The sequence below is a fragment of the Pseudomonas sp. JL2 genome (assembly GCF_031570495.1).
In the GTDB taxonomy this organism is placed as follows: domain Bacteria; phylum Pseudomonadota; class Gammaproteobacteria; order Pseudomonadales; family Pseudomonadaceae; genus Aquipseudomonas; species Aquipseudomonas rhizophila.
Genome location: NZ_JAKUDH010000036.1, coordinates 1 through 40,591, shown reverse-complemented (window position 1 = coordinate 40,591; position 40,591 = coordinate 1). Strand labels below are relative to the sequence as shown.

At 61.1% G+C, this 40,591-nt stretch carries 33 protein-coding genes; 9 read left to right on the top strand and 24 right to left on the bottom strand.

Features of this window, described 5'->3' with window-relative positions; all coding sequences use genetic code 11:
* Positions 1 to 262: 262 nt before the first annotated feature.
* The 12 genes from MKS85_RS27555 to MKS85_RS27500 all read right to left on the bottom strand — a co-directional run bounded on the left by MKS85_RS27555 (position 263) and on the right by MKS85_RS27500 (position 15,257).
* Positions 263 to 2,197, bottom strand: a complete 1,935-nt coding sequence (locus tag MKS85_RS27555) for a methyl-accepting chemotaxis protein (protein ID WP_139048558.1) — start codon at positions 2,195 to 2,197, stop codon at positions 263 to 265.
* Between the two features lie 150 nt (positions 2,198 to 2,347).
* The gene (locus tag MKS85_RS27550) at positions 2,348 to 3,640 is read right to left on the bottom strand and encodes an adenylosuccinate synthase (protein WP_003186407.1); all 1,293 of its coding nucleotides are present in this window, start codon (positions 3,638 to 3,640) and stop codon (positions 2,348 to 2,350) included.
* Positions 3,641 to 3,694: 54 nt separating this feature from the next.
* Positions 3,695 to 4,882, bottom strand: a complete 1,188-nt coding sequence (locus tag MKS85_RS27545) for an ATP phosphoribosyltransferase regulatory subunit (RefSeq protein ID WP_188252153.1) — start codon at positions 4,880 to 4,882, stop codon at positions 3,695 to 3,697.
* A 313-nt stretch (positions 4,883 to 5,195) separates the two neighbouring features.
* Entirely contained in the window at positions 5,196 to 6,065 is an 870-nt protein-coding gene (gene hflC, locus MKS85_RS27540) for a protease modulator HflC (RefSeq protein ID WP_047227313.1), read from the bottom strand.
* Positions 6,065 to 7,237 carry an FtsH protease activity modulator HflK gene (hflK, locus tag MKS85_RS27535; protein WP_139048559.1) on the bottom strand — a complete coding sequence of 391 codons (1,173 nt, stop codon included), beginning with the start codon at positions 7,235 to 7,237 and terminating at the stop codon, positions 6,065 to 6,067. Before hflK ends, hflC begins: the two co-directional genes overlap by 1 nt.
* A gap of 85 nt (positions 7,238 to 7,322) precedes the next feature.
* Positions 7,323 to 8,624: a ribosome rescue GTPase HflX gene (hflX, locus tag MKS85_RS27530; RefSeq protein WP_160893732.1), complete on the bottom strand. Its 1,302-nt coding sequence runs from the start codon at positions 8,622 to 8,624 to the stop codon at positions 7,323 to 7,325.
* A 12-nt stretch (positions 8,625 to 8,636) separates the two neighbouring features.
* Entirely contained in the window at positions 8,637 to 8,897 is a 261-nt protein-coding gene (gene hfq, locus MKS85_RS27525) for an RNA chaperone Hfq (protein ID WP_047227310.1), read from the bottom strand.
* 91 nt (positions 8,898 to 8,988) lie between these two features.
* Positions 8,989 to 9,960 carry a tRNA (adenosine(37)-N6)-dimethylallyltransferase MiaA gene (gene miaA / locus MKS85_RS27520; RefSeq protein WP_160893734.1) on the bottom strand — a complete coding sequence of 324 codons (972 nt, stop codon included), beginning with the start codon at positions 9,958 to 9,960 and terminating at the stop codon, positions 8,989 to 8,991.
* On the bottom strand, positions 9,960 to 11,873 hold the full coding sequence (mutL, locus tag MKS85_RS27515) for a DNA mismatch repair endonuclease MutL (protein ID WP_076382898.1): 1,914 nt from the start codon (positions 11,871 to 11,873) through the stop codon (positions 9,960 to 9,962). The genes miaA and mutL overlap by 1 nt, the downstream gene beginning before the upstream one ends.
* Positions 11,870 to 13,300: an N-acetylmuramoyl-L-alanine amidase gene (locus tag MKS85_RS27510; RefSeq protein WP_047227307.1), complete on the bottom strand. Its 1,431-nt coding sequence runs from the start codon at positions 13,298 to 13,300 to the stop codon at positions 11,870 to 11,872. Before MKS85_RS27510 ends, mutL begins: the two co-directional genes overlap by 4 nt.
* Entirely contained in the window at positions 13,300 to 13,770 is a 471-nt protein-coding gene (gene tsaE / locus MKS85_RS27505) for a tRNA (adenosine(37)-N6)-threonylcarbamoyltransferase complex ATPase subunit type 1 TsaE (RefSeq protein WP_047227306.1), read from the bottom strand. Before tsaE ends, MKS85_RS27510 begins: the two co-directional genes overlap by 1 nt.
* A complete protein-coding gene (locus tag MKS85_RS27500; RefSeq protein WP_188252154.1) occupies positions 13,758 to 15,257 on the bottom strand; it encodes an NAD(P)H-hydrate dehydratase in 1,500 nt (499 codons plus the stop codon). The genes tsaE and MKS85_RS27500 overlap by 13 nt, the downstream gene beginning before the upstream one ends.
* 63 nt (positions 15,258 to 15,320) lie before the next feature.
* Between MKS85_RS27500 and queG the strand changes: the two genes are divergently transcribed.
* Positions 15,321 to 16,400, top strand: coding sequence for a tRNA epoxyqueuosine(34) reductase QueG (gene queG / locus MKS85_RS27495; RefSeq protein WP_188252155.1), 1,080 nt, complete (start codon positions 15,321 to 15,323; stop codon positions 16,398 to 16,400).
* Here queG and MKS85_RS27490 read toward each other — a convergent pair.
* Both MKS85_RS27490 and orn read right to left on the bottom strand, forming a co-directional pair.
* A complete protein-coding gene (locus MKS85_RS27490; protein WP_171061284.1) occupies positions 16,382 to 16,996 on the bottom strand; it encodes a trimeric intracellular cation channel family protein in 615 nt (204 codons plus the stop codon). The two genes, queG and MKS85_RS27490, sit on opposite strands and share 19 nt — an antisense overlap.
* A 370-nt stretch (positions 16,997 to 17,366) precedes the next feature.
* Positions 17,367 to 17,909 (bottom strand): oligoribonuclease, encoded by a 543-nt coding sequence (gene orn, locus MKS85_RS27485; RefSeq protein WP_047227302.1) that lies wholly within the window; start codon positions 17,907 to 17,909, stop codon positions 17,367 to 17,369.
* Positions 17,910 to 18,161: 252 nt separating this feature from the next.
* Between orn and rsgA the strand changes: the two genes are divergently transcribed.
* Complete coding sequence (gene rsgA / locus MKS85_RS27480; protein ID WP_188252156.1) at positions 18,162 to 19,193, top strand: small ribosomal subunit biogenesis GTPase RsgA; 1,032 nt, start codon at positions 18,162 to 18,164, stop codon at positions 19,191 to 19,193.
* Between the two features lie 173 nt (positions 19,194 to 19,366).
* On the opposite strand, the gene motB is transcribed toward rsgA, so the two are convergent.
* Both motB and motA read right to left on the bottom strand, forming a co-directional pair.
* Entirely contained in the window at positions 19,367 to 20,404 is a 1,038-nt protein-coding gene (motB, locus tag MKS85_RS27475; protein WP_188252157.1) for a flagellar motor protein MotB, read from the bottom strand.
* Position 20,405: 1 nt separating this feature from the next.
* Complete coding sequence (motA, locus tag MKS85_RS27470; protein ID WP_139048564.1) at positions 20,406 to 21,257, bottom strand: flagellar motor stator protein MotA; 852 nt, start codon at positions 21,255 to 21,257, stop codon at positions 20,406 to 20,408.
* Positions 21,258 to 21,423: 166 nt separating this feature from the next.
* Here motA and MKS85_RS27465 point away from each other — a divergent pair, with 166 nt between their 5' ends.
* The 6 genes from MKS85_RS27465 to MKS85_RS27440 all read left to right on the top strand — a co-directional run bounded on the left by MKS85_RS27465 (position 21,424) and on the right by MKS85_RS27440 (position 28,505).
* On the top strand, positions 21,424 to 22,962 hold the full coding sequence (locus MKS85_RS27465) for an HDOD domain-containing protein (RefSeq protein ID WP_188252158.1): 1,539 nt from the start codon (positions 21,424 to 21,426) through the stop codon (positions 22,960 to 22,962).
* A gap of 42 nt (positions 22,963 to 23,004) precedes the next feature.
* Entirely contained in the window at positions 23,005 to 23,820 is an 816-nt protein-coding gene (locus MKS85_RS27460) for a rhodanese-like domain-containing protein (protein ID WP_139048566.1), read from the top strand.
* Positions 23,821 to 23,839: 19 nt separating this feature from the next.
* The gene (gene asd / locus MKS85_RS27455) at positions 23,840 to 24,703 is read left to right on the top strand and encodes an archaetidylserine decarboxylase (RefSeq protein WP_139048567.1); all 864 of its coding nucleotides are present in this window, start codon (positions 23,840 to 23,842) and stop codon (positions 24,701 to 24,703) included.
* Positions 24,704 to 24,807: 104 nt separating this feature from the next.
* On the top strand, positions 24,808 to 26,025 hold the full coding sequence (locus MKS85_RS27450; protein ID WP_139048568.1) for an O-antigen ligase: 1,218 nt from the start codon (positions 24,808 to 24,810) through the stop codon (positions 26,023 to 26,025).
* Positions 26,015 to 26,611 (top strand): serine acetyltransferase, encoded by a 597-nt coding sequence (locus MKS85_RS27445; protein ID WP_139048569.1) that lies wholly within the window; start codon positions 26,015 to 26,017, stop codon positions 26,609 to 26,611. The genes MKS85_RS27450 and MKS85_RS27445 overlap by 11 nt, the downstream gene beginning before the upstream one ends.
* A 133-nt stretch (positions 26,612 to 26,744) precedes the next feature.
* On the top strand, positions 26,745 to 28,505 hold the full coding sequence (locus MKS85_RS27440; RefSeq protein ID WP_139048570.1) for a molecular chaperone: 1,761 nt from the start codon (positions 26,745 to 26,747) through the stop codon (positions 28,503 to 28,505).
* 92 nt (positions 28,506 to 28,597) lie between these two features.
* On the opposite strand, the gene serB is transcribed toward MKS85_RS27440, so the two are convergent.
* The gene (serB, locus tag MKS85_RS27435) at positions 28,598 to 29,812 is read right to left on the bottom strand and encodes a phosphoserine phosphatase SerB (protein ID WP_188252160.1); all 1,215 of its coding nucleotides are present in this window, start codon (positions 29,810 to 29,812) and stop codon (positions 28,598 to 28,600) included.
* Positions 29,813 to 29,945: 133 nt separating this feature from the next.
* Here serB and MKS85_RS27430 point away from each other — a divergent pair, with 133 nt between their 5' ends.
* The gene (locus tag MKS85_RS27430; RefSeq protein ID WP_047227293.1) at positions 29,946 to 31,463 is read left to right on the top strand and encodes an AhpA/YtjB family protein; all 1,518 of its coding nucleotides are present in this window, start codon (positions 29,946 to 29,948) and stop codon (positions 31,461 to 31,463) included.
* A 237-nt stretch (positions 31,464 to 31,700) separates the two neighbouring features.
* On the opposite strand, the gene MKS85_RS27425 is transcribed toward MKS85_RS27430, so the two are convergent.
* From MKS85_RS27425 to MKS85_RS27395, 7 genes are all read right to left on the bottom strand, one after another.
* A complete protein-coding gene (locus tag MKS85_RS27425) occupies positions 31,701 to 32,405 on the bottom strand; it encodes a membrane integrity-associated transporter subunit PqiC (protein ID WP_188252161.1) in 705 nt (234 codons plus the stop codon).
* A 179-nt stretch (positions 32,406 to 32,584) separates the two neighbouring features.
* The gene (gene parC, locus MKS85_RS27420) at positions 32,585 to 34,849 is read right to left on the bottom strand and encodes a DNA topoisomerase IV subunit A (protein ID WP_047227291.1); all 2,265 of its coding nucleotides are present in this window, start codon (positions 34,847 to 34,849) and stop codon (positions 32,585 to 32,587) included.
* Between the two features lie 10 nt (positions 34,850 to 34,859).
* Positions 34,860 to 35,381 (bottom strand): TIGR02281 family clan AA aspartic protease, encoded by a 522-nt coding sequence (locus MKS85_RS27415; RefSeq protein WP_076382906.1) that lies wholly within the window; start codon positions 35,379 to 35,381, stop codon positions 34,860 to 34,862.
* Positions 35,378 to 36,364 carry an esterase-like activity of phytase family protein gene (locus MKS85_RS27410; protein WP_188252162.1) on the bottom strand — a complete coding sequence of 329 codons (987 nt, stop codon included), beginning with the start codon at positions 36,362 to 36,364 and terminating at the stop codon, positions 35,378 to 35,380. The genes MKS85_RS27415 and MKS85_RS27410 overlap by 4 nt, the downstream gene beginning before the upstream one ends.
* Positions 36,364 to 38,268 (bottom strand): DNA topoisomerase IV subunit B, encoded by a 1,905-nt coding sequence (parE, locus tag MKS85_RS27405; RefSeq protein ID WP_047227288.1) that lies wholly within the window; start codon positions 38,266 to 38,268, stop codon positions 36,364 to 36,366. Before parE ends, MKS85_RS27410 begins: the two co-directional genes overlap by 1 nt.
* 41 nt (positions 38,269 to 38,309) lie before the next feature.
* Entirely contained in the window at positions 38,310 to 38,918 is a 609-nt protein-coding gene (locus MKS85_RS27400) for a YqiA/YcfP family alpha/beta fold hydrolase (protein ID WP_047227287.1), read from the bottom strand.
* A 767-nt stretch (positions 38,919 to 39,685) separates the two neighbouring features.
* On the bottom strand, positions 39,686 to 40,042 hold the full coding sequence (locus MKS85_RS27395; RefSeq protein ID WP_188252163.1) for a DUF6124 family protein: 357 nt from the start codon (positions 40,040 to 40,042) through the stop codon (positions 39,686 to 39,688).
* Positions 40,043 to 40,591: the final 549 nt, after the last annotated feature.

Here is a 40,591-nt window from a genome sequence, read left to right as displayed (position 1 = left end):
GCAAGGTCGTGGAAGTTCGAGTCTTCTTCTGGGCACCAATTCAAGCTTCAAGGTTACGGCCTTGAACTCACAAAAACCCGCGAAAGCGGGTTTTTGCGTTTCTGGGGTTGGCGATTTATTCGCTCACGACAAGATGCCTCTGAGCCACTGAAACCGCTATCGCGAGCAGGCTCGCTCCCACACGGGATCTCCAGCGCTCACAGATACTCTGTTCACAGTGGATCAATGTGGGAGCGAGCCTGCTCGCGATGAGGCCAGCCCATCAAGCCCGGAACTGCCCCAGGCTCGCCTTCAACTGCGCCGCCAGACTATCCAATACCTTGCCACTGGCCGTGGTCTCGACCACAGCCTGAGCCGCTTTCTCGGCCTGGGCGTGAATGGTTTCCACCCGCCCACGCACCGCTTGCGCACCTTGCGCCTGGTGAGCCGCCGCTTGCGTGGCCAGACCGATGGCCGCATGCACCTGCTCTACAGAGGTCTGTACCGACTGCTGCAAGCGCGCGCTGTCACGCAACACCAACAACCCCTCACTGGCCTGACGCCCGGCCTGGCCGATGGCAGCCACCGCCTCGCGAGCGCCCTGCTGCAGCGCGACGATATGCGCCTGGATGTCGCCGGTCGAACTCTGGGTCTTGCTTGCCAGCGCCCGCACCTCGTCGGCAACCACTGCGAACCCACGCCCGGTTTCCCCGGCCCGCGCCGCTTCGATGGCCGCGTTCAAAGCCAGCAGGTTGGTTTGCTCGGCAATGCCGTGAATGACCGTGAGCACCACTTCGATCTGCTCGCTCTGTTGCGCCAGCCGCTCGATGACTTTTGCCCCCGTATCGACCTGCCCTGCCAGCGCTTCGATCAAACCACCGACCTTGGCCGAGGTTCGGGTGTTTTCGTCGGTAGCCTTGCGAATCTCCACCACCTGCTGCAAGGCAGCCTGCATCGCCTGGCTTTCCGATTGCGCTTCATCGGCCATCTGCGACAGCGCCCGCAAGCTCTCGGCCACTTCATCACGTTGCATTCCGGCCGCCGCATCGGCACCGGAGTTACGCAAGGTCATTGCACCGATTTCCACACCGGTGCGCTGGGCCACATCCCCCGCCTCTCGCACGATGGGCTGCAACTTATCCACAAAACGATTGACCGCCGAGGCCATCTCGCCGATTTCGTCCTTGCTGCTGATTTGCACGCGCTTGGTCAGGTCGCCCTCACCCGCCGCCAGATCGTTCATCGCGGCAATCAACAGTTTCAAACGATTGACCACTCGCCGCCCCAACACCACAGCCAGCAGCACCAGCACGCCAAACCCCACCAGCGCCAGACCCAGGCCGATGCGCCAGCGCAAAGTGCCCGCAGCGTCCTGCACGGTGGTGGCGGTGTTGGCCTGCATTTGCGTCGCGGTGGACTGAGCCGACTCCAGGCGCCCGCGCATTGCCGTGGCGCTGTCGGCTGCCGCACCCTTGAGGCTATCGCCCACCAACTGGTCGCCACTGGCGATCAAGGCCGAGAAGCGCTGGTCCAACGCTTTCAAGTCAGCTTCAACGGAGGCCGTGGAAACACCCATCAACACCTTGCCGATCTCTACGCCGTTGGGGTTGATCGAGGCCTCAAGGTAATACACCGAAGGGTCGTTCTTCGCCGCGTCCAACACCTTGTCCAGCGCCCGGTCGCCCTGGCCTTTCTCCAACAAAGCCTTGTTGATCGGGTTCTCCCGATTCAGGTAGCGAGTCAGGTGCTGGCCGGTGGCGTCGTCATAAATGACGAAGAGTACGTTGGGATTGCGCTGGGCCCGACGGGCAAACTCGGAGAGCGCAGGCACGTCGCTGTCCCACATGGCGCGGGGCGCAACCGAAGCCAGGAGTTGCGCCATATCATTGGCAGAGTCCTTGAGCGATTTTTCCAGCGTCGCCCGCAACTGTGCCTGCTCATCCTTCAGCCGCGTAGATAAACCGGCGGTGAGGCGCTGACGAGTGCTGGCAGACAAGCTGTCCAGGCTCGACGTCACTTCACGCCCGGCCTGCTCCAGTTCGCCAGACAACTTCTGGCTGTCGCCGCCGAGCCGCGCCTCCAGATCTGCCTCCAGCGCAGTGACCGTGCTTCGCGTCAGCGCGACAGCGACCAGCACCTGCACCAAAAGGGCGACACCAAGAGTAACGAACACAGGCCGCAACAGGCGGCTTTGTAACAATGAGAGAACGGCCGACACAGGGAATCCCTCTACTAACGCCATTAATTTGATGGCACTTCACAAGAAGCACTTATTATTCATGGTGTATAGCAAGTGTCGTGCCGTCTGGCAGGCAGAAACGACAAAGGACCCAAACGAGGGTCCTTTGTGTTTTACATCAACGACTTATCAGGCAAACGGGTGACGCAGAACGATGGTTTCGTTGCGGTCCGGCCCCGTCGAAATAATGTCGATCGGTGCACCGACCAACTCTTCGACGCGCTTGATGTAATTGCGAGCCGCCACTGGCAGCTCTTCCAGGGTCTTGGCACCCACGGTCGACTCAGTCCAGCCTGGCATCTGCTCGTATACCGGCTCCAGACCGATGTAGCTGTCAGCGTCAGTCGGTGCGTCGATGACCGCGCCGTCCTGATTCTTGTAGCCCACGCAGATGTTGATGGTTTCCAGGCCGTCCAGTACGTCCAGCTTGGTCAGGCACAGGCCCGAGATACTGTTGACGTCGATGGCGCGACGCAGGATGACGGCATCGAACCAGCCGCAACGACGTGCACGGCCGGTGGTGGCGCCGAACTCATGACCACGCTTGGCCAGGAACGCACCAACATCATCGAACAGCTCGGTCGGGAACGGACCCGAACCGACGCGAGTGGTGTACGCCTTGGTGATACCGAGGATGTAGTCCAGGTACATCGGCCCAAAACCCGAGCCGGTGGCGATGCCGCCGGCAGTGGTGTTGGAACTGGTGACGTACGGATAGGTACCGTGGTCGATGTCCAGCAGCGACCCTTGGGCACCTTCGAACATGATGTCCTTGCCCGCGCGACGCAGCTCGTGCAGCTCGGCAGTGACGTCGAGCATCATCGGCTTGAGCAGCTCAGCGTACTCCATGCACTCATCCAGGGTTTTCTGGAAGTCGATGGCCGGCTCTTTGTAGTAATTGACCAGAACGAAGTTGTGGTAGTCCAGCAACTCGCCCAGCTTGGCGGCGAAGCGCTCACGGTGAAACAGGTCACCGATGCGCAGGCCACGACGGGCCACCTTGTCTTCGTAGGCCGGGCCGATGCCGCGACCGGTGGTGCCGATCTTCAGCTCGCCACGGGCCTTTTCGCGGGCCTGGTCCAGCGCAACGTGATAGGACAGGATCAGCGGGCAGGACGGGCTGATACGCAGGCGCTCGCGCACCGGTACGCCTTTCTCTTCCAGCTTGATGATTTCCCGCAACAAGGCGTCAGGGGCAACCACCACCCCGTTGCCGATCAGGCACTGCACGCCTTCGCGCAACACGCCCGACGGAATCAGGTGCAGTACGGTTTTCTCACCGTCGATCACCAAGGTGTGACCTGCGTTGTGGCCACCCTGGTAGCGCACTACGGCGGCAGCATGTTCGGTCAGCAGATCAACGATCTTGCCTTTGCCCTCATCACCCCACTGGGTGCCCAGGACTACGACATTCTTACCCATAACACTTGTCCTCATTCGCGCAAACTTGGTGCCGGCCGCAGCCGGCAGGAAAACTCAAGAAGCCAGCGGCAATACTTGCCAAAGCCCGTTCTGCTGAATCAATTGCCGGTCGCAGTCCGCTTCACGGGCGGCGGCCAAAGGCTGCCCAGGCAAGGCCTGGACGACACGCTGACCCTCACTGCGCAACTGGCAGACCGTCTGCCAGAGTGCTGCATCCGTACTGTCAGGCATCCAGATACCGCCAGACGGTAGCTCGACTTCAGCACGCCCCAGGGTCACCAGGGTTTTCAAATCGGTAGAGAAGCCGGTCGCCGGACGGGCACGACCGAAGTCGGCGCCAATATCATCGTATCGACCGCCCTGAGCGATGGACTGGCCAACCCCCGGCACGAACACCGCGAACACCACACCGGTGTGGTAGTGATAACCGCGTAGTTCACCCAGGTCGAAATACAGCGGCAGCTCGGGGAAACGCACCGACAGCCGCCCGGCAATCGCCAGCAAATCGTCCAGTGCCGCGAGCACCGGTGCCGGCGCATGGGCCAGCCGCTCGCGGGCAGCGGCCAGCACTTCGCGACCGCCGCACAGATCCACCAGCGCCCGCAACATGCCGGACAGATCGGCCGGCAGGCCTTCGGTCAGACTGATCACTTCATCGATGGCCTTGCGCTGCAAGGCATCGAACAACTGCTGCTCCACTTCGCCGGACAAACCGGCCGCACGCGCCAGGCCACGATAGATGCCGACGTGGCCCAGGTCCATGTGGACATCTGGTACGTCGGCCAGTTGCAGCATGGCAAGCATCAGGCTGATGACTTCCACGTCGCTGCTCGGGCTGGCGTCGCCATACAACTCGGCACCCAGCTGGATCGGACTGCGCGAAGACGACAGGGCGCGCGGCTGGGCGTGCAGCACACTGCCGGCATAGCACAGACGGCTCGGACCTTCACGACGCAGGGTGTGGGCGTCGATACGCGCCACTTGCGGCGTGATGTCGGCACGAAAGCCCATCTGCCGGCCCGACTGCGGGTCGATAACCTTGAAGGTGCGCAGATCCAGGTCCTGGCCCGCGCCGGTCAGCAGGGATTCCAGGTACTCGATATGCGGGGTAACGACGAATTCGTAACCCCAGCTCTGGAACAGATCCAACACCTGCCGACGCGCTACTTCAATACGCGCAGCTTCCGGTGGCAGTACTTCTTCGATGCCATCTGGCAGCAGCCAGCGGTCTACCGTTGCCATTACGCCATTCCCCTATGGTCCGGGCGGCCAGCCCTCGGGCAAGCCTTGAGTGAAGCAGAAAATGCCCGCCCCATGCGCAAACCCCGCGCATGAGCAACGTGACGAATGGCCTGTAGTCGGCCTCGCCAAGCACTTTCCTCGAAAAACCTGTCGAGCCGTTCAACCCGACGCCTGCAACAAAAACCGCAATCGAACGTGCAGACGCAAAAAAGCCGGGAATTTCCCGGCTGCCGCATCATACACACGTTTTCCCAAAGGATCACCCCGCCCGACGCTTTAGCCGCCGGGCGGAGTGCTTCAGGTCAACGTCGCATCAAGGCTTGGACTTTTCCAGGTACTGGAAGAAGTCGCTGCTTGGGTCAAGGACCAGGACGTCGGATTTGTCCGCAAAGCTTTCACGGTAGGCACGCAGGCTACGGTAGAACGCGTAGAACTCCTGATCCTGACCATAGGCCTTGGCGTAGATCGCAGCGGCCTGGGCATCACCGTCACCGCGCAGCTCTTCCGATTCACGGTAGGCTTCGGCCAGCAATACGCGGCGCTGACGATCGGCGTCGGCACGGATGCCTTCAGCCAGCTCGTTACCCTTGGCGCGGTGCTCGCGAGCTTCACGCTCACGCTCGGTGCTCATCCGCTCGAACACACTGCGGTTCACTTCCTTGGGCAGGTCGATGGCCTTGACCCGGACATCGACAACTTCGATACCCAGCTCTTTTTCCGCCATCGCGTTCAGCGAACGAGTGATGTCGGCCATGAGCGCATCACGCTCACCAGACACGACTTCATGCAGCGTACGCTTACCGAACTGGTCACGCAGGCCCGACTCAAGACGACGGGACAGACGCTCGTCGGCAATCTGCTTGAGACCGGAAGTCGCGGTGTAGAAGCGCTCGGCATCTTTCACGCGCCACTTGGCGTAGGCGTCCACCATCACGGCTTTCTTTTCCAGCGTCAGGAAGCGTTGTGTCGGTGCATCCAGTGTCATCAGGCGGGCATCGAACTTACGCACCTTGTTGACGTACGGCACTTTCACATGCAGGCCCGGCTGGACATCCGCCTGGACCACGCGACCGAATTGCAGCAACACCGCACGCTCGGTCTGAGCCACGATGTAGAAGCAGTTCCAGGCAGCGATCGCCACGACGACACCGACAATAAGGGCGATCAGCGATTTATTGCTCATCAGCGACTCTCCCTGGTACGTGCTTGCTGTTGCTGCTGCTCCGCCGCCGCGCGGGCATTGGCTTCATTGCTGGCCGCTGCCGTGCTGGACGGTGGCGTGCCGGTTTTACGACTGCCTTCGACCATCTTGTCCAGCGGCAAGTACAGCAGATTGCTCTGGCCGTTCTTGTTGCCGGTCACGAGGACCTTGCTGGTGTTGCTGAAGACTTCCTGCATGGTGTCCAGGTACAGACGCTCACGGGTGACTTCAGGCGCCTTGCGATACTCGCTCACCAGTTTGGTGAAGCGATCTGCCTCACCCTTGGCGCGGGAGACCACTTCGTCGCGGTAACCGTTGGCATCTTCAATGATGCGCTGGGCCTGACCACGGGCTTCCGGCACCACGCCGTTGGCGTAGGTCTCGGCCTGGTTGCGCGAACGCTGCTCGTCTTCACGGGCACGGATCACGTCATCGAAGGCTTCCTGGACTTCACGCGGTGCCGCTGCGCTCTGAACGTTGACCTGGGTAACGGTGATACCGGTGCGATAGGTATCGAGGAACCTTTGCAGGCGCTCCTTGATTTCGCTGGCCATCAACTCACGACCTTCAGTCAGCACCTGATCCATGGCGGTAGAGCCCACCACATGACGCAAGGCACTTTCAGTGGCGTGCTGCAGGCTGATTTCCGGTTGGTCGACGTTCAGCACGAAGTCTTGCAGATTGGAAATCTTGTATTGCACGGTCAGCGGCACTTCGACGATGTTCTCGTCTTCGGTGAGCATCTGGCCCTGCTTGGTATAGGCACGCTCACGCGTGACGTTTTCCATGAACTTCTTGTCGATCGGCGGGAAATAGATGTTCAGACCCGGACCGACAGTCTCGTAGTACTTGCCGAAGCGCAGCACCACGGCCTGCTCCTGCTCGTCCACGACATATACCGCGCTGTACAGCCAGACAGCCGCGAGCACGACGAGACCAATGCCGAGCAGGCCATAACCGCCACCCTTGCCCGAACGGCCACCACCATCGTCACCGCGTTTCTTACCACCACCGAACAAACCGTTCAGGCTTTCCTGCAGCTTTCGGAAGGCCTCGTCGAGATCCGGCGGCCCCTTGCGGTCGCCGTTGTTACGACGTTTTCCACCCCAGGGATCCTGATTATTCGAGTTGCCACCCGGCTCATTCCAAGCCATAGCGCTCTCCATCTGATAAAGCAAAGACGCACCCACGGCGCGCCGACCAATGCTACAGAATGCCTGACACAGCTTTCTCAGGCTTTTATTGCAAAGTGTGTTGCTCGATGAATTCCATCGGCTGCAGCCCTTCGCGACTGACCAGTCGATTGAGCTCCGCCCGAGGCAGGCGAACCGCCAGCAGGCAGACGCCTTCTTCGTCGTGTTCTTCTTTCTGCACCGCTCCGAGCTCAAAGAACTGGGCCCGCAGCCGAGCGAAACGTTGCGGCAACTTCAGCGTGCCAACAAACAAGTCGTTGCCCAGCAGCTCCGCCACGGCCTGCTTGAGCAGGTCGAGGCCGGAGCCGTCGCGGGCCGATAACCAGACCCGCTGCGGTTTGCCATCGGCATCACGCTGGATCTGCGGCTCCACGCCTTCGAGCAAATCGAGTTTGTTGTATACCTCGAGGATCGGCAAGTCCTGGGCTCCGATCTCGCCCAGCACCACCATGACCTGCTCGATCTGCAGCATCCGGTCCGGCTCGGCGGCATCGATCACGTGCAGCAGCAGGTCGGAGTTGCTCGACTCTTCGAGCGTAGCCCGGAAAGCCTCCACCAGTTTATGCGGCAAGTGCCGAATGAAGCCCACGGTGTCGGCCAGCACAATCGGCCCGAGGTCGTCCAGATCGAGCCGGCGCAGGGTCGGATCGAGCGTGGCGAACAACTGGTCGGCGGCGTAGACATCGGACTGGGTCACGTTATTGAACAGCGTCGATTTGCCGGCGTTGGTGTAACCCACCAATGAAACCGTCGGGATATCAGCACGCTTGCGGCCACGCCGGGATTGCTCGCGCTGGCTGCGGACCTTTTCCAGACGCCCCTTGATCTGGCGCAGGCGAACCCGCAGCAGGCGCCGGTCGGTTTCCAGCTGGGTCTCACCCGGACCGCGCAGACCGATCCCCCCCTTCTGCCGCTCAAGGTGGGTCCAGCCACGAACCAGGCGCGTACTCATGTGCTCAAGCTGGGCCAGTTCGACCTGGAGCTTGCCTTCATGGGTACGGGCGCGTTGGGCGAAGATATCGAGAATCAACCCCGTCCGGTCGATCACGCGACACTCGAACACGCGCTCGAGGTTACGCTCCTGACTGGGCGTGAGGATGTGATTGAAAATCACCAGGTCGACCTGCTCGGTTTTGACCAGGTCGCGCAGTTCCTCGACCTTGCCGCTACCTATCAGGTATTTGGCGGTTGGCCGATGACGCGGCACGTTAAAAAACGCGACGGTCTCGGCGCCGGCCGAAAGTGCCAATTCCTGAAACTCCTGCGGATCTTCGCGCGCCTCAGGGTCTTGTCCATCCAAGTGAACGAGAATGGCCCGCTCACCCCCACCGTGGCGCTCAAAGAACAAAGGAGACTCCTATCAAGCGTTACCCGGTTCAGCGTCACCGGCTTCGGATTCGGTTGCGCTAGGCAGACGAATCGCACGCACAGGCACTACTGTCGAGATCGCGTGCTTGTAGACCATCTGGCTGACGGTGTTTTTCAACAGGATGACGAACTGGTCGAAAGACTCGATATGGCCTTGCAGTTTGATCCCGTTGACCAGATAGATGGACACCCCAACTTTCTCTTTACGTAAAGTGTTCAAGTAAGGGTCTTGTAGCGAATGCCCTTTTGACATGTGCCGCACTCCTTTAAGGATCAATAATTAAAATCGGAATCAGATGGCTTGGGCCGTCACACCCCCAAGGATAGACGGCAATTGCAAGGACTCAGCTCAATATGGAGATGGTCCCAAGGTATTTCAAGGCGCGCGGCAGATTGTCGCAATCAAGACTGTCAAGCCAATGCAAGTCAGTCCAGCTCCGCAGCCAGGTGAACTGGCGTTTCGCCAATTGGCGCGTGGCAATGATTCCACGCTCCTGCATCTCGGCTGACGTCAGCTTGCCGTCCAGATAGTCCCAGACCTGTCGATAACCCACCGCACGTATAGACGGCAACCCGGCATGCAGGTCACTTCGCTCACGCAGGGCTACGACCTCGTCTATGAATCCCTGTTCCAACATTAATGTGAATCTTTGTTCAATTCGCCGATGCAGCACTTGCCGGTTCGCCGGAGCGATGGCCAGATTGGCGACAGTATAGGGCAATTGTTGCATTCCCGAAGCGGCTGCTTCAGTACTTTGCGCAGATTGTCGCTGTCGCAGGGCCGTCATGCTCTGCCCGCTGACCCGATAGACCTCCAGCGCCCGGCTGAGCCGTTGCGGGTCGTTGGGGTGAATGCGGGCCGCCGACTCCGGGTCGATGACCGCCAGTTGCTCATGCAGGGCTTGCCAGCCAAGGCGTGCAGCCTCTTCTTCGATCTGCGCGCGCACGTTGGGATCGGCAGCCGGCATGTCCGCCAGCCCCTCGACCAGAGCCTTGTAGTACAGCATCGTGCCGCCCACCAGCAGCGGAATCTTGCCTCTGGCGGTGATGTCGGCCATGGCCTGAAGGGCATCGCGACGAAAATCCGCTGCCGAGTAAGCTTCGGCCGGATCCAGGATGTCGATCAGTCGGTGCGGGAACTCGGCCAGCAGCTCTTTTGACGGCTTGGCCGTGCCGATGTCCATGCCCCGGTAGACCAAGGCCGAATCGACGCTGATCAGCTCGCAGGGCAGCACTTTGGTCAACTCAATGGCCAGGTCGGTCTTGCCGGCTGCGGTCGGCCCCATCAGAAAGATCGCAGGTGGTAACTGGCTCATCAACGACCGCGCAGGAACAGTTTGTCCAGGTCGTCCAGGCCCAGTTGGGTCCAGGTCGGCCGGCCATGGTTGCATTGGCCGCTGCGCTCGGTGTTTTCCATATCCCGCAGCAGGCCATTCATTTCCGGCAAGGCCAGACGCCGGTTGGCGCGGATTGCGCCGTGGCAGGCCATGGTGCCGAGCAGTTCGTTCAGGTGCGCCTGGATCCGGTCGCTGGTGCCGTACTCCATCAGGTCCGCCAGCACGTCGCTGACCAGTCGGTTGGCCTCGGCCTGCTTCAACAACGCCGGGATCTGCCGGATCGCCAGGGTTTCCGGGCCCAGGCGCTGCAGCTCAAAGCCCAGGCGCTGGAACCAGCTCACATGCTCCTCGGCGCAATCGGCCTCACGCTGACTGACCGCCAGGGATTCAGGCACCAATAGCGGTTGCCCGCTAAGGCCTTCGCTGGCCATGGCGATCTTCAGCCGCTCGTACATGATCCGCTCGTGGGCGGCATGCATGTCTACCAGGACCAGGCCCTGGGCATTTTCCGCGAGGATATAGATGCCTTTGAGCTGCGCCAGGGCATAACCCAGTGGCGGAATGTCACCCTGGCCGTCCGGCAACGCCGCCGCACCGGCCTCAGGCAGGGGCTTGAAGAACTCGCGATAAGCCGCCTGAGCTTCGGCGGCGGGCACGCTCGATTGCGCACGCGGGGTGTATTGGTACTGGTAACCGCTGCCCGCGCCGGTCCCGGCGGCGTTGTAGGTCGGCTGGGGCTGGGGTTGCTCCAGCAGTGCGTTGGCGGCCAGGCGCATTTCGCCCTGAGGCCCGAATTCGCCAGCCTCCAGCCCCGTTGGCCGGACCATGCCGGCAACTGCCGCCGGTGCCGCCAATTGATCTTCGGGGCGCACATCGCCCAAGGCGCGGTGCAAGGTGCCGTAAAGGAAATCGTGCACCATGCGCCCGTCACGGAAGCGTACTTCATGCTTGGTGGGATGGACGTTGACGTCCACCACCGCGGGATCGACTTCGAAAAAAAGCACGAACGTTGGATGCCGACCGTTGAACAACACGTCGCGATAGGCCTGGCGCACCGCATGGGCCACCAGCTTGTCGCGCACCGCCCGCCCGTTCACGTAAAAGTACTGCAAGTCCGCCTGGCTGCGAGAAAAAGTCGGCAGCCCGACCCAGCCCCACAGGTGCAGGCCATTGCGCTCCACTTCGATGGGCAGAGCCTGCTCCAGGAACCCGGCACCGCACACCGCGCCGACGCGTCGAGCACGGGCCGCATCATCATGGGCCTCGTGCAGGCTGAGGATGGTCTTGCCGTTGTGGCGCAAATGGAACGCCACGTCAAAACGCGCCAGCGCCAGACGCTTGATGACTTCCTGCAAATGATCGAATTCGGTCTTCTCGGCCTTGAGAAACTTGCGCCGCGCCGGGGTATTGAAGAACAGGTCGCGCACTTCCACCGAGGTGCCCACCGGATGGGCCGCGGGCTGGACGCGAGAGGCCATGTCCCGGCCTTCGGTCTCGACCTGCCAGGCCTGGTCGGCTTCGCGGGTACGCGAGGTGAGCGTCAGGCGCGACACCGAACTGATGGAGGCCAGCGCCTCGCCACGGAACCCCAGGCTCATGACCCGCTCGAGGTCTTCCAGATCGCGGATCTTGCTGGTGGCGTGGCGCGCCAGGGCCAACGGCAGGTCGTCGGCAGGAATGCCGCCACCGTCATCGCGCACACGCAGCAGCTTGACACCGCCCTGCTCGACATCCACATCGATGCGCCGGGCCCCGGAGTCGAGGCTGTTCTCCAGCAACTCCTTGATCACCGACGCCGGACGCTCGACCACCTCACCGGCAGCGATCTGGTTCGCCAGCCGGGGGCTGAGCAGTTCGATGCGGGCAGTGCTGCCGGTCAGTTCATCGCTCATTGCTTGACCACCACTTCGTTGCCGGGAATGGTCAGGGTCTGGCCGATCTTGAGCTCGTCGCTCTTGAGATTATTGGCACTGCGCAACGACGCGGGCGACACCTGATAGCGCACCGCGATCATTGCCAGGGTTTCGCCAGGATTGACCCGATGGTCTCGCGGCCCCTGGGCGATCTTGCCGGAGTCTCGTAGCCAGGCGATGTAGGTGCCCGGTGGCGGGTTCTGCTGGAAGAACTGTCGCACGCCGCTGCTGATGGAACGGGCCAGGGCCTGTTGGTGGCTGGAGGATGTCAGCTTCGAGGCTTCGTTGGCGTTGGAGATGAACCCGGTTTCCACCAGAATCGACGGGATATCCGGCGACTTGAGCACCATGAACCCGGCCTGCTCGACGCGTCGCTTGTGCAGCGGCGTGACACGCCCAATGTTGCTCAAGACTTTTTGACCGACGTTCAGGCTGGACGTCAGCGAGGCGGTCATCGACAAATCGAGCAGCACACCGGCGAGCATGCGGTCCTTGTCATCGAGGCTGACGTTACCGGCACCGCCAATCAGGTCGGAACGGTTTTCGCTGTCAGCCAGCCAACGGGCGGTCTCGGAGGTGGCCCCCCGGTCAGACAGGGCAAACACCGAGGCCCCGAACGCGGCTTTTGAAGGGGCGGCGTCGGCATGGATCGAGACGAACAGGTCCGCGCCCTTCTTGCGGGCGATTTCGGTACGGCCACGCAAGGGGATGAAATAGTCTCCGGTACGGGTCAGCTCCGCGCGAAAGCCCTTCATACCATTGACCTGACGCTGCAACTCACGGGCGATGGACAACACCACGTCCTTTTCACGCTGCCCTCGCGAGCCAGAGGCACCCGGGTCCTCCCCCCCGTGACCGGCATCGATCACAACGATGATATCGCGCTTGCCGGAAGGCGCCGGCGGTAGCTTGAGAGCAGGCTCGGTCGGCGTGACCGGCACCGCCGGCACTGTGGCGACTTTGGTCGGCGGCGCAGGCGGTGGCGCGGCATCGCCCGGGTTGTCGAACAAGTCCACCACCAGTCGGTTGCCGTACTGGGCGTTGGGCGCCAGGGTGAAGCTTTTCGGGGTAACCGCCTTATTCAGATCGACGACCACCCGCAGGTCAGTCGGCGTGCGCTGAGCCGAGCGAATGGCCGTGATCGGCGTGTTGGCGGTGGCGGCTGTCAGCGGCGCCCCCAGGGATGCGCCATTGATGTCGATCACCAGGCGATCCGGAGCGGTCAGGGTGAATACGCTGTGCTGCACCGGTCCCGTCAGGTCGAACACCAGACGAGTGTTGTCCGGCGCCCGCCACAGACGAACGCTGCTGACCTTCGTCTGTGCCACAGCATCGACGGCCAGTGCCGTAAGCAACATTCCTACGACAGCAACCACCGCGCGAAAGCGCATACCAAACCCCATCATCAATTAGTTTCCAGTGCCAAAGCGGCACACCACGACTCGCCACGCGAGCCTTGCGGCGTCAGTATCAACGAACGCCCGCCGTTCTGCGCGCCAATGGTAATGGTCAGGTCGGGCTTTGGCAAAAAGCCTGCACCCTTCTGGGGCCATTCGATCAGACACAAGGCGTCATCTTCGAAGTAATCGCGGATACCGAGGAATTCCAACTCTTCAGGGTCCACCAGTCGGTACAGGTCAAAATGAAAGGCACGAATGTCGCCGATTTCGTAGGGTTCAACCAACGTGAACGTAGGACTTTTCACTGCGCCGACGTGTCCCAGGCCACGAATAATGCCGCGGGACAAGGTGGTTTTTCCCGCGCCGAGGTCGCCCTCCAGAAAAATCAGACCATGGCCTGCCGTGGTACGCGCAATGCGCGCCCCCAATTGCGTCATGGCTTGTTCGTCCGCCACGTACAGGGTTACTTCAGACACGGTGAATGCTCCTCCAACAACTGACGAATGGCCGGGATCAGATCGGTCGCCGCCAATCCCCGGCCCGACTGACCGGCTTGCGCACCGGCATTGGCATGCAGCCACACCGCCAGGCAGGCGGCGTCAAAGCCATCCATGCCTTGGGCGAGCAACGCACCGACCACCCCGGCCAGTACATCCCCGAGGCCTGCCGTGGCCATGGCCGGATGGCCCTGGCTGCAAACCGACAGGCGACCGTCTGGACTGGCAATCAGGCTGCCAGCGCCTTTGAGAATCACTGTGGCCGCGTATTTTTTGCTCAATGCGTGGGCCGCCGCCGGACGATCGGCCTGCACCTGAGCCGTGGAGATACCCAGAAGCCGCGCCGCCTCGCCCGGATGAGGGGTGATCACACAGTGCGCGGGCAAACTGACCGCGCCACTGCTCAGCAGGTTCAGCGCATCGGCATCCCACACCTGGGGCAGCGATGCGTTGGCCGCCGCCGACAACAAGCTACGTCCCCACGCCGCCTGACCGAGGCCCGGCCCCACCACCAACACGCTGACCTGCTCAAGCAACCCCATCAATTGGTTTGCTGAGTGGGTGCCCTGCACCATGACTTCGGGTAAACGCGTCAGCGCAGCCGTCACATGCTCGTTGCGAGTGGCCATGGACACCATCCCCGCGCCGCAACGCAGGGCACTCTCGGCGCTCATCTGGATGGCGCCGCCAAAACCTCGATCGCCGCCGATCAATAGAACATGACCGAACTTGCCTTTGTGGGATGCGCGCGCGCGCGGCGTCAGACCCGGCAGATTAGCGGGCTGCAGAAGCCGGGCCGTGGCCGGCGCCGCCTCGACGATGTCGGGATCGGCATGCAGATCATTGAATATCAGTTCACCGACCCGGTCCGCCGCATCGCCTGTGAACAGGCCCAGCTTCAGGCCGATAAAGGTTACGGTCAGGTCGGCCGTCACTGCCGTACCCAGCACCCGTCCCGTGTCGGCACACAAGCCCGAAGGGATATCCACCGCGGCCACTGGCAGGCCACTGACATTGATGGTGTCGATTGCCCGAACGTAGGGCTCGCGTACCTCGCCACTCAATCCCGTGCCGAGCAAGGCGTCGAGCAGCACACCGCGCAAGTCGGACTCGTCCGACCATGGCTCCACCGGCACACCCACCGCCACCGCCTCGGCGTGGGCATTGGCGGCATCCCCCTGTAAACGCCGGGGCTCACCCACCGTCAGCACCCGCACTGACCAGCCGGCACGGCGGGCCAGGGTCGCCACCAGATAACCGTCGCCGGCGTTGTTGCCATGCCCGGCCAGCACGGTCAGCTCGCTGGCGTCTGGCCAGTGCCGGACAATGGCGCGCCAGGTGGCGCGGGCGGCTCGCTGCATCAATTCGAAGCCAGTCGTGCCTGCCGCAATCAGCTGTGCGTCAAGGGCCCGGACCTGCGCGGCACTGTACAGCGCGTCGGGAAAATCATCTTTAGTGTGCGGCATGCGTCTTCGGGCTCCGATGTCTGGCAGAATTATACGCATCTCAGCTCCGGTTTCTCTCGCCTCATGCCTGCCATCCCCACAGATCTCCCCGCCCTCGCCCAATCCATCAAGGACTGGGGCCGCGAGCTGGGTTTCCAGCAGGTCGGCATCAGCGGCCTGGACCTGGCCGAGCATGAGCAACATTTGCAGCGCTGGCTCGACGCGGGCTATCACGGCGAGATGGACTACATGGGCGCCCACGGCAGCAAACGCTCGCACCCCGAGGAACTGGTGCCGGGCACAGTGCGTGTGGTTTCCCTGCGCATGGACTACCTGCCGGGCGACACGCAAATGGCGCAGATGCTCGGCCAACCGGAAAAAGCCTACGTCTCGCGTTATGCATTGGGCCGCGATTACCACAAATTGATCCGTAAACGCGTGCAGCAGCTGGCAGAAAAAATTCAGGCGGTCATTGGCCCCTTCGGTTATCGGGCCTTCGTTGACAGCGCACCGGTGCTGGAAAAAGCCATCGCCGAGCAGGCAGGGCTGGGCTGGATCGGTAAAAACACCCTGGTACTGAACCGCAAGGCCGGCAGCTACTTCTTCTTGAGCGAGCTGTTTGTCGACCTGCTGCTGCCGGTTGACCCGCCCCACGCCAGCGAACACTGCGGAAAATGCACCGCATGCCTGGACATCTGCCCTACGAATGCCTTCGTCGGCCCCTACGTCCTGGATGCCCGACGCTGCATTTCCTACCTCACCATCGAACTCAAAAGCGCCATCCCCGAGGAACTGCGGCCATTGATCGGCAACCGGGTGTTCGGTTGCGATGACTGCCAGATCGTCTGTCCGTGGAACCGCTTCGCCCGACCGTCCGGAGAAAGCGACTTCAAACCGCGACACAACCTGGACAACGCCGGGTTGGCCGAGTTGTTCATGTGGGACGAGGAAAAATTCCTCAGCAGTACCGAGGGCTCGCCCCTGCGCCGCGCCGGGTACGAACGCTGGTTGCGCAACCTGGCGGTGGGGCTGGGAAATGCACCTTCAACCATCCCGGTCATGCAAGCGCTTGAAGCGCGGCGCGATTACCCATCGGAACTGGTGCGCGAGCATGTGGAGTGGGCGTTGCGCCAACACGCCGAGCGTCAGACCTCGTCGTTGTAGACGAACTTCGGCATTTCCCAGTGAAAGCGGATCGCCAGGAGCCGCAACAGGAAACCGCCGAACAAGGTGATGAGGATCGCCTGTTCACTCGGCAACTGCAGATAGACACACAGCATGTAACACCACGCTGCGGCAAACGAAACGCTGGCATAGAGCTCGCGACGGAAGATCAGCGGGATATCGTTGCAAAAAATGTCCCGCAGGATGCCGCCGAAAACGCCGGTAATCACGCCGCTGACCGAAGCCACCAACATGCCGTGGCCCATTTCCAGGGCGGTCATGCAGCCGATCAGGGTGAACGCCACCAGGCCCACGGCGTCAAGCACCAGGAACAACGAGCGCAAATGGCGCATCCAGCGCGCCAGGATCACCGTCAGCATCGCGGCCGCGGTGGTCAGCACCAGATATTCCGGGTGCCTGACCCAGGTGAGCGGGTAATGACCGAGCAGCACATCGCGCACCGAGCCGCCACCCAACGCGGTGACGCAGGCGATCAGCACCACGCCAAACCAGTCCATGCCACGACGCCCGGCAGACAAAGCCCCAGTCATGGCTTCGGCGGTGATGGCGATCAGGTAAAGCATCAGCAACATGATGGCGGTCCTTGCAGGAAGGCGCGCAGTCTAGCCAGTTTGGGCAGGCACCAAAAGAGGGCGCGACACCGTCTTCTGCCTGAGCGCCATGCCGCCCGTTCAAACTNCATGATGGCGGTCCTTGCAGGAAGGCGCGCAGTCTAGCCAGTTTGGGCAGGCACCAAAAGAGGGCGCGACACCGTCTTCTGCCTGAGCGCCATGCCGCCCGTTCAAACTACCCCTGTGGCGAGGGAGCTTGCTCCCGCTCGGCTGCGCAGCAGTCGCCAAACCGGACAACTCGATCTACCTGAAGCTGTTGGGCCTGCTTCGCAGGCCAGCGGGAGCAAGCTCCCTCGCCACAAAAGCGTGCTCGCACAACAGCCGAGGAGCCGACTTAGAACTTGATGAAGTGCTTACGGTAGTGCTGCAGCTCGGCGATGGACTCGCGGATATCGTCCAGGGCCAGGTGGCTGCCGCCCTTCTGGAAGCTGTCACGCACCTCAGGTGCCCAGCGGGCGGCCAGTTCCTTGAGGGTGGAGACGTCCAGGTTGCGGTAGTGAAAGTAGCTTTCCAGGGATTTCATATGGGTATAGAGAAAGCGACGATCCTGGCAGATGCTGTTGCCACAGATCGGTGACTTGCCCTTGGGCACCCACTGCTCAAGAAAGGCGATGGTTTGGGCTTCGGCCTCAGCCATGCTGATTTTGCTCTCGCGCACCCGTTGGGTCAGGCCTGAGCCGCCGTGCTGGCGAGTGTTCCATTCGTCCATACCCGCCAGGACCTCGTCGCTGTGATGGATCGCGATCACAGGGCCTTCGGCCAGGGTGTTGAGATCACTGTCGGTGACGATGGTGGCCATTTCGATGATGACGTCGGTGTCCGGGTTCAGACCGGTCATTTCCAGGTCGATCCAGATCAGGTTCTGCGGGTTCTGCATGGGGGAGCTCCTCGGCGTAGCTGCGCAGTTTAGCTTAGGCTTTGAACGAAAAGTGCCTGCGCGACGATCATGCTGCGTTGAAAACAGCCTCGGAATGCTCATTGACCACCAGTCAACGCTGCTTCCTCGCCTGTTTTCGCCCTGCCTGCTCGCTGCTCGGCGACTTTTCGTTCAAACCCGAGGCTGGGCCTTGAGCGTGCTAAACTCGCGGCCGTTTTTACCTAATCGCTGCATTCTTCATACGGAACACCCATGGCCAAACGCCAACTCAATCGTCGTCAAAACTGGCGCATCGAAAAGATTCAGGGCGAGCGCGCCGCCCGCGCCGCCAAACGCGAATCCAGCGCGGTACAAGCGCTGGAGGGCGGCGACCTGGGCCCTGAACAGACCGGCCTGGTGATCGCGCACTTCGGTGTACAGGTCGAGGTCGAGGCCCGTGAAGGCGAATTGGCCGGCCAGGTATTCCGCTGCCACCTGCGCGCCAACCTGCCGGCCCTGGTCACTGGTGATCAGGTGGTCTGGCGTGCCGGCAACCAAGGCATCGGCGTGATCGTGGCTCAACTGCCGCGCCACACCGAACTGTGCCGTCCGGACAGCCGAGGCCAGCTCAAGCCGGTGGCGGCCAACGTCGACATGATCGTCATCGTCTTCGCCCCGCTGCCCGAGCCCCACGCCAACCTGATCGACCGCTATTTGGTCGCGGCCGAACACGCCGGCATCCGCCCCTTGTTGCTGCTCAACAAATTCGACCTGATCGATGAACACAACGCCCCGGCGCTGAACGCATTGCTCTCGGTCTATCGGCAATTGGGCTACCCGGTGCTGGAAGTTTCGGCTCACCACGGCGATGGCATGGGGAAATTGCAGGAACAACTGGACGGGCGCATCAGCGTGTTTGTCGGCCAGTCCGGTGTCGGCAAGTCGTCGCTGGTCAACAGCCTGCTGCCGGAAGTCGAGACGCGCGTCGGGCCGTTGTCCGAGCTGTCCGGCCAGGGCACTCACACCACCACCACTGCGCGGTTGTTCCACTTCCCCGGCGGCGGTGAATTGATCGACTCGCCGGGCATCCGCGAGTTTGGCCTGGGCCACGTCAGCCGAGCCGATGTGGAAGCGGGGTTCATCGAGTTCAACGACCTGATCGGCACCTGCCGTTTCCGCGACTGCAAGCACGACCGCGAACCCGGTTGCGCCCTGCTCAAGGCGCTGGAAGACGGTCGTGTGCAGCAGCAACGGATGAACAGCTATCGCTCGATCATCGCCAGCTTGCCGGAAAGCAGTTACTGATCCGAAAGGAAGACAAGCCGGACACAGTTGTGGCGAGGGGATTTATCCCCGCTGGGGCGCGAAGCGCCCCCCCCTTTTTATTCAACCCCGAATATCAGATGAAAAAAGAGGGGCTGCTTCGCAGCCCAACGGGGATAAATCCCCTCGCCACAGGTTTACGCTCGCCAGTCAGGTCACTGCGCAGGCGGCTCGGCCGGTTTCGGCGCGAGATCATCGAACAGATTCAGACGTTCGCGCACCTCATGGGCGGGAACAGGCTGCTGGTCCGCCGGCAATGCGTTCGGATCCGCCGCCGCGCCGGGCGTAACCGGCACTTCACCCGGCGCGCCGGCGCCCTGGGCCGGGTCCGGCGCCGGGTCATCGGTTTGCGAACCTTCGATGGCTTTCTGGGCCTTCTTGGTCAACACCACGATATCGATCCGCCGGTTGACCGGGTTGAACGGGTCTTTGCGGTCGAACAGCGCCGAGGAGGCATAACCGACTACCCGCGCCACCTGCTCGTCCGGATAACTGCCGGCCACCAGGGCCCGACGAGCCGCGTTGGCGCGATTGGCGGAGAGTTCCCAGTTACCGAAATCGCCTTTGCCGATGAAGGGCTTGGCATCGGTATGGCCACTGATGCTGATCTTGTTCGGCACCGCTTTGATGGTGTCGGCCATGGCCAGCAGAATATCTTCGAAATAAGGTTTCAGGCGCGCGCTGCCAGAGTCGAACATCGGACGATTCTCGGCGTCCATGATCTGGATGCGCAAGCCGTTCGGCGTGATTTCGAACAGGATCTGGTCCTTGAACTTCTGCAGTTCTGGGTTCTCTTCCACTTTGTTCTGCAACTCTTGCAGCAACAACTCCAGACGCTCGCGCTCGACCTCCTCGGCCATGCCTTCGGCGTCATTGGCGTCTACCGTCGCCTTGTCGGGCTGAGGCTGGGATTCGACTTCAGGGTTGAGGGTGTTTTCCGGCGCCAGGACCGGCGAGCCGCCCAGGTCGATGATGTACGGCGTGCCGCTTTCGGAAAAACCCACCGGGTCCTTGAAATAACCGGCGATGGCGATTTTCTGCTCTGGAGTCGCGGTAGACAGCAGCCACAGCACCAGAAAGAACGCCATCATCGCCGTCGCGAAGTCGGCGAAGGCGATTTTCCAGGCGCCCCCGTGATGCCCGCCGGCTATGCGCTTGACGCGCTTGATAATGATCGGCTGGTTGTTTTCCATCTTAGCGACCGCGAACCGCTTGTTCTAACTCGGCGAAGCTTGGACGGTGCGCCGGGTACAGGACCTTGCGACCGAACTCCACAGCCAGCGATGGAGGCATGCCCGAGGCCGAGGCCACGAGCGAAGCCTTGATGGCTTCGTAGACATTGAGTTCTTCCTTGGCGTCGTGGGCCAGGGAATGGGCCAACGGGCCAAAGAAGCCATACGCGGCGAGAATACCGAAGAAGGTACCTACCAGTGCCGCACCTACGTGCAGGCCGATAGATGCCTGGTCGCCTTCGCCCAGGGAGGCCATGGTCACCACGATGCCCAATACCGCCGCGACGATACCGAAACCCGGCATGCCGTCGGCGATGCCGTTGACCGCGTGAGACGGGTGCTCCAGGTCTTCCTTGAGGCTGTACAGTTCCATGTCGAACAGGCCTTCGAGCTCATGGGGAGCCATGTTGCCGGACGACATGATGCGCAGGTAATCACAGACGAACGCCGTCATGCGCTCATCCTTGAGCACCGTGGGGTACTTGGCGAAGATCGGGCTGGACGCTGCGTCTTCGATATCCCCTTCGATCGCCATCATGCCTTCGCGGCGGCTCTTGTTGAGGATCTCGTAGATCAGCCCCAGCACCTCAAGGTAGAAAGTGTGGCTGAAACGCGAGCCGAACATGCTCAAGGACTTTTTGAGCACGTGCATCGTCATGTAGCCGGGGTTGGCCTGCAGGAATGCGCCAAGGGCCGCGCCGCCGATGATCAGAACCTCAAAGGGCTGGATCAGGGCGGCAATCTTGCCATGGGAGAGCACGTATCCGCCCAGAACGCTCGCGAACACGACAATGATGCCGATAATTTTAGCCATAGATAGAAAGTACTTATTTAAGTCGGGTTCAAGGTCATATTCGGAAGCTGAAAAATCTCTTCTTCTACTTATCGGCAAAACTGCGCCAGACTATAGCCAGTTCAGGCGAAAAGCCAATTTGCCCCGTTCCGGGCGTAGATACTCCCTATGATGATCGCGTCCAGCCATGGCTAATGAAACGAAGGTTCCAACTCCACGACCGAACACGCTCGAAGGCTGGGTCAAGCTGCTCGAGGGCGTCCATCTGCCAGTGCCGCAAGCCAGTCATGACCTGGTCTGCAAAGCCATTGCCGACAGCCGCCGCTCACTGCGCGACATTGCCGAGCTGATCCAGGACAGCCCCGCCCTGGCGCTGAGCGTCATTCGTGAAGCCAACCATCACACCCATGGCAACTTTGCCGAACCGGCAGAAAATCTCGAAGTGGCCATCAACCGCCTCGGCCTCAAGCGCACCGAAGAACTGCTCGCCCGCCTGCCCTCGTTGCCGGAACAGCAAATCCCCCTCGCGCTGCGCCAACTGCAATTGATCAGCCAGCACGCAACGCAACAGGCCAATGGTTTTTTTGCCAGTCGCCTGGCGCGGCTGTGGCAAGACATCCACTGGGGCAGCCTGCTGTTTCTGTCACCGCTCTGGCCGCTGGCCCTGACTCATCCGGGATTGCTGGGCGAGTGGGAATTGCGGGTTGTCCATAAAGGCCAGTCAGCGAGCAAAGTGGAGCGCGAGCTGTTCGGCGTCAGCCTGCTGAAAATCTGCCTGGCGCTGGTGGAGACCTGGCGCCTGCCGGCCTGGGTGGCGCAGGGCTACCGCCTGCTGCTCAACGAACGCCGCGAGCTGGTGAAAGTGCTGCGCATCGCCCGGGACAGTGAACACCCGCTGCGCCAGCAGAATCGCCTGGACGATGACCCGACCCTGCGGCGCTGGCTCAATCAGCCAGCCAACACCGTGCTGCTAGCCAACGGCCTGGCCCTTTCAGCGCAACAGGCGTGGGACGGCCCTCACAGCACCCGCTGGCAATATCTGACAAGTTTGTATCTGCAGATGTCCATGGATGAGGTCCAGCAGCAATTGCACCAGCAAGCCGTCATCAGTGCCCGCCACAACACCATGCCGGACCTCTGGCATCCGGCTGTGGCGTTGATCTGGCCCTGGGGCAGCCGACGCGTCCACCCGGGGCTGCTGCCGGCCGCCCCGCCCAGCGCCGAAGACCTGACCCAGTGGCGCAAGCAATGCGCCGAATTGCTGCTGGAACCGAGCCCGTTCAGCAACGCCATGCACCTGACCACCTCGGCACGGGACGCCTTGGTGGCCTGCGGCATGCGGCGGGTGATGATTCTGATGGCCGACCGCAGCCAGACCAGCTTGCGCGTGCATCAGATCGCCGGCCTGCCCAAAGAAGCGGCGGCCATGAGTTTTTCCATCAGCCAAAGCAAAGTGTTGCAACGGTTGCAGGCCCAGCAGGCCCAGGTTCGCCTGAACCCGGACAACAACGCTCAGTTTTCGGCGTTGCTGCCGCCGGGCCTGCGCAGCCTGTTTCGCGGCGAACACCTGCTGCTGCGTTCACTGACCTGCAACGGCCGGGTGATCATGCTGGTGGCGGTGGACCAGGGCGGCGGGCCCTTCTCGGACGTGACGGTGCAAGCCTTCGGTAAAACCGTGCAGTGTATCGAACGCGCCTTGCACAGCTTTACCAACCGCGGTCGCTGATCTTGATACAATCTTTTCCCTTTGCGCCCCTGGAGACCTCACATGCCTGACTTCTCTGGCTTGCCGCTGGTAATCGAGCCGAGCGACCTGCTGTCGCGCCTCGACGCCCGCGAACTGATTCTGGTGGACCTGACCAGCGCCGCCCGCTATAGCACCGGGCACATCCCTGGCGCACGCTTCGTCGACCCCAAGCGCACCCAACTGGGCCAGCCCCCGGCACCAGGCCTGTTGCCAGCAAAAGCCGACCTCGAGACGCTGTTCGGCGAACTGGGGCACAACCCGAATGCGGTCTACGTGGTCTATGACGATGAAGGCGGTGGCTGGGCCGGGCGCTTTATCTGGCTGCTGGATGTGATCGGCCATTCGAACTACCACTACCTCGACGGCGGCTTGCTGTCGTGGCTGGACGAAGGCCTGCCGGTGTCCACTGAAGTGCCGCCGTCCGCCACAGGCCCGGTGAACCTGACCCTGCACGATGAACCCACCGCCACCCGCGAATACCTGCAAAGCCGCCTCGGTGCCGCTGACCTGGCGATCTGGGACGCACGCGGGCCGCTGGAATATTCCGGCGAGAAAGTCGTCGCAGCCAGGGGCGGACATATTCCCGGCGCGATCAACTTCGAATGGACCGCCGGCATGGATCAGGCACGCAACCTGCGCATCCGCAGCGACATGCCGCAGATCCTCGAACAGTTGGGCATCACGCCTGACAAAGAAATCATCACCCATTGCCAGACCCACCACCGCTCTGGCTTCACCTATCTGGTGGCCAAGGCGCTCGGTTATCCGCGAGTCAAAGGCTATGCCGGCTCCTGGGGCGAATGGGGCAACCACCCTGATACCCCCATCGAGCTCTGAAGGTTCTTAAGGACAGTTAATGAAAAACCGCTTGTTCATCCTCAGCCAATACCTGCTACCCCACCACCTGCTGTCTCGGCTGGCCGGCTGCATTGCCGAATGCCGCGTGCGCTGGTTCAAGAACGCCTTCACCCAATGGTTCGCCAAACGTTATCAGGTGGACATGTCCCAGGCGCTGGTCGAAGACCTCACGGCCTACGAGCACTTCAATGCGTTCTTCACCCGAGCGCTGAAAGAAGGCGCCCGCCCGCTGGACCCAACACCGGGGGCTATCCTCAGCCCCGCCGACGGTGCCGTCAGCCAACTCGGCCCCATCGAGCACGGCCGGGTATTCCAGGCCAAGGGCCACAGCTTCAGCGTGCTGGAACTGCTGGGCGGCGATGCAGCCAACGCAGCGCCGTTCATGGGCGGCGATTTCGCCACCATCTACCTGTCGCCCAAGGACTATCACCGCGTGCACATGCCACTGGCCGGCACCCTGCGGGAAATGGTCTACATCCCGGGACGGATTTTCTCGGTGAACCAGACCACCGCCGAAAACGTTCCGGAACTGTTCGCCCGTAACGAGCGCGTGGCGTGCATTTTCGACACCGAGCGCGGGCCGATGGCCGTGGTGCTGGTGGGCGCGATGATCGTTGCGTCCATCGAAACCGTCTGGGCCGGCCTGGTGACGCCACCCAAGCGCGAACTGAAAACCTTCCGTTACGACGAAGCCGCCCGGGCGCCGATCCACCTGGAGAAAGGCGCCGAGCTGGGCCGCTTCAAACTGGGATCGACCGCCATCGTGCTGTTCGGCCCGAACCAGGTGCAATGGGTCGAAGACCTGGTGGCCGGTTCGCCGGTGCAGATGGGCCAGGGGCTGGCACTGCCTCAGCTTGATTAAAGGGAGGCGGCTCGACTGGATTGAGCCGCCTTCTCTCAAGCGAGACTTCCACTGCTCCGAAAAAATCTGACGAAGCTATTATCTATTACCCCTGGAAAACAGGCATGAAGAGTTCGGCTGTTTTAAGATACACATTGTTCATTTTAACGATCGGATTCACTACACACCTAACCGGGTTACTCTTCATCGTTGACGGCAGTACTTACACGACCATATCCAATCTTGGTCTTTTCCTGCCTGCGTTGATTTTATGTATTGGCGACACAGACCTGCGCAGAAGCCTTACCCAAAAACGATATCGACCCATTCTTCTACTGCTTGCCTTTTCTATGCTAATGGCATTGCTGAACCCCAACGCAGCGACATCTGCTTTTATACAATTCAAAACCGTGCTGTATATTACCCTGTACTTGGGTGCAATCCATATATTGAACAGGGAGGGACTACTTGAAAAATGCCTCACCCTTACCTTTGTAGTGGCGGGACTCTTTGCCATTGCTGGCTTGCTGATCCACTCCGTGCAACACGGGCAGAACATCCTGTTCAGTGGCAAGCGAATATTTAGCCTGGGTTATGGCGATTACGCGAATTTCAAGAACCCCATCATTGCCGCTCTTTACTTTGGTTTTTTTGGTATCTACGGTTTTCACCTCCTGCTGACCAAAACCTTCGGTTTGTGGTCCAGAGTTCTATTCTCGGTGTGCATACTGGGCTTATCGATGTATCTGTTTTGCACCCTCTCCAGAGCTGTCTGGCTTGGATACGGCATGGCCGCCTGCACCACCATTCTTTTCCACCATAATTACAGATCAAGAAAATGGTTGTACCTGGCAGGTATATTTTTTATCGTTCTCGCGGCATGGTTATGGCCCATACTGATTCAGCAGCAAGGCCGTGGCTTCAGCCTGCGGGATGATATATGGGCCGGCTGGCTGAGCCGCTTTGGAGATTTCTGGATCTTCGGCGCGGGAGCAGGTCGTGATTTTGACTTCTGCATTGCCGGGACAGTATGTTTCAACCAAGCACACAACTTGCTCCTTCAGTTCTTTTATGAATTTGGGATCATGGGCGCTGCACTGATGCTCCTAACCATTTTTTACGCCTTCAAATACTCTCTGGACAAGAGAGCCTGGAGGCTTCCCATGGGTTCGATTGGTCTGCCTCTATTCTTATTTGGTATTACCGCCGCCCTGTTTGACTATCACACCGTATTCAACAGACCGGGTGTCTATTGGATTGTCTTCTGGTTACCGATCGGAATAATTCTCTCCCAAACAACCCGTCCAGTTGTCCCGCACAAAGAGGCGGCTCATGCTCATTGATATTTTCCGGTCAGCCAAGCGTTACTGGCACATCGAAATTCTGGGTGGCCTGGATAAACCGTTCAAATGGAGACGGCTTTTCCTGAAGTGCCATAAGATCAACAGATACCGTTATTTGTTCTGGTTTCGCCTGGCCTATGCCATGCATCAGCAAGACAGTAAATTCTGGAGACGACGCGGCAAGCTGCTCAACGAACGAATAAGCCGCCAATTCAACGTCGAGATCATGCTGGGAGCCAGCATCGGGGAAGGACTTTGGATTGCCCACCCGAACGGAATAGTCATAACCTCCCATGCCATTATCGGGAAAGACTTCAGGATCTGGCAAAACTGCACACTTGGCATTAAGGGACAACGCGAATTCGCGGCATTGCGCATTGGCGATGGAGTAAGGGTTCACGCACACGCGTGCATTATTTCTGATGATCTCGAGCTGGGTGACAATGTCATTATTGGCGCCGGTGCTTTCGTCAACAAGAGCGTACCGTCCAACCACATGTACATCACTAAGAGCGTAGGTGAAATGAAGCGGTACGATCCTCAATCAATGGGTCGCCTGCAAAACCAGACGAAAAAAGGGGGCTGAAGAAGCGCAACCGCTCTTCGATTGCACCTCGAGCAATGAGCGTCCAACGAACGTCGATACCACACGCTCTTTCGGCCACAGCTGCTAGAGTTGGGAACATCCCTTTCATTTCCCGACGGAGCCCATCCACGGCATGAATGAGACCAGCCCTCTCCAGCTTTCGCGCGTTCTGACACCGACCCAGTCGCGCCTGTCGTTCTGCGACGCCACGCCGCGCGACCTCAAGCGCTGGATCGCCAACCTGCCCAAGGCCAATATCGGCGAAACCGCACGCCTGTTGTACCAGGCCATCGGCGAACTCAACCAACTGCTCACCCCCAGCGAGAATCGCCTGCTACTGCTCGAATTGTTGCGGCCCGAGGTGTATTACGTCTGCAAACACCTGGAGCGGCATTTTTTGCAACAGGCCATCGTTCTGGATGAGCGCTCGCGCAAGATCGTCAACCTGTGCCAGGCCCTGCAAACCCAATTGGCCATGGGTTACAAACAGATCGTCGCGCGCATCTCGCCGAAATACTCCAAGGACCGCGCCCGACTGCTGAGCACCGCGCTGCAACGCGCGATGCATGCGCTGGACGGCACGCTGCTGCGTATCAGCCAGTTGTATAGCCCGGTACCCGAAGGGCTGTGGCTCGATTTGCATCAGTTGTACCGAATCGCCTGCCACCATCGGCTGCAACACCTCAGCGTCAGCGATGAACTGGCCAGCCAGGTGCATCAGTTGAATGTTGAGCAAACCTACGTGGTCGCCCTGCTGCTGGGCACCTCACGCAGCAATCAACTGCGCCAGGGCCAGATTGCGCGACTCGTCGAGGTGCTCGAATCCTGGAGTCAGAAGGTCACGCTGGACCCGGCCACCACCGCCACGAGCCTGTTCGCCGTTGCACCGCAACTGGATATCGGACCGCGCTATCGGTCCAAGTTCAGGGCCGAGCAACAGCCCAGCCTGCTGGGTTTCGATCCGCAGCCGCTGGTGCGCGCCATTGCCACTCATCTGGAACAACCCGACGATCACACCTTGCCCGTGCCTGGCGCAATGAACGCCGACACCTTGCATCACCTGCAAGCGGCCTGGGGCGAAGCGGTCGAACGCAGCTTCCAGCGCACGGAGGGCAACGGCACGCTGACGCTCTGCGTGGGCATGAGCGCTTTGCACTATTACCTGGGCGGCGAGCGCTCTTTCAGCGAAATCCTGAAGGACTCTGCAACGCGCAAGGCCCGGTTCGAGGCCACACCGACCAAGACCAACGACACCTGGAGCCAGGCTTTCGACGCAGCTGCGACCGGTGACAGTGATCTGTTGCCCTATGAAGAAATCGAGTACCCGGTCAATCCGGCCGATGACGACGGCGCCAGCTCCGACAACCAGCACCACTTCGCGACCTACGACCTGCCCATCATCAATCACAGCCCCGGAGGTTACTGCCTCGGCTGGCCGAAGGAGGTGCCTGAGCAACTGCAGGCCGGGGAAATGGTCGGCATTCGCGACACTAACGATCAAGCCTGGAGCATCGCCGTGGTGCGCTGGATCAGGCAAGTGCGCAATGGCGCCATGCAAATGGGTATCGAGCTGGTCGCGCCTCATGCCCAGCCTTGCGGGCTGCAACTGGTACGAGAGAAGGATGAGCATGGTCACTACCTGCGAGGGCTGCTGCTGCCTGAGATCAGCGCTATTGACCTGCCTCCCACCATGATCGCGCCCCGTCTGCCTTTCCAGGAAGGCCAGCAAGTGCTGATCAACACCAACGGCCAGGAACGCCGCGCCAGCCTGGACCGACGGGTGACCAGCACGCACAGCTTCAACCAGTTTGCTTATCGACAGGAAGACTCAGCGACCACCGGAGATGGCCACGACAATGAAGGGGATTTTGATTCGTTGTGGAAGTCGCTTTAGACCGCCAATACATAACCCTTTGTGAAGAGAGAGCTCTCTGTGGGAGCAAAACTTGCTCCCACAGATAAATCCCCTTGCCACAGGAGATTGAGTCAGAGCTGCCCGTCGCGATCCCTGAAGCCCAGCAGATACAACACCCCATCCAACCCGAGGGTGGAGATCGCCTGCCGGGCCGACTGCTTGACCAGCGGCTTGGCGCGGAACGCCACGCCCAGACCGGCGATCGCCAGCATTGGCAGGTCATTGGCGCCGTCGCCGACGGCGATGGTCTGTTCCAGGCGCAGGCCTTCCTTCTCGGCCAGTTCGCGCAACAGATCCGCCTTGCGCTGGGCATCGACGATCGGTTCGACGGCCACGCCCGTGACCTTGCCATCCACGACTTCCAGTTCATTGGCGAACACGTAGTCGATGCCGAGTTTGGCCTGCAACTGCTTGGCAAAGTAGGTGAAGCCCCCGGACAGGATCGCGGTCTTGTAGCCCAGACGCTTGAGTTCGGCGAACAGGGTTTCGGCGCCCTCGGTCAGGCGCAAGGAAGCGCCGATGGAGTCCAGCACGCTGACGTCCAGCCCCTTGAGTAGCGCCAGGCGCTCCTTGAAGCTGGCGCGAAAATCCAACTCGCCGGCCATGGCTCGCTCAGTGATGGCCGACACCTTGTCGCCCACGCCGGCGGCCTTGGCCAGTTCGTCGATGACTTCGGCTTCAATCAGCGTCGAATCCATGTCAAACACCGCCAGGCGGCGGTTGCGGCGGAACAGCGAGTCTTCCTGGAACGCGATGTCGACATTCAACTCCTGGGCCACGCTGAGGAACTCGGCACGCAGCGCCTGGGGATCGGCCGGCTCGCCGCGCACGGAGAATTCGATGCAGCCCTTGCCCTTGTCATCCGGCGTATCCAGCGGCATGCGCCCGGACAAACGGTCGATGTGGTCGATGTTCAGGTCGTATTTGGCAGTGATCGAACTGACCCGCTGCAATTGCTCGGCGGTAACCTTGCGGGTCAACAGGGTCACGATGTGACGCTTCTTGCCCTGGCCATTGACCCAATACTGGTAATCGGCTTCGGACACCGGGGTGAAACGCACCTGTTGGTCGAGTTTGTAGGCGGTGAACAGGATGTCCTTGAGCACCGACTTGCTTTGCTCGGCGTCCGGGATTTCAACCAGGATGCCGAACGACAGTGTGTCGTGAATCACCGCCTGACCAATGTCGAGAATGTTCACACCACCCTGGGCCAGAACGCCGGTAATGGCCGCAGTCAGACCCGGACGGTCACTGCCAGTGATGTTTATCAGGACGATTTCGCGCAAGGCGCACCCCCGCAGGTGGAAAAAAACCGCATTCTACCCACTTTCAGTGACCATCGGGCACCGTCGGTGCTTTGCCGGTCATGGGCCTGTCGCTATACTGCGCGTCAATTTCACGGACAAAGAGCCGAGCTCAGTGAACCGGCCCACGCCAGTCAAAACCGACAATTTCTTTCTGCTGATCTTCCGTGCACTGCGCCACCGTCGCGTGCCGATTGCATTGCGCATTGCCAGCCATAACGTGATCCTGGTCGCCCTGGCCCTGGTGATCTATGCCTGTGTGATGGGCCTGCAGTTCAAGCAGGCAATGCACGAGCAGGCCGATGCCCTGGGCGAAAGCCTGACCACGCAGACCGCCACGTCCGCCACCGAGCTACTGGTGTCCAACGACATCCTCAGCCTCAACGTGCTGCTCAACAACCTCACCAAAAACAAACTGGTGGCCCACGCCGCCATTTATAGCGTGGACAACCGCATCCTCGCCGAAGCCGGCCAGCGTCCCAAGCCGGGCCTGCTGGGCGAATCCGGCGGCATGTACCAGAGCAGGATCACTTTCCAGGACGTGACCGCCGGGCAACTGCGCATCAGCCTGGACATGGACCAGTTCCAGCAGCCGATGACCATCAGCCTGCAAAGCATGGGCATCCTCAGCGCGATATTGCTCGCGCTGGCGCTGGCCTTGAGCTTGCGCCTGGGACGGCACATCTCTACGCCATTGCTGCAACTGCGGGTCTGGCTGCGGGATATCGACGAGCACACCCCAGCGACCCAGCGCCAGGACGAAATTGGCGATCTGGCTCGGCAACTGCACGCCAGCTTCGCCCCGGAACCTGCCCCCGTGCCGGAGCCTGAAGACATCGACTACAGTGACGACGACGAAGCCGAACCAGGTTTCGAAGTGCGTAACCTGCGGGACCCGGACTTCGATGAAAGCCAACCTCTACCCGCCTCCAGGCCCGGGCCACGCCGCGTGGTCCGCACGGTAGAGGACGATGAAGACGACGATGCTTTCGCCGACCTGCGTGACGACTCAATCGCCGATGAGCCGCAATCGGTCGCCAGACCCGTCGCCTCGGACCTGCCCCAACACAGTGCCGTGCTGGCCGTGCAACTGGGCGCCCAGGACCAACTGCGCCGGCTGCCCCAGGCGCGCCTGAAGGAACTGCTTGAGCGTTACCGCGACTGCCTCGACCAAGCCGCATCGCTGTATCAGGGCCAACTGCACACCCTGAACGATGGCAGCACGCTGATGCTGTTCCATACCGAGGACAGCGGTGATGACTACCTCACCAACGCCATTTGCTGCGGTGAGTTGCTCCGAGCCCTGGGCCACCAGTTGCAGATCGAAGTCGCCGACAGCGGCATCACCCTGCAATTGCAGTTGGGCCTGACCTTGGGTGACGGGCTGTTCGGCCTGAGCCAGATCGACCTGCTGCTGACCGAAACCGCCCAGGACGCCCTGGCCCTGTCGCAGCACAGCCGCAACCTGCTGCTGGTGGAGCGCAAGATCAACGACGACGCCCTGATCCGCCAGCGCGCCCGCATCCGCCCTATCGCCAGCCCGGAAGGCGCATGCTGCGTCGAGCGACTGATGGAGCCTTATCCGTCGATGCTGGAGCGACAACTGGCGCGGATGCATGAGCGTCAGGCCTGAGCCTCAACACCTGAAATGACGAAGCCCGCAGATGAATGATTGTCTGCGGGCTTTTTTGTGGCCTTCGCCTACCTCATCGCGAGCAAGCTCGCTCCCACAGGGACCTCTGCTAGCCACAGATCCAGTGTGGGAGCGAGCCTGCTCGCAATGAGGCCGGCATAGACACCCGAGACTGCACCCCACAGAAACAACAAAGCCCGCATCAACGCGGGCTTTGTTTTGCATCCAGTTCAACCATCAGAACCTGAACACTTCCATGTCCGTACGGATCGGCAAGGCCATTGGAATCTTGTCCTTTTCCTTCTCGACCTTTTTGGTCGCTGCAGGAGCAGATTTGCGCGGCACCTCTGCGACAGGCGGCTGGTTGGCCAAAGGCTTGAGCGCCACGGACAGTTGCTCGGCCAGACGCTGCAGCAGCACGCCCTGAGCCTGAACCTGCGCCGCGGTACCGCCGGCATGTTGCTCCTGCAGATGAATGATCCGGTTCTCGCGAACCTTTCCGCGACGATCGATCAGGCGCCACTGGGCATCCAGTACCGCCGGTTGCGATTCGCCCGAATCCAGCCGGGTAATCGACAGCAAGACCTGAACATCCGGGGTAAAGCCCTGGGTGGCCGGCGCGAGTACTACGCGCTGGCTGTCCAGATGCCCGGCGACCTGACGCAGCAACAGCTGGTCAATGTCCGACGACAGGCTGCCGGCCCAACGACCGTCGGTGGCGGCCTGCAGGCTGCCGTCCGATTGGCGTTGCAATAGGGTTTCACGTTGCAGGTAATCGGCAATCAATACCGGGCCCAGTAATACCGCCATGCCTGCGCTTTGTGCAGGCTGGGCCGGGTTTCCGCTGTCGAGTTGATACAGCGACACTGGCTGATTGACGCTACAGCCCGCCAGGCCAAGCAGGCCGGCGAGCCACAAAATAGGAAGGCGCAGAGCAGTCATCGTCCCGTCCAGGTGGCGGCCACAAGGCTTACCACAGTGAAAAAATACTCGGTCAATATGAAGAACGCTCGGCCACGCCGGCGCTTGAAAGGGCCTATCATCCGTGAATATGCGCTCCGACTCCAGCGCGAAAGTGCCGATCTGCGGCTTTTAATCGCAGACCGAGCGCTCTAGCACGCTTAATTGAGGTTTTCGACGAGCAGTGCATCGACCCGCTGAAACCCTCTCGGAAGCTTGTTGCCCCGCCGACCGCGTTCACCTTTGTAGTGTTCAAGATCGTCTGCCTTCAACGAAAGCGTACGCTTTCCAGCCTGCAGCACAAGCGTGGCGCCTTCCGGCAACACTGCAATATCCGTGACATATTCCTCACGACTTGCCACCCGTTCGCCGGAAATACCGATGATCTTGTTGCCTTTACCTTTACCCAACTGTGGCAAGTCACTGATTTTGAAGACCAGCAACCGACCTTCGGTCGTCACCGAAGCCAGCCAGTTGTTCTCACGATCGGACACAGGTCGCGGCGCTATGACCTTGGCGTTATTCGGCAGGCTCAACAACGCCTTGCCCGCCTTGTTCTTGGCTTGCAGGTCCTCACCCTTGACGACAAACCCGTAGCCAGCGTCCGACGCAATAACGTACAGCCCGTCATCATCAGGCATCAGCACGCATTCAAAAGTTGCACCCGGTGGAGGAGTTAATCGACCGGTCAGTGGCTCGCCCTGTCCGCGAGCCGATGGCAGGGTATGCGCCGGCACCGAATAACTGCGCCCGGTGGAGTCGACGAACACCGCAAACTGGTTGGAACGCCCGGCCGCCAGGGCCTTGAAGCCATCCCCGGCCTTGTAGGAAAGCCCCGTCGCGTCAATATCATGACCTTTGGCAGAGCGTACCCAACCTTTTTCTGACAGCACGACAGTCACTTTCTCGTTCGGCAGCAGATCGTGCTCACTCAGCGCCTTGGCTTCGGCGCGCTCGACGATAGGCGAGCGACGGTCGTCGCCGTAGGTTTCGGCGTCCTTGAGCAGTTCGGTGCGCACCAGCTTCTTGAGCTTGGCTTCGCTGCCCAGCAAGGCTTGCAGCTTGGCCTGCTCCTTGAGCAGTTCATCCTGCTCGGCCCGCAGCTTCATCTCTTCCAGCCGCGCCAGTTGCCGCAGGCGGGTATCGAGAATGTAGTCAGCCTGGATTTCGCTCAAGGCGAAACGCTCGATCAGGCTGGCCTTGGGGTGCTCCTCGGTACGGATGATATGAATCACTTCATCCAGGTTGAGGTAGGCAATCAGCAAACCGTCCAACAGGTGCAGGCGACGTTCGACCTTGTCCAGGCGAAATTGCAGGCGCCGGCGCACGGTCTTGACCCGGAACTCCAGCCATTCCACCAGCAGCGCCCGCAGGTTTTTCAGCTGTGGCTTGCCGTCCAGACCGATGATGTTGATGTTGACCCGGTAGCTGGACTCAAGATCGGTACTGGCAAACAGGTGCTGCATCAGCGCGTCATGATCAACCCGACTGTTGACCGGAATAATCACGATCCGGCAGGGGTTCTCGTGGTCGGATTCGTCGCGCAGGTCAGCGACTTGCGGTGCTTTCGACGGTTTTGCCTGCATCATCGCGGCAATCTGTTCCAGCACCTTGGCCCCGGAAACCTGGTGCGGCAGGGCGGTGACGATGATGTCGCCATCTTCGATGTGGTACACCGCGCGCATACGCACCGAACCGCGACCGGTTTCGTAGATCTTCAGCAGGTCGGCGCGCGGGGTGATGATTTCCGCTTCGGTTGGGTAGTCCGGGCCCTGAATGTGTTCGCAGAGCTGCTCCACCGTGGCTTTGGGCTCGTCCAGCAAGCGCACGCACGCGGTGGCCACTTCCCGCAGGTTGTGGGGCGGCACATCGGTGGCCATGCCCACGGCGATACCGGTGGTGCCATTGAGCAGGATGTTCGGCAAACGCGCTGGCAACACCAGAGGTTCATCGAGAGTACCGTCGAAGTTCGGCCCCCAGTCTGCGGTGCCTTGGCCCAGCTCGCTGAGCAGCACCTCGGAATAACGCGACAGCCGCGCCTCGGTGTAACGCATGGCAGCGAAAGACTTGGGATCGTCTGGCGCACCCCAGTTCCCCTGGCCGTCCACCAGGGTGTAGCGGTAGCTGAACGGCTGGGCCATCAGCACCATGGCTTCGTAGCAGGCCGAGTCACCGTGAGGATGGAACTTACCGAGCACGTCACCGACGGTACGCGCCGACTTCTTGTGCTTGGAATCGGCATCCAGCCCCAGCTCACTCATGGCGTAGATGATCCGCCGCTGAACCGGCTTCAGACCGTCGCCGATGTGCGGCAAGGCGCGGTCCATGATCACGTACATGGAGTAATTGAGGTAGGCATTTTCGGTGAAGTCAGCCAGCGACCGGCGCTCTACGCCGTCTAAGCTGTCTGCAAGAATGTCGCTCATGCGGGCCTCATCAGTTCGTTGTCTGGCGCAGCAACATGGTGCCGCCGCGCTGGGTAAATTCAAGTTTGTTCAGGGCGCTCATGCCCAGCAGCACTTGCGTGCCGCCCAGGCCTGGCGCCACCAGGGCACGGACATCGCGCAATACGATGTCACCCAATTGCAAACGGTCGATACGGGTGCGATAACCCTCGCTCAAACCGTTGGCGGTGCTCAACGTCACACCGAAACCTTTTTCCAGCTTGAGGCGCGCGGCCAGCTCCTGCGGGATCGCCACGTCCGTGGCGCCGGTGTCGAGCATGAAGTCCACCGGTTGGCCGTTGATCTGGCCGCTGGCGACAAAATGCCCCTGTTTATTGCTGACCAGCTTCACCTCGATAAAACCTTCACCCTTTTGCGAATACACCTCGGTATTGGGATTCTGCGCACGCTGCTCCCACTGGGCAAAAAACCGCGTCGCCAGAAACAGCGCCGCGCACCAGGCCAGTATCATCAACACCCGGCCGGCGCGCTTGCCCGGCGGTTGCTGGCTCATGGCGTGGCGCCCCAACCACCGTCCGGCGCGGCAAAGCGCCAGATGATCGGCCGCCGTTCACCGTCGGCCCGTGCCCCGTCGTTGTTATCCAGACCAACCCAGGCGCCCTCGGCATCCACCACCAGCGCTTCGGCCAAGCCGTAGTTCTGTGAATAACGACGGTTTTCCTGCAACGCCTCGGCGGCGAACGACCAGCAACGCTCCACTTGAGCGGTTTGCGAGTCACGCCGGCAGATCTGATAAGCGTTGCGCTCCAGGGTAAACAGCTTGCCGTCGAACAGTGACAGATCGGCGAAATCCCGTGATACCGCCCGGGCATTGAGAAACTGCTCAGGTTGCATCTGCTTCCCCGCTTCACTGAGCAACACGCAGTTGCCGTCACACTCCCACACCGCTTGCTGACGCTTGATCAGCAACAACCCGCGACGCTCCCGCTCAGCGGCCAGCCATAGCTGATCACCGGCCGGATTGATCGCCAAGCCTTCAAACAACGCATTGAAATGCAGCAACATGCCGCTGGCCCGCGCTTGGCGGATCATCGCCGGTCCGATTTTCAACCAGGACGCGGCGCCCGTCGGCGACACCTGCAACACCGCTGCATGGGATTCACTGACCACGTAGCGATTGCCGGCACTGTCACAACTGATGCCTTCGAAATCCAGCTCGCCACCGCGCAGGTACGACGCCGCCCAGGTCCGCGATTTCAAACCCCACGGCAAACCGCTGTCCGGCACCGGCGGCACCTCGATTTCAACGGCTTCTGCCTGCCAGACCGGCGCATCAGAAGACTTGAGGCGGTAGATCCGATCGTCATCGCGATCCGACACCGTCCACATTTCACCCCCGCACACGGCCAGCCCGGACAAGTTACCGCCACGCAAATCCTCGACGGCATGCTCGGACAGCAACTTCAACTGCGGTGCAGGACCTGCGACCACCACCCCCGCCCACAGCAACAACGCCAGGGCGAAACCGTTACGCATCAGGCCAGCACCTCGGCCAGGTCCCCTTTGGATTCGAGCCAGGACTTGCGATCGCCAGCGCGTTTTTTCGCCAGCAGCATGTCCATCATTTCCGAGGTCGCTTCGAAATCATCCAGGGTCAACTGCACCAGGCGGCGCGTGTTCGGATCCATGGTGGTTTCGCGCAGTTGCGGCGGGTTCATCTCGCCAAGGCCCTTGAATCGGGTGACCTGCGGTTTGCCGCGTTTCTTTTCGGCCACCAAACGATCAAGAATGCCATCGCGCTCGGCTTCGTCCAGGGCGTAGTAAATCTCTTTGCCCAGGTCGATACGGTACAGCGGCGGCATCGCCACGTAGACGTGACCGGCGTCCACCAGCGGGCGGAAATGCTGGACGAACAACGCGCAGAGCAACGTGGCGATGTGCAGACCGTCGGAGTCGGCGTCGGCGAGGATGCAGATCTTGCCGTAACGCAGTTGGCTCATGTCCGCGGCGCCCGGATCGACACCGATGGCCACGGCAATGTTATGCACTTCCTGGCTGGCCAGCACTTCGCTGCCGTCCACTTCCCAGGTGTTGAGGATCTTGCCGCGCAACGGCAGGATCGCCTGGAACTCTTTGTCCCGCGCCTGCTTGGCCGAACCGCCGGCGGAATCACCTTCCACCAAAAACAGCTCGGAACGCATCGGGTCCTGCCCGGCACAGTCAGCTAGCTTGCCGGGCAACGCCGGCCCCTGGGTGATGCGCTTGCGCTCGACCTTCTTGCTGGCCTTGAGGCGCCGGCCGGCGTTGTTGATCGCCAGTTCTGCCAGGGCCAAGCCGGTTTCCGGGTTAGCGTTGAGCCACAGGCTGAACGCATCCTTGACCACCCCGGAAACAAACGCCGCTGCTTCGCGGGACGACAGGCGCTCCTTGGTCTGGCCGGAGAATTGCGGCTCTTGCATCTTCATCGACAATACGAAGGCAATGCGCTCCCAGACGTCTTCCGGCGCCAGCTTCACGCCACGGGGCAGCAGGTTGCGGAACTCGCAGAACTCGCGCATGGCGTCGAGCAAACCCTGGCGCAACCCGTTCACGTGGGTGCCGCCCTGAGCGGTGGGGATCAGGTTGACGTAGCTTTCCTGGACGCTTTCGCCACCTTCGGGCAGCCACAACAGCGCCCAGTCCACCGCTTCCTTGTTACCGGCCAGACTGCCGCAAAATGGCTCGTCCGGCAGGCGTTCGAAACCGTTGACCGCGTCCACCAGGTAAGAACGCAGGCCATCCTCGTAATGCCACTCGACTTTCTCGCCGGTGGCTTTGTCTTCGAAACTGACCAGCAGCCCCGGACACAACACGGCCTTGGCCTTGAGCACGTGCTTGAGGCGGGTGACGGAGAATTTAGGCGAATCGAAATACTTCGGGTCCGGCGCAAAATACACGCTGGTCCCGGTGTTGCGCTTGCCGACGGTGCCGACCACTTCCAGTTCGGTGGCCTTGTAGCCATCGGCGAACGTCATCTGGTACTCGTTGCCGTCACGCTTGACCCGCACGCGGACCAGGGTCGACAAGGCGTTGACCACGGAAATACCCACCCCGTGCAAACCGCCGGAGAACTGGTAGTTCTTGTTGGAAAACTTGCCGCCCGCGTGGAGCTTGGTGAGGATCAACTCGACGCCGGACACCCCCTCTTCAGGGTGAATGTCCACCGGCATGCCGCGACCGTCGTCGCTGACTTCCAGCGAATGGTCGGCGTGCAGGATGACCTGCACCGAACGGGCGTGCCCGGCCAAGGCTTCGTCGACACTGTTGTCGATGACTTCCTGGGCAAGGTGGTTCGGCCGACTGGTGTCGGTGTACATGCCGGGGCGCTTGCGCACCGGGTCGAGGCCCGAGAGGACTTCGATGGCGTCTGCGTTATAAGAGCTAGCGCTGGGAGTGGCCATGGGGTCTCGTCGTCAGTGTTCAATGAAAAAGAGGCGATGGCTCACAGCGACGTGAAGTCGATCGCCTGGTACAAATCGGCGCCAATGCCGGCAAAACTCAACAGTGCCGGCAACTGCTGGGCAAACCCTTGAAAACTGTGGTCGCCGCCGGCCTGGATGCGCAAGGCACAGGCGCGGTAATACTGCTGGGCGTGGCGATAATCCAGCGTTTCGTCACCGGTTTGCAACCATACCTGATACCGCTGCGGATCCTGGGGCGCCGGCACTTCCAGTTCGGCCAGGGCCGTGACGTGGTCGTGGGTCAATTCCCAGGTTTCATCGGTGTACAAATTCTTCTGCGTGCCCAGGTAACCGTCGAACATCCGATGGGGGCTGACCGCAGGGTTGACCAGCAGGGCCTTGAGCCCGTGGCGCTCGGCCAAGTGAGTCGCATAGTAGCCGCCGAGCGAGCTGCCGACCAGCAGTGGGCGGCCCAGTTGTGCAATCGCCTGTTCCAGCTGACCGATGGCCTGGCGGGGGTGGTGATGCAAGGCGGGCACCTGTAGCTGGTCGCTGAGGCCGAGGCGTGCCATTACTTCGATCAACTGACTGGCCTTGGTCGACGCTGGGGCGCTGTTGAAGCCGTGGATGTAAAGGATCGAACCCGACATTGCCGACTCCCTGGGTGTTGGGCAAAGGGCGGAGTTTACAGGGAGATTGCGGTGATTGGGGGGGGATTTGCCCGTGTTGTCGCCTCCTATGATCCGTCGATCACAGCACCTGTGGGAGCGAGCCTGCTCGCGATGGCGGTCTGACTGAGTACATATCCATTGCTGAGGTAACGGCCACTTATGGTTCCGCTCTTACAGCGGGTCACTTTCGAAAAGCGCGAAAGTAACCAAAGCGCTTCTGCCCCACCACTCGGTGCCTCGCTTTGGCTCGGCATGCCCTCACTCCGGCATTGCTCCGTGGGCCCGCCGCGAAGGGCCATCCATGGCCCAGCGCGGCTATCCCGGCATCCATGCCGGGATGCCCACTCCACAAGGCCTGCGTTCGGCCAGCGTGGTTAACGGGGCGCCCAAGATCAACGTCCACCGCGAGGCGGCCTGAGAGCCGACCTGGCTTAGGGTGATCGCGTTTCTCCTGTGGGAGCGAGCTTGCTCGCGATGGCGATGGGTCTGCTTGCATCAATGCTGAATGTGCCGCTGCCATCGCGAGCAGGCTCGCTCCCACAGGGATTTGTGGTGAATGCGATACCTGAGAACAACTCGAAAAAAATGTGGGAGCGAGCCTGCTCGCGATGGCGGTGGACCAGCTTGCATCAGCGTTGGATGGACCACCATCTTCGCGAGCAAGCTCGCTCCCACAGTTGGATTGAAGTACTGCCACCGGAGACAGGTCGGCGATAAGTGCTCCCACACAATGCTTCTGCTCGGCGCTAGCGCGGATCGACGATATCCAACGCCCGGTTCGCCAACAATTCACTGAGTTCGATCATCTGCTGGACTCCCAGGGCGAAATGCCGACGCGAGCCTTCCAGGTCGAAGGTCAGGTCGCCGAGCATGGCGTTGGCGGAGGCTAGGGTTTCGCTGAGGTTGGCTAGGAGGGTTTCGGTGTCTGCGCTCTCCGCGACGGAGAACAATTGGCTTGAGGGTTGTTTCTTCTTGGGTTGGGGCTTGGGATCGAGATAATGGTCGATGGCGCGCTTGGCTGCATCATCAAGCATTGGAGGAATCTGGCTGGCTTCGGGAGAAATGGAATCGTTTTTTGTTGGCCCAGAGTTACTTTCAGACATGTTGAGCGCTCCATTAGGATTGAATAACGCCCCCTACTTTCGGGTTTCCAGGCCCGACCGCTGAATTTGCAGCGACGGAAAAAGACTAGCGACAGCCCTTCCCACCCGGCAACCGCCAGAACTCGTCGGAAAAATCTACTGCAGCCCGGAGGCCTGTCCGACCATTCCCACAATCCTGGTCGGCTGTCAGGCCGCCATCGCGAGCAAGCTCGCTCCCACACAGGTTTTTGGTCGTTTATACAATCAGTGTCCACCGCCGATCCCTGTGGGAGCCGAGCTTGCTCGCGATAGCGGTGAGTCTGCTTGCATCAATGCTGAATGTACCGCCGCCTTCGCGAGCAAGCTTTGCTCCCACAGATCCTGCTCAAACAAATCTGATGGGTGTACACCCGCTAAAACCAGGCCGGCTATCAGGCCGCCTCGCGGTGGAGGTTGATCTTGGGCGCCCCGTTAACCACGCTGGCCGAACGCAGGCATTGTGGAGTAGGCATCCCGGCATGGATGCCGAGATAGCCGCGCTGGGCCATGGATGGCCCTTCGCGGCGGGCC

Coding starts and splice junctions, on each gene's coding strand:
- MKS85_RS27550 (WP_003186407.1), bottom strand. CDS start 3,640: ATGGGTAAGAATGTCGTAGTCCTGGGCACCCAGTGGGGTGATGAGGGC.
- MKS85_RS27545 (WP_188252153.1), bottom strand. CDS start 4,882: ATGGCAACGGTAGACCGCTGGCTGCTGCCAGATGGCATCGAAGAAGTA.
- hflC (WP_047227313.1), bottom strand. CDS start 6,065: ATGAGCAATAAATCGCTGATCGCCCTTATTGTCGGTGTCGTCGTGGCG.
- hflK (WP_139048559.1), bottom strand. CDS start 7,237: ATGGCTTGGAATGAGCCGGGTGGCAACTCGAATAATCAGGATCCCTGG.
- hfq (WP_047227310.1), bottom strand. CDS start 8,897: ATGTCAAAAGGGCATTCGCTACAAGACCCTTACTTGAACACTTTACGT.
- miaA (WP_160893734.1), bottom strand. CDS start 9,960: ATGAGCCAGTTACCACCTGCGATCTTTCTGATGGGGCCGACCGCAGCC.
- mutL (WP_076382898.1), bottom strand. CDS start 11,873: ATGAGCGATGAACTGACCGGCAGCACTGCCCGCATCGAACTGCTCAGC.
- MKS85_RS27510 (WP_047227307.1), bottom strand. CDS start 13,300: ATGATGGGGTTTGGTATGCGCTTTCGCGCGGTGGTTGCTGTCGTAGGA.
- MKS85_RS27500 (WP_188252154.1), bottom strand. CDS start 15,257: ATGCCGCACACTAAAGATGATTTTCCCGACGCGCTGTACAGTGCCGCG.
- queG (WP_188252155.1), top strand. CDS start 15,321: ATGCCTGCCATCCCCACAGATCTCCCCGCCCTCGCCCAATCCATCAAG.
- orn (WP_047227302.1), bottom strand. CDS start 17,909: ATGCAGAACCCGCAGAACCTGATCTGGATCGACCTGGAAATGACCGGT.
- rsgA (WP_188252156.1), top strand. CDS start 18,162: ATGGCCAAACGCCAACTCAATCGTCGTCAAAACTGGCGCATCGAAAAG.
- motB (WP_188252157.1), bottom strand. CDS start 20,404: ATGGAAAACAACCAGCCGATCATTATCAAGCGCGTCAAGCGCATAGCC.
- motA (WP_139048564.1), bottom strand. CDS start 21,257: ATGGCTAAAATTATCGGCATCATTGTCGTGTTCGCGAGCGTTCTGGGC.
- MKS85_RS27465 (WP_188252158.1), top strand. CDS start 21,424: ATGGCTAATGAAACGAAGGTTCCAACTCCACGACCGAACACGCTCGAA.
- MKS85_RS27460 (WP_139048566.1), top strand. CDS start 23,005: ATGCCTGACTTCTCTGGCTTGCCGCTGGTAATCGAGCCGAGCGACCTG.
- asd (WP_139048567.1), top strand. CDS start 23,840: ATGAAAAACCGCTTGTTCATCCTCAGCCAATACCTGCTACCCCACCAC.
- MKS85_RS27450 (WP_139048568.1), top strand. CDS start 24,808: ATGAAGAGTTCGGCTGTTTTAAGATACACATTGTTCATTTTAACGATC.
- MKS85_RS27445 (WP_139048569.1), top strand. CDS start 26,015: ATGCTCATTGATATTTTCCGGTCAGCCAAGCGTTACTGGCACATCGAA.
- MKS85_RS27440 (WP_139048570.1), top strand. CDS start 26,745: ATGAATGAGACCAGCCCTCTCCAGCTTTCGCGCGTTCTGACACCGACC.
- MKS85_RS27425 (WP_188252161.1), bottom strand. CDS start 32,405: ATGACTGCTCTGCGCCTTCCTATTTTGTGGCTCGCCGGCCTGCTTGGC.
- parC (WP_047227291.1), bottom strand. CDS start 34,849: ATGAGCGACATTCTTGCAGACAGCTTAGACGGCGTAGAGCGCCGGTCG.
- MKS85_RS27415 (WP_076382906.1), bottom strand. CDS start 35,381: ATGAGCCAGCAACCGCCGGGCAAGCGCGCCGGCCGGGTGTTGATGATA.
- MKS85_RS27410 (WP_188252162.1), bottom strand. CDS start 36,364: ATGCGTAACGGTTTCGCCCTGGCGTTGTTGCTGTGGGCGGGGGTGGTG.
- parE (WP_047227288.1), bottom strand. CDS start 38,268: ATGGCCACTCCCAGCGCTAGCTCTTATAACGCAGACGCCATCGAAGTC.
- MKS85_RS27400 (WP_047227287.1), bottom strand. CDS start 38,918: ATGTCGGGTTCGATCCTTTACATCCACGGCTTCAACAGCGCCCCAGCG.
- MKS85_RS27395 (WP_188252163.1), bottom strand. CDS start 40,042: ATGTCTGAAAGTAACTCTGGGCCAACAAAAAACGATTCCATTTCTCCC.